This is a genomic window from Leptotrichia sp., assembly GCF_057270615.1.
Genome location: NZ_DBHIXN010000010.1, coordinates 1 through 57,219, shown reverse-complemented (window position 1 = coordinate 57,219; position 57,219 = coordinate 1). Strand labels below are relative to the sequence as shown.

The window sequence follows — 57,219 nt, the reverse complement described above, 5'->3', positions numbered from 1 at the left end:
AAGAGGAATTGAAATTATCAGAAAGAAGTTATAAATGTGAGTGCTGTGGAATTGAAATTGATAGAGATTACAATGCGGCACTGAATATAAGAGATATTGGAAAAGAAATGTTAAAATATTAGGAAACAAAAAAACAGGGTAGGAACTACCCGAAGAGCTTGGTAAATATATTTGGCTAGTCATACGCAGATACTTCCCAAGAAGCTTCCGCTTCTAAAAGCGGGAGTAGTTCACTAAAATTTGACAAAATAAATATTCTAAAAAAACTTAAATTATCAAACAAGCTTAACGAAAGGGAAAAAAATGAAAATAGAAAATTTATATCCTAAAAAAGTTTTTCACTATTTTAGTGAAATTTCAAAAATACCAAGAGGTTCAAGAAAAGAAAAAAAAATTAGCGACTGGATTGTAAACTTTGCAAAGGAAAGAAATCTTAAAGTCGTTCAAGACAAGGCTTTAAATGTATTTATAAAAAAACCTGCCACAGCTGGATACGAAAAATATTCGCCACTTATTTTACAAGGACATATGGATATGGTTTGGGAAAAAAATAAAAATACAAAGTTTGACTTTGAAACACAAGGAATAGAACTTGTTGTAGAAGATGGATTTTTAAAGGCAAAAGGGACTACGCTTGGGGCAGATAATGGAATTGCAGTAGCTTATGCACTTGCGATACTTGATAGTGATGACTTGAAACATCCAGAACTTGAAATAATTATTACAACCGATGAAGAAGATGGAATGAGCGGAGTTAATAACCTTGACTTTGGAATTTTTTCTGGAAAAACACTTATAAACTTGGATACAGAAGAATACGGGCAAGTTTATGTAAGCAGTGCAGGTGGTGCGAGAATTCTTAACGAATTTAACTTTGATACAGAAAAATTAGAAGAAGATGATACTGTAATAAGTGTTGATGTAAAAGGACTTCTTGGAGGACATTCTGGAGCTGAAATTCATCTAGGACTTGGAAATTCTAATAAAATTTTGGCAGAAGTTTTAAACCATTTGAATAAAAAATATACACTTTCAATAATGGATATTGATGGTGGAGAAAAGACTAATGCAATACCTAGAGAAGCTGTGGCGATACTGGCTGTAAAATTGGGAGATGAAAAATTCAGCGATTTTGAAAAACTGGCAAAATTAGCTTTTGAAAATGTAACAAAAGATTTTAAAATAATTGATAAAAATCCTATTATTGAAATAAAAGAAATAAAAAAAGATGAATTAAAAAATCAAGGGAAATTATCAATCTCTAACACAAATGCTGTTATTTTGTTTTTCCATGAATTTCCAAATGGAGTTATTGCAATGAGCAAAGATATTGAAGGACTTGTGGAAACTTCAATAAATTTAGGAGTTATAAAAACTGAAAATAAAGATGGAAAATTAACAATAAAAATTCAATCATTGCCAAGAAGTTCAGTAAACAAATCACTTGAAAGTTTACTAAATGATGTAAAAGAACTTTCTAAAAAATATGAAGTGGCAGTAAAAATAAATTCACCATATCCATCTTGGGAATATCGAAAAGATTCAAAAATCCGTGACATTGTTGTAAATTCATTTAAGAAAATAACAGGAAAAGATCCTGAAATTAAGGCAATTCACGCTGGACTGGAATGTGGAGTTTTTGACAACAATATGGAAAATGTCGATATTGTTTCAATTGGGCCTAATATTTATGGTGCTCATACACCTGAAGAAAGAATGGAAATAGATTCTGTTGGAAAAACTTGGAAATTGCTTCTAAAATCTATGGAAGATTATAATATAAAAAAATAAAAAAAAGGAAATATCAAATGAAAAAAAAGCCAAATAAGCAAAAAGAAAAAATAAAAATAAAAGAAATTATAGTAGTTGAAGGAAGAGATGACATAACAGCCATAAAAAGGGTTGTCGATGCACACATTATCGCCTTAAATGGATTTTCTGCATTATCTAAAAAAACAATAAATAAAATAGTTGAATTGTCAAAAAATAATGACTTAATTTTATTTACAGATCCTGATTTTGCAGGAAAAAAAATTCGTGATACATTAAAAAAATATATTCCAAACATAAAACATGCTTTTATAAGCCAAAAAAATGCTACTAAAAATGACAATATTGGAGTAGAAAATGCCAATGATGAATCAATTTTAGAGGCATTAAAAAATGTTATCACAGCGAATCAAAATATTGAAAATAGATTTAGTATTGAAGATTTGATTGATAATGGATTTGTTTCTGGAAGTAATGCAAAAAAACGTAGAGTAATGCTTGGAGATATGTTAAAAATAGGCTATTATAATGCAAAGCAGCTTTTAAAGGCCCTTAATTCATTTAATATTTCACGGGAACAGTTTGAAAAAACTGTTGAAGAAATAAATAAAAGTATTTAAAAAAGTTTTAAAAAAATATTACGATATTTAAAAAATTATTGAATTTTTTAGAAAATCCGCCTTGATTATTTTAACTTTTTTTACTTATACATTTACTTTTTTAACGTAAGGGCATCAAATGCCATGCCCTTACAACCCAATTTATGCAAAACTTTTTTACTTATAAAAATTTTCAAAAAATTATAGCAAAAACAATTATTTTTTTTTTAAAACAACTAAATTAAGCAAGCATTAATTACCCCAATTTTCTACAAAAAAATAAATTACTCTAGATCCAACAAATTTAAATCCTCATTTTTTAAAATCTTTATTAATTTTGTTAGAAATTCAGCAGTAATAAACGCTTCTAACACATCTTTCCAATTTAGAAATATTATTAAGATTTTACATATTTTAGATATTCATTTATAAATAAATCAATATCACCATCCATAACTTTTTCTACGTTCCCTTCTTCAGCCTTTGTTCTATGATCCTTTACCATTTTATATGGCTGAAAAACATAAGAACGAATTTGACTTCCCCATTCAATTTTGGATTCAGTCCCTTTTAATTCTGACATTTCCTTTTCCCTTTTGTGCAGTTCTAATTCAAATAGTCTTGATTTTAATATTTTCATTGCAGTTTCACGATTTTTTAGCTGTGAACGTTCATTTTGGCAAGTAACTACTGTATTTGTAGGAATATGTGTAATTCTAACAGCTGAATCTGTTGTATTTACATGCTGTCCTCCTGCGCCGCTTGCTCTATAAGTATCTATTTTCAAGTCTTCTGGACGAATATTTATTTCAACGTCATCTTCTATTTCAGGTGTAACATTCACTGCAGCAAATGAAGTATGACGTCTTGCATTTGAGTCAAATGGTGAAATCCTAACAAGTCTATGAACTCCTTTTTCTCCTTTTAAATAACCATAAGCATAGCTTCCTTTTATGTTTAATGTGATGCTTTTTATTCCTGCTTCTTCTCCAGCCAAACTGTCAAGCACTTCAACTTTGAAGTTATGGTGATTTGCCCATCTGTCATACATTCTATAAAGCATTTCTGCCCAGTCACATGCTTCAGTTCCTCCAGCTCCAGAATTTATTGTAAGAATTGCATTGTTTATATCATATTCTTCATCTAATAGTAATTTTGTCTTAAATTTATCGATTTCACTTGTCAAATCTTGCGATTTTTTAGAAAGTTCACTTTCAAATGAATTGTCTCCCATTTCAATAAACTCAATAATTGTAGAAACATCTTCAAAAAGTCCGTTTAATTTATCGTATTCTTCCAAAATTTTTTTCTTTGTGCTAATACTTTTTAATATTTCCTGACTGTTTTCTGTATTCCAGAAATCTGCTTCAAACGTTCTTTTTTCCAAAGAATTAATTTCATTTTTCAAATTTTCAATGTCAAAGATGCCTCCTAATTTCTTCGATATTAATTTTATTTATTTCATTTTGTTTTTTTATTTCAAACAAATCCATATTTATACACCTTTCTTTGTTTACTAAAATTTTAAAAAAAAATATTAAAAGAAGCTGCTTTTTAAAACAGCCTCTCTTTAAGTTTTTAGAAAATAAAAACTTTTTTTATATTTTAGATAATAATTATTTTCTCAAACCTTCAACAACTTTACCAGTTTCTTCATTATACCAAACTTCGTTTACTAATGGTTCTTCTTTAACATAAGATAAAATATTGTTAAATGTTGCTTCGGCGATGTTATCTAATGCTTCTTTTGTCAAGAATGCTTGGTGAGAAGTTAATACAACATTATTAAATGATAATAATCTAGCTAACAAGTCATCTTCTAACACAGTTGCTGATTCATCTTCAAAGAAGTAACTGCTTTCATTTTCATAAACATCAAGTCCTGCTCCACCGATTTTTTTATCTTTTAATCCTTCAACTAATGCTACAGTATCAATTAATCCACCTCTTGCGGCATTAATAATGATAACTCCATCTTTCATTTTAGCAATTGTTTCTTTATTGATTGTGTGTCTTGTTTCAGGGAATAACGGACAATGTAATGAAATTACATCAGAATTTGCAAATACTTCATCTAATGTTACATAAGTGAAATTTTCTTCTTTTGCAGCTTGTTCGTTAGGGAATTTATCATAACCAATAACTTTCATTCCTAATCCATTTAAAATTCTTATGAAAATTCTTGCTATTCTACCAGTTCCTATAATTCCAGCTGTCTTACCATTTAAGTCCATTCCAGTTAATCCTGCTAAACTAAAGTTTCCTTCTCTTGTTCTGTTATAAGATTTATGAGTTTTTCTGTTTACTGACATAAGTAATGCTAATGCATGTTCAGCAACAGCATACGGAGAGTATGCAGGAACTCTTAAAACGGTAATTCTGTTTTCACGGGCAGCCTTTAAGTCAATGTTGTTATATCCAGCACATCTTGCCGCAATTACTCTAACTCCATTTTTTGAAAGTATATTTAATACTTTTGCATTTAAGTCATCGTTTACGAATGTACATACAACATCTTGATATTTTGTAAGCATTACATTTTTTAAACTTAATTTTTCCTCAAAATAAGTAATATTTGCTCCAAAAGTTTCATTCCATTTGTCAAAAAATTCGATATCATAAGGTTTTGCATCGAAAACTACAATTTTCATTTCACATTCCTCCTAAAAATTTATTATTATCTTCTATATTCATTATAGCAAAAAAAATTGGATTAAGTCAAATAGTTTTACAATATTTTATTATTTTTTATTTAATTAATACTAAATTTCATTTAAAAATCAATATAAGAATTTATTTATTTTATATTTATTATAAAAACAATTTATAATTAAGTATCAAAAATGACTCATTCCTGAGCCATTCTAAATATTAATTTTTTTTGTTTTTGTAATAACTGTCTCTTATTTCTTTTAAAATTCGTTGGGCTTTTTCACTTTCTTCTTTACTACGTTTTATTGTTTCAACATTTCCCTTGCTGTCAGATTTGATTATAACTTTATCTGTATTTTTTGAATCATTTGACGGTTTTGCAGCTTTGTTACCGCTAAAATAGCTTGCTCTTGCTTCTTTTAATGCTTTTTTAGCTTTATTAATTTCTTCTGGCGTTAATTCATGCTTTTGTGTAGCAGGAACTTCTGGTTCAGGTGTAAAAACTGGGGCTGCATCAGTAACTTTGACTTTTTCTTTTTTATCACGTTTATTTTGCTCTCTTTGTGATTTTTGTTCTGCAGCTTTTTGTTTTCTTTCATTTTTTTCGTCAGCTATACGTTTTTCTTTTTCTGCTTTTTCCTGTTGAATTTGTTTTTCTCTTTCTGCTTTTTCTTGAGCCAATTTTTGTTCTTTTTCTGCTTTTTCTTTGGCTTTTTCAGCTTCAATCTGTTGTTTTTGAACTTTGTAATAATCATCTCTTGCTTTTTTTAATATAGTTTGTGTCCCAATTGCAAACAGTGGGATTCCTACTGCTAAAATAGATGTTATAATTATTAATTTTTTCTTGTCTTTCATAATTTTCCTCCTAATTCGACTTTAAGTCAAAATAAATTTAAATATATTTTAAAATAGTTTATTCATCTTTACATAATCAACTACTTGTTATATAAATCACAAAAAAACTTAAACTATATTTCACAGTTAGTGTACCACAATTTTTTTGTCTTTTCAATTTATTTTTACTTAGTATTCTTTTTGATATTATTTACCGTTATAATAACTAATTTAAAACTGAACTTAAAAATCTATGCTTATTTTATTCAAACCATAAGTTTATGTAATTTTTAACAGTTAAATTTTAATTTAAAAAATTCAAAATTTATTTAGATAAGTCATTATAAATTTTTTCTCCAATTTTTAAGCAATTTGACTATAAATAATTTTTTTATTTTATAAAATATCTAATTTGCCTTGATTTTTTGGCTAGAATATGGTATTCTTTGCTAGTACAATATTGAGTTTATTAAATTGGTAAAATGGTTAAATTTTATAAAATAGGAGGCAGTATGGCTTTAATTATACAAAAATACGGCGGAACTTCTGTCGCTAATGCAGAACGTGTGAAGGAAGTAGCTAAACGGGTTGTAAAATATAAAAAGGCTGGACATGATGTAATTGTCGTTGTGTCTGCACCAGCTGGAAGAACTGATGCATTAGTAAAAAGAGCTTATGAACTTTCAGATAAGCCTAATAAGCGTGAATTTGACATGCTTTTGACTTCTGGAGAACAAATCTCAATCGCATCACTTGCAATTGCTATTGAAGATTTAGGAGAAAAAGCTGTTTCACTAAATGCCTTTCAAGTTAATTTTAAAACAACGTCTGTACATACAAAGGCAAAAATAATCAACATAGATACACAGATTATACAAGAAAAATTGGATGAAGGAAATGTAGTAGTATTTGCAGGATTTCAGGGAATTACCGAAAATAACGAAATTACTACACTTGGACGTGGTGGTTCTGATACGACTGCTGTTGCATTAGGAGCAGTGCTTAATGCTGACGAAGTAGAAATTTATACTGATGTTGATGGAGTTTATACAGCAGATCCAAGAATTGTTAAAAATGCAAGAAAATTAAAAACAATCTCATATCAAGAAATGTTAGAACTAGCAGCATCCGGAGCAAAAGTTCTACATCCAAGATCAGTTGAAATTGCTGCAAAATATGGCATTAAAATACACTTGCGTTCATCATTTGATAATTCAACAGGGACAATTGTTCAAAAAAATAAAGAGTTTGACGAATTAGTAAATCAAAATATTGACACAGAAGGAGACGCTATGGAAAAAGTAAAAATTGCAGGTATCACATCTTCTAAAAACGAAGGTAAAATCACACTTTCAGGTGTTCCTGACAGACCTGGAATTGCCGCAAAGGTATTTTCTAGACTTGCAAAAGAAAAAATTAATACTGATATAATTTTACAAAGTTCAAGTATTAACAAAGAATTAAACAATATATCATTTACCGTAAAAAGTGATGATTTGAAAGAAGCTGTCGCTATTTCAGAACAAATTAAAGATAAAATTGGAGCTGAAAGCGTTTCTTATGAAGAAAAAATTGCAAAAGTTTCTGTTGTTGGAATTGGGCTTAAAACCCATTATGAAACTACTGCTGAAATTTTTGACACGCTTGCTGAAAATGGTATAAACATTGACATGATTTCTTGTTCAGAAATTAATGTTTCTTGTATTATCAGCGAAGAAGATGTAAACAAGGCAGTAAACGCACTTCATAAGAGATTCATTGAAATTAATAATTAATTTATTCAAAAACTATTAGAATTTAATAAAACAATCGAAAGAGAGGATTTTAGAAAGTATGAAAATAGGAATTATTGGATTAGGAACTGTAGGAGAAGGAGTTCTTAAAGTACTAACAAATGAAAAAGAAAGCATCTTTGAAAAATCAAGAGCTGATATTGAAGTAAAATATGCATGTGACTTAAATATAGATAGAGAGTTTTCATTTGATTTTGATAAATCTATTCTTACAAATGATTACAAAAAAGTATTAAACGATCCTGAAATTAAAATTGTTGTGGAACTTATCGGTGGAGAAACTATTGCAAAAAAAATAATTATCGAAGCATTTCAAGCAAAAAAAAGTGTCGTTACAGCAAACAAGGCATTAATTGCAAAATTTGGAGTTGAATTATTCCAAATTGCTAAAGAAAACAGTGTTTCATTTTTATTTGAAGCGGCTGTAGGCGGAGGAATTCCTATTGTTACGCCTTTAATGGAAAGTTTAGTTGCAAATACAGTTACTGAAATTCGTGGAATTATGAACGGAACTTCAAACTATATCTTGACAAAAATGAAAGAAGATAACTTATCATTTGATGAAGCATTAAAAATCGCCTCTGAAAAAGGATATGCAGAAGCTGATCCTACATTTGACGTAGATGGAATTGATGCAGGACATAAAATTAACATCTTGGCTTCACTTGCCTATGGAGGTTCAATCAAATTCAAAGATATGCAATTATCAGGAATAAGAGAAATCAGTACAGTTGATATTTTTTCAGCAAATAAGCTAAACTCAACTATAAAATTGATTGCAAGTTCAAAATTACTATCTGAAAAATCAGCACAAATTTCAGTTGAGCCAACATTAATTCCAAATAATGAAATCCTAGCAAAAGTCGACGATGTTTACAATGCAATTGAAACAACAGGTTCATATACAGATAAGACTTTATTTTATGGAAAAGGAGCTGGAATGGATCCAACTGCTTCAGCAGTAGTGGCTGATATTGTAAAAATCGTAACAAGAAACCACATTGAATCAGACTACTTCTTTAACTCTACAAAAGTATTTGAAATTGTAGATTCAAACACAGTAAAAGATTCTTACTATGTTAGAGTTTCAGATGATTTTGACATAGAAAATTCACCATTTGAACTAATAAATCAAATTGAAAATTACTACATTATCTTGGCAGATAATATTTCAAAAAATGAAATTAACGAAATTTTGAGAGATGCTAAAGAAAAACTTGTATTAAGAATTATGAAATAAAAATAATTGAAAAGGAAAAATCTTATGAATCCTAAACTTGAAGAATGGGAAACATATCTTTATCCAGTTAGCGAAGAAAGTTACACTTATTAAATAAAATAAAGTCAAAAAAATCAGGAATATTATCAAATGTACTCCTGATTTTATTTTATCTTATTTAAATTTCAAATTATTTAATAGCCATTAAAATATCCTCAACAATCTGTTCTTTTGTAAGTCTATTTTCTTCAAAAAACACATCATAAGAAATTTCATCAGTAAATTCTTTTTTAGCACCTACATTAAGCACTTTCATGTCAGAAGTACTGTAAAAACTAGAAATTTTTGTTCCAAATCCACCTTCTTTTTGTCCACTTTCCAATGTAACAACTAATTTATGATTCCGTTTTAATTCATTCAATAAATTTTCATCAAGACCACTTATAAATCTAGGATTTATTAATGTTGCATCAATTCCAACTTTTTCTTTCAATAATTCCTTCACTTCTTTACCTAATGCAAAAAATTCTCCTAATCCAATAATCGCCACATCATTTCCTTTTTCCACAACTTTATAGCTATTCAAGTTAGAATAATCTTTATCCACATCTGTTTCAGAATGTTGAACCGCTCCACCAGGCACTTTTATAAATACTGGATTTTCATTTTGACCAATCGCCCAATCAAGCATTGCTAAATATTCTTCCTTCGTAGTTGGTGCCAAATACACAATATTCGGTATATTTGAAATCATTGGTATGTCAAAATATCCTAAATGTGTTACATCATTCATACCTTTCAATGTTCCACCAAATACTAAAGTAACTGTTGGTGCTTTATTTATTGCAATGTCATGAGATATTTGGTCGTAAGTTCTTTGAATAAAAGTGCTAATTACACCAAATACTGGTTTTGCACCATTTGTTGCCATTCCTGATGAAAAAGTTGTTGCATGTTCTTCAGCAATTCCAACATCAACATATTGTTTTCTCAATTTATCTAATTTTTTTCTTCTGTCTTTTGTAAATCCAAATCCCATAGGCACACCAGCATTAATAAATGTAACTGTCGGATCTTTTTCCATTTTATCTGTCAAGAAATCAAATGTTATTGTTCCGAATTCCTCTTTTGGTTCAGGCTTAGTTTTTGGTTCTCCTGTTATTGGATCAAAATTTGCACTATAATGCCAAGGTTCTCTATCTTTTTCAGCATATGGCAACCCTTTTCCTTTTATTGTATGAATATGTAAAACTATCGGATGATCAATATCCCTTACTTCTTCAAACACTTCAATCAATTTATTAATATCGTGTCCATCTGCCACATATTTATAATCTAATCCAAGCGATTTAAAGAAATTATTTGGTGCCTCACCATTACTTTCTCTCAATTCCCTTAAATTTTTATACAATCCACCATGATTTTCCGCAATTGATTGATCGTTATCATTCGCAATAATTATCAAGTTTCCACCTTGTTCAGCAGCATTACTCAATCCTTCATAAGCAAGTCCTCCACTTAGTGAACCATCTCCAATCAATGCAATTATATTTTCTTTAGCACCTCTCAAATCTCTAGCTTTTGCAAGTCCTGACGCTAAACTAACTGATGTTGAAGTATGTCCAACCCTAAAAAAATCATGTTCACTTTCATCTTGGTCAGTATACCCATTAACAGTTTTAAATTTATCCTCATAAAGAAATCCATCTTTTCTCCCTGTTAAAATTTTATGTGGATAAGCCTGATGCGACACATCAAACACAATTTTATCAATTGGCGAATTAAACACGTAATGCAAAGCAATCGTCATTTCAACAACACCAAAATTAGGACCTACATGTCCACCTTTAGGATAATTCGTCAATCTATTTAATAACGCCTTTCTTATATCTGCCGCTAATTCAACCAATTCTTCTTTTTTTAAATTTTTTAAATCTTTAGGCGAATTTACTTTTTCTAATGCCATTCTTCCCTCCTATTATTTATTAAATTAATTTTTTACAAAAATTTTATGATAGAATTGTAACAAATCTTTTTTATAATTTCAAATACTTTTTTTACAGCTCACTATACTTTTTAGTTATAAAACATTTTAAAAAACAAAAAAATTATCAAAGTAATGAAAATATCAAGGAAATTCACTTGACAAGTAGGAAGAAATGATATATAATTAACTAATATGAGCCTTTCCCACAAAGGACCGTTATTCTATAAATTAGAGAATAAAAACAGGAGGAAACAAAGTGAGTAAATACACTGTAATGCAAAAAAAAGAAGAAGTTGTAAGAAACTGGTATGAGATAGACGCAGAAGGAAAAGTGCTTGGAAAATTAGCCACTGAAATCGCAGTAAGATTAATGGGTAAACATAAACCAAGCTACACACCGCATGTTGATGGAGGAGATTTTGTTATCGTATTGAACGCTGATAAAATTGCTGTAACAGGAAACAAATTATTAGACAAGAAATATTACAGACATAGTGGATATCCAGGTGGATTGAAAGTAAGAAATTTAGAAGAAATGTTACAAAAACAACCTACTGAAGTAATCAGAAAAGCTGTAGAAAGAATGTTACCTAAAAACAAATTAGGAAGCCAAATGATTAACAGATTGAGATTATTCACAGGAGCTGAACATACACATACAGCACAAAAACCAGAAAGAATAGAATTATAGGAGGTAAATTTTCGTGTCAGGAAAAATTCAATATTTAGGAACTGGAAGAAGAAAAACTTCAGTAGCAAGAGTAAGATTAGTACCAGGTGAAACTGGAGTAGTAATAAATGGAAAAGATATGAGAGAATATTTTGGTGGAAGAGAAATCTTGGCTAAAATAGTTGAACAACCATTAGAATTAACAGAAACATTAAACAAATACGGAGTAAAAGTTAATGTAAATGGTGGAGGAAACACAGGACAAGCAGGAGCAATCAGACATGGTGTTTCAAGAGCTTTATTATTAGCTGATGCTGAATTAAGAGGAGCTTTAAAAGAAGCAGGATTCTTAACAAGAGATTCAAGAATGGTTGAAAGAAAAAAATATGGGAAAAAGAAAGCAAGAAGAAGCCCACAATTCTCAAAAAGATAGGAAAAATTATAAAAAAAGATATTTTATATGCCCTTGGAAACACTGGTTTTCAAGGGTTTTTATTTTGCAAAATTTATTAAATCTATTGAATATTTTTTAAAATTGAGATATAATAAAATCACTTTAAAACAGTTTGACAGGGAATAATAAAATTTTTCAAAAGAAAGGATAAAATATGATAAAATTAATCGCAATTGATATGGATGGAACTTTACTAAATGAAAAAAAGCATATTGATAAAGCACAAAAGGAAGCTATTCACGAAGCAATAGAAGCTGGAATAAAAATTGTCCTTTGTACTGGTAGACCTTTATACGGAATTTTACCATTTTATAAAGAACTTGAACTTCATGAACTTGACTCAGAAGGATATGTTATTTTGAATAACGGATGCTCTATTCACATGACAAAAAGCTGGAAGCTAATCGACCAGGTAAGTTTCTCTTCCGATGACATTGAATACTTATACAAATTCTGTGAAGGATATGATATAAACTTTACAATGGTAAATGATGTGTATTATTTTAATATAGGTAGAAAACCTACCAGCGAACTTACTAAAGATGCTGGATTTGTTTTTGCTGATATTACAGATATAAGTCTTGATGAGGCAAAAAGTGGAAAACATAAAATAATGAAAATAATGTTTCTGGGAAATCCTGAAATAATGGCAGATTTTCAGGAAAAAAATGAAAATATTATAAAAAGTAAATATAGCGGTGTATTAAGCCAATCTTATGTTTACGAAGTCTTCCCAAAAGACAACAACAAAGGTACTGGATTAAAAAAACTTGCTGAAAAATTAGGAATAAAGCGAGAAGAAGTAATGGCAATTGGAGATGGAAATAACGATATAGAAATGTTTGAATATGCAAATTATAGCGTTGCAATGAAAAATGCTACAGAACTTGCTAAAAAAACTGCAAAATATGAAACTGATAGCAATGAAAATGACGGTGTGGCAAAGGCAATTAGAAAATATGCTCTAAATTACTCAGATTAAATATATCTTTTTAAATTTTATTAAAATTAAAGAAACAAATATAACCAAAAAACAATTAATATAGAAAAACTAATTTAAAACCGAACTCAAAAATTACAACTATTTTACTCACCCCTTAGGTTTATATGATTTTTAATAGTTTAATTTTAAATAGTTTTGAGTATAAAATTAAAAGTTTATAAGGTTATATTTTTTTATAAGCCGTTGATATTTCAATTTTTTTATAGTACAATATATAAGAGCTATATTTAATGAATAACTTAATGATTCTTTCAAAAAATATTAAAAAGAAAGGGCTAAATTTTATGAAAATTAAGGAGATAAAAGAAAAAATCAAAATAGGAATAGATAAAATTGGTTTTGCAATGCCAAAATATTTTCTCGATATACGAGATCTAGCACTTGGACGAAATGAAAATGAAAATAAATTTGTAAAAGGGCTTATGCAAAGCGAAATGAGTATTTCACCAATTACAGAGGATATTGTATCTCTTGGTGCTTCTGCTGCTACACAAATTATTAATGATGAAGATAAAAAAAATATTGAAATGATTCTTGTTGGAACAGAATCAGGAATCGACCAAAGCAAGGCATCAGCTATTTTTATTCATCATCTGCTAAATATTCAGCCTTTTGCACGATGCGTCGAAATCAAAGAAGCCTGCTACGGAGCGACTGCTGCACTAAATTTTGCAAAAAATTATATTGAAAAAAATAAAAATGCTTCTGTACTTGTAATTACTTCGGATATTGCAAAATACGGAATTGAAACTCCTGGTGAATCTACACAAGGTTCAGGAAGTGTCGCAATGTTAATAAAAAAAGACCCCAGAATTGCTGTTATAAATGATGAAAATGTATGTCAAACACGTGATATTATGGACTTTTGGCGTCCAAATTATTCAGATTTTCCACATGTTGATGGACATTTTTCAACAAAACAATATCTCGACTGCCTTACAACAACATTTAATGAATACAAAAAAAGATATAATCAAGATTTATCTAATTTTAGTGCTTTTTGTTTTCATCTTCCCTTTCCAAAACTTGGATTAAAAGCAATTAATTCAATTTTAGAAAAAGATATTAAAAAAGATGTGAAAAATAACTTTTTAGAAAAATTTTATACTTCAATAATTTACGGAAAACGGGTTGGAAATATTTATACTGGTTCTCTTTATCTGAGTTTGTTATCATTAATTGAAAATTGTAAGAATTTAAAAGGTGGTGACAAAATTGGAATGTACAGCTATGGAAGTGGTGCTGTTTGTGAATTTTTTAATCTAACTCTTGTAGATGGTTTTAAAAATTATTTGCGAGATGACAGGTTAAATGACTTTGAAAATAGAAAACAATTATCAATCAAGGAATATGAAGATATGTTTTTTGAAAAAATAGTTTTGGATGATGAAGGAAATTGTGATTTTTCCAATAATAAATTTATTCAGGAAAGTGATAATTCATTTGTTCTTGCAAAAATTGAAAATCATAAAAGAGTTTATAAAAAAATAAAATAAATAAACTAAAATTATGAAGCAACTGAAAGGATTAATCTTAAACTATGAAAAATGAAACTAAAGAAAAAACAAAAAAATTAAATTGGCTTGGCTTTCAAAAAAAAGAACGAACTGAGCGAATACAAATGTTAAAAGATAATGGCTTTTTAACTGAAGAATTTGAACAACTTCTGAAAAAAAACGAAAACTTATCTCTTGAAACTGCAAATCAAATGGCTGAAAACGGGATTGGAACATTTGCTTTGCCATTTAGCATTGCTCCAAACTTTATCGTTGATAGAAAAGATTATGCTGTGCCAATGGTTACTGAAGAACCATCTGTTGTAGCAGGGTGTAGTTATGCAGCTAAAATTATTGGAAAATCCGGTGGTTTTATAACAAAAATTTTAAATAGAAAAATGATAGGCCAAGTTGCGTTATATGACATTTTAGACTTTGATAATGCAAGCTCGATGGTTTTGGAAAATAAAAATGAACTTTTGAAAATTGCAAATGAAGCTTATCCATCAATTGTGGCACGTGGTGGTGGTGCAGTTGATATTGAAATTAAAAATATTGATGAATTTTTGATCGTTTATTTAATTGCCGATGTAAAAGAAGCTATGGGGGCAAATATTTTAAATACAATGCTTGAATCTATAAAAATCCCACTTGAAAATATTACAAATGGAAAAAGTTTAATGGCAATTTTATCAAATTATGCAACTGAATCTCTTGTAAAATCTGAATGTGAAATAAATATAAAATTACTTAGTCCTTCAATAGAAACTGCTATTAAAACTGCAAAAAAAATCGAACTTGCAAGCAAATTTGCAAAACTTGATATTTATCGTGCTGCAACTCATAATAAAGGAATTTTCAATGGGATTGATGCTGCAGTAATTGCAACTGGAAATGACTGGCGTGCAATTGAAGCTGGCGGAAATGCTTTTGCTGCAAAAAATGGCAAATATGAAGGGCTTACAACTTGGACTTTTGATGAAAGTACAAATAAATTAAAAGGTGAACTTATCCTTCCAATGCCAATTGCAAGTGTAGGTGGATCAATAGGATTAAATCCAAGTGTAAAGGCTGCATTTAATATTTTGAAAAATCCTGATGCCAAAACTTTGGCAAGTATTATTACTTCTGTTGGACTTGCTCAAAATTTTGCCGCAATAAAAGCACTTGTTACAACTGGAATACAGCACGGTCACATGAAATTGCAAGCTCGTTCGTTGGCATTATTCGCTGGTGCAAATGGTAAAGAAATTGATATTATTGTAGAAAAACTTTTGGAAAGCAAAAAAAGTATTAATTTAGAAAATGTAAGAGAAATTCTGGAAGAAATAAAAAGTGAATAAAAAAAGAAAGAGGTAGTTTAATCACTACCTCCATTTAATTTAATTAATAAATTACATCATTCCTGGCATTCCCATTCCACCTGGCATTCCACCTGCTGGAACTTCTTCCTTTTCATTTCCAACTGCCACTTCAGTTGTTAATAATACTGAAGATACTGATACTGCATTTTGAATTGCAGAACGTGTAACTTTGGCAGGGTCAATAATTCCAGCTTTTACCATATCTACATACTCTTCTTTTGCAGCATCAAATCCTGTTCCATTTTCAGAATTTCTTACTTTTTCAACTACAACACCTGCATCAATTCCAGCATTGATAGCAATTTGTCTAAGCGGTGCAGATAATGCTTTTTTCACAATTTCTACTCCAAGTCCTTCTTCACCAGATAATTTAAAGTCTTCAATATCTTTTACAATTTGAATTAAAATTGTTCCACCACCTGGCACAATTCCTTCTTCTACAGCAGCTTTTGTCGCATTTAAGGCATCTTCAATTCTCAATTTTCTTTCTTTCATCTCAGTTTCAGTTGCAGCTCCAACTTTTATTACTGCTACTCCACCAGATAATTTTGCAAGTCTTTCTTGCAGTTTTTCTTTATCGTAATCAGAAGTTGTTTCTGCAATTGCATTTTTAATTTGTCCTATTCTTGCTTGAATTTCTTCTTTTTCTCCCAATCCATCTACAATAACTGTATTATCTTTAGTAATTCTAACTTTTTTAGCTTGTCCTAACAAATTAATATCAGCATTTTCAAGTTTTATTCCCTTTTCTTCAGAAATAACTTCTCCACCAGTCAAAATTGCAATATCCTGTAACATAGCTTTTCTTCTATCTCCAAATGCAGGAGCTTTTACAGCGGCCACATTTAATGTTCCACGAAGTTTGTTTACAACAAGAGTTGCAAGCGCTTCACCTTCTACATCTTCTGCAATTATCAACATAGGCTTGCTAGTTTCTACTGTTTTTTCTAAAACTGGTAATAATTCTTTCATATTTGCAATTTTTTTATCTGTAATCAAAATAAATGGATTATCCATTTCCACAACCATTCTTTCAGAATCTGAAACCATATAAGGTGACAAATATCCATTATCAAACTGCATTCCTTCCACAACTTCTAAAGTCGTATCCAAAGAACGTGCTTCTTCAACTGTAATAACTCCAGATTCTCCAACTTTTTCCATAGCTTGAGCAATTAATTGACCAATTTCTACATCTCCTGCCGAAATTGCCCCAACTTGTGCAATTTCTTCATTTGATTCAACTTTTTTAGCTCTCTTTGTAAGCTCTTCAATTACTTTTTTAGATGCAGCTTCCATTCCACGTCTTATAAACACAGGATTAGCTCCAGAAGCTACCATTTTTAGCCCTTCCTTTATTAAAGCCTGAGCTAGCACAGTTGCAGTAGTTGTCCCGTCTCCTGCCACATCATTTGATTTTGTAGCCACTTCTTTTACAATTTGTGCCCCAAGATTTTCAATTGGATCTTTAAGTTCAATTTCTTTTGCGATTGTAACACCATCATTTGTAATCATTGGTGCTCCAAATCCTCTATCTAATACTACATTTCTACCTTTTGGTCCAAGTGTAATTTTTACGGCATCAGCCAATGTGTCTACTCCCACTTCAAGTGACTTTCTTGCATCTTCATTAAATTTTATTATTTTTCCCATTTTAATTTTCTCCTTCTAAATTTTGTAAATTTTTTATTGTAAAACTCTACTAGATATCTTCGATAATCTAAACTTTTTTATTTCTACAAGGAGTCAAGCCCCTTTGCTTTAAGATATTTATTTTAATTTTAAAATTTATATAATTATCAAATAAATCTATTATAGTTTGTCAAATTTATTATTCAACAATTGCTAAAATATTATCTTTTTCCAAAATTAAGTAACTTTCTTCTCCATCCTTAACTTCTGTTCCAGAATATTTTTCAAAAATTACCTTATCTCCTACTTTTACTTCATCAATTTTTGAACCGATTGCCAAAACTTCTCCAATTATAGGCTTTTCCTTTGAAGCTGTTCCTGGCAGTACAATTCCACTTTTTGTAACTTCTTCTTGTTCAGTTTGTTTTATTAAAACTCTTTCTCCCAATGGTTTAATTATCATTTTGTCCTCCTAAAGTCTATGTTTTTATTTTTTTAAATAAAAATTTTTTGATTTAATATTAGCACTCTATAACTTTAATTGCTAACAATATAATAATACATTTTTGAAAATTTTGCAAGTCTTTTTTTAAAAATTTTTTACTTTTATTTTACCATCTCCTATTTTATGCCTAAATATTCTGACATATTATGAAATTAAATCACAGATAAAAATTAAAATAATACATTTCTTTAATTTTATATTTAAAATATTCACAAAAAATTATCTTATTATTTTATACAAAAAATAATTTATAAAAATAAGTACAAAAATTATAAAAATATGGTATAATAATATATACGAATTTTTTTTAATAATAAGTATAAATAATACCATTCTCATTAAAATAATATCTTTATCATAGATTTTTCTAGCATCAAATAAAATATAATTTATATTTTTTAATGAGGTTTAGTATAAAATATAAAAGTAAAGGAAGGTAAAATAAAAAATAATGCAAAAATTTGAAGATTTTGGATTAAGTATAGAAATGCTTAATGCTTTGAGCAAAAAAGGATTTGAAGAACCAAGTGAAATACAAAAACTGGTAATTCCTGAATTACTAAAAGAAAGAACACATTTAATAGGACAAGCACAAACAGGAACAGGAAAGACTGCTGCATTTGGTATTCCTATTCTAGAAACAATCGAAGCTGATAAAATAGTCAGGGCTTTAATCTTAGCACCTACAAGAGAACTTGCCAATCAAGTAGCTGATGAAATTTATTCACTAAAAGGTGAAAAAGATTTAAAAGTTCTAGCAGTTTATGGTGGTGCTTCTATTGAAAACCAAATTAAAAAATTAAAGTCTGGAGTTGACATTGTTGTTGGAACACCTGGACGTGTTATGGATTTAATGAGAAAGAAAATCTTAAAAGTTGATCAACTAGACTACTTCGTACTAGATGAAGCTGATGAAATGCTTAATATGGGATTTCTAGAAGATATTGAAGCAATTTTAGAAAAAACTAACGATGAGAAAAAAATGTTATTCTTTTCAGCTACAATTCCTAAAGCAATTATGGCTATTGCTAAAAAATTTATGCCAGAACATAAATTATTAAAAGTTGAAAAAAAAGAACTTACAACTAATTTGACTGAACAAATTTATTATGAGGTTAAACAAGAAGATAAGTTTGAAGCCTTATGTAGAGTTTTAGACTATGAACAAGATTTTTACGGAATTGTTTTCTGCCGTACAAAATCAGAAGTTGACGATGTTACAAATAAATTAAAAGCTAGAAACTACGATGCTGAATGTATTCACGGAGATATTACTCAAGCTCTTAGACAAAAAGCTCTTGACTTATTCAAGAAAAAAATATTAACAGTATTAGTTGCAACAGACGTTGCTGCACGTGGAATTGACGTAAGTAACCTAACACACGTTATAAACTACTCTATTCCGCAAGAAGCAGAATCTTATGTTCATAGAATTGGAAGAACAGGACGTGCTGGGCAAAAAGGTGTAGCAATAACTTTTGTAACTCCAAGAGAAGCAAGTAAACTTGCTCAAATTAAACGTATTACAAAGACAGAAATCAAAAGAGAACATATTCCAAATGTTGAAGAAATTTTGGAAGCTAAAAAAGAAGCACTAGTTGCTTATGTAGATGAAATCATAATGGAAAACGATTTTAATGAATATTCAGAACTTGCTCAAAGACTTATGGATGGAAGAGATCCCCAAAAAGTACTGGCTTCTGTGTTAAGACATGTTTATGAAGATGAATTTTTACCTGAAAACTACAATGAGATAACTGATGTTAAAGTTAAAATCAATGACAAAACAAGATTATTTATTGCCCTTGGAAGTAAAGATGGCTATAATGTTGGAAGATTACTTGACTTATTAAACAAAAAAGCAAAAACTCCAGGAAGAAAAGTAAAAGATGTAAAAATTATGGATAAATATTCTTTCATAACAGTACCATTACAAGAAGCAGAATATATTATGCGAGCTTTAAATTCTAAAAAAGATGCAAAACCTCTTGTTGAAGAAGCTACTGGAAGCAGAAACGGTACAAGAGAAAAATCTGGTAAAAAATCAGATAGAAAAAAGGATAAAAAAGGAAGAAAAAAATCTTCTGATAAAAAAAGTAAAAAATCAGAACGAACTTCTAAAAGCAAAAAAGATAAAAAAACAAGAAAAATAAAAAAATAGCCTTTAATTTGTAGTCAGAACCACTTAATTTAACAAAAAACTCAGAAGATAAAAATAAATTTATTTTCCGAGTTTTTATTTTTTATAAATGAAGCCAAAAACTAACTGATTTAAAACTGAACTCAAAAGCTATGATTATTTTACTTATATCTTAATCTTTAATAGCTTAATTTTGAATGAGTTCAAGTATATTTATTGTTATAGCAGTAGATTTTATAAATTAACAAAGTGTTGATCTCTTGCAATAAAAATAAATAAAATATATTTTCTGTTTTTTAATAGAATTTGATATAAATCTATATCCAATTTTGTACTTTCCAGTATTAATCCCTATTATTCTGATTAATTCTATATCCTTTCATTAATTCATCATTTTCCATAATAAACGGCTTAGCTACAGGCTGTCCCCATGCAGTATCATATTTATGCATCAAATAATCATTCAATTCTGTCCGATTATTAAATTTTAAAGCCTGATAAGGTTGCTGAAATGCCAACTTTTCAATAAACAATAACTTTCCATCTTTTTCTGGAACTAAAATTCCAACATGTCCTATAAATAAAATATTTTCTTCAGGATCATCATTAAAATGGAAAAATACAGAAATCATTGATATTTTACTATTTTTATCAAACTTAATTCCTCGCTCTTTCCAGGCTTTTTTCACATTTTCAACATGAATATTAATATCTTTAGTCATTTTTGTAGGAATTTCTGAAAATAAATTAATAAATTTATCTTCTTCATTTTGAGAAAATAACTTAAACGGTACATTTTTTAACGATTCCATATCCATAAAAAGCATTTCTCCTGTTTTTATAGCAGGTTTTTCCACTTTCACATAATCTTTCATTAATGTAAATGCTGTTATTCGGCAGTTAAATCCTGGAAAATTTTTATTTTTTTTATCCCAAATATTTTGTATTGCTGCTTCATCATAAGTTGGATCTATATTTTTAGAATTAATAAATCCTGATTTTATCAATCCTTTATTTTCAGTTGCTTCATTGTAATAATTTACACTTTTTAAAAAAAGATCTATATTATTTGAATTAACTCCCGCATTTTCTAAACTTTTTTGAATTTGGTCCTGTACAGTTTTATCTGCTATATTTGAATACTCTATACTTTTCAAACCAACTTTTTCTAATTTTGAATTTTTTATGACTTTTATATTTTCAACAGTATCTTGTGTTTTTATATTACTAACTTCACTGCTATTTTTATTGGAACAACTTAATATAAATATAACTGACATAAAAATTAATAACATTTTTTTATTTTTCATCTAATCACCATTTTTATAAATATTTTTTTATAGATCTGTTCAACAAACTTATAAACTATAAAATATTTTATCAATAACAAATAAAATAATATTATTTTTAATTACATTAAAACAATTATTGAACAAATCTAATAATTTTTGATAAATAATTTTACGATTTACTGTTTATATTAAAACTTTTGCTATTATTTGTAAAATAATTTTTTTTATTTTGTGAAACTGAGATTTTCAAATTTTCTGTATCATTTTGAGATGTTTCTTTATTAGAATCCTTATCTTCTGCTAATTCCAAATACAAATACTTACCATCTTTTGCTTCTGCATTTTCATCATCTATTTTATCACTTGTGTATATTTTAGAAACTTCTCTGTCTATTTTTGTTTCAGTTGTATTAACTATAGGTTCGTCAGCTTTATCTTCAATATCCTTCTTAGAAATATTTTTTTGAGTTACTTTAACTGCATTTTTAGATAATTTTTCATTTTTTATTGATTTATCAAATTCAATAATTACAGCTTTTACTTTTTTTCTAGAGCCTTGCTTTTCAGTTACTGCTGTTACATTTTTTATATTATTTACATTCAGATTTTCTTTGTCTGCAATCTTTATGTCAATATGATTATCCTTGCTTTCTGTCAATATTACAAGTCCAACTAATATAATCAAAGCTCCAAGCATTACATTTCCTAAAACATTTATTTTCATAACAATTCCTCCTATTCTTTCAAATATTTTATATTATTTTAATAATTTTTGTTTTTATATTATACATTACATTTTTGTTAAAATTTTGTTTTTTTTCTTAGATTTTCTTTATTTATAAAGAAATTGAATAAATACTATAAAATAAAAGGAATTACTTTAAACCAGTTAAAAACAATTCCTCTTATTAATTTATTTATTCACAATTTTCAAAAATTTAAATTAATTTATTTTTATTTTTTTTGAAATTCATCAACTTTTTTCATAAGGCTATCCCACAATTTATTTCCTTCCTGAATAGCTTGTTGTCCTAATTCACTATTTTTAACATCGTTTATACCTTTTTCAATGCCCTTTAATGAATCAAGCATTTTTTGAACATCAATTTGTTTTGACGAATACAATTCTTTACCTTTTTGAAGTAGTTTTGGACATTCCTTATCAAATGCAGCATCTCCAGTAGGATTACATTTTGAATTTTTAAATAAATTACTAGATTTTTTTACATTTTCCAAAGCTTTTTCACCATTTCTAATTCCTTCTCCTGTATCTTTCTTTTCAAAACTCTTTCTTAACATATCCATCAAAGTTGCTGTATTTCTTTCGCTATCTGCAAACATTTTATCAATTCTTGCCTGCTCCCTTTTTACATTTTCCTGAACTTGTGCATCATTTGAATTTGGAATTATATTATTTTGAATTACTGGTGTTCCTTGATTTTTTTGATTTTGATCTTGCTGGTCTTGATTTTGATTCTGATTTTGGTTTTGGTTTTGACCTTGATCGGTTGTTATATTTGCCATTGTCCCTTCAGATTGTTGCTGAGCACTTACATTATCTGGATTATTGTTATTAAGTAAATAAATGTTATAAAATCCTCCACCTAAAAGTGCTATAAGCGATAAATAAAACAATCCTTCTATAACTTTATCATTTGTTGTTTTAGCATCCTTTATCTTTCCAACTGCTTCATTTTTTCCAAGTCCTTGTTCCTCCATATATTCTTTCATTAATTTTCTGTTTTCAATTCCTTTTTTTACAAATGGAATTCCTGTCGCAATAACGACAACTAATGCAAATATTACAAATAACATCATAACTGCTCCTTCTTTTACTTTTTTATTTAAATTTTTTATACCAAACTCTATTAAAAAAATAAAAATTGTTGTTTATTTATTGGTACAATTCTTGTTTTCCAAAAAAATTTATCTTAAAATAGAGATATTGTTCAATTTAAAATTTTAATCAAAAAAGATACAAATCCATATACAGCAAGGATTCTTGCTTGTATAACTAACTCTATGCCTTTCTCCCTTTTTTATTAATACTGTATCTCCTTTTTCTAATTGTAGTTTCATATCATTAGTATCTTTTATGTTTTTGATTATATTTTCATTTGTTTTAGGATTTTTATTTTTGAATGTTTCATTTCCATAATATTCAATTTCAGCATTCCCCTGTACTAAAATTACAAATTCATTTTTATCCGATTCTTGCCAATCTGTAACTTGTCCAGTTGAAATAATTTTCTCAATTTTCACATTCTCATTTTCAGACAAAATTTTTACAATTTCTTTACTCTCAGATAAATCTTTCAAATCAAAAATATTTAGTTTAACATTTTTAGTTTTGTTTATTTTCACTTTAATCCTCCCCTTATTCCCAAAAAGTTATATTTCTAAAATTTTAATGATAAAAAATATTTATTTTATTTATTTTTTTTCTCATTTTCTGAAATATCAATAAACTTATATTCTCTATTTCCTTTTGTAGATGTTATTTTTTTCTTCTTTTCCAATTCTAAAACACGTTTTGCTATTTTATCCTGCTTTTCGATCAAATCATCTAACTTGTAATGTAAATCTTCAATTATAATTTCATTTTTTAAATTAACTTTATAATCATTTTCAGATTTTTCTCTATCCATTTTCTTTTTTTTGTTTTGATTAAAAATAATAAACGAGCAAAATATCAATACTACAAACGACAGAACTACATTCATTATGACAAATGAATATGGATTAAATTTATCTTCTAAAAGAAAAATAACATCTGTTAAAATCCATATCGACATAAATATTGCTAAAAATATAATAAATTTTTCACTTCCTACAAAATTTAAAATTTTATATGAAAATTTTCTTTTTTCACTTTCCTCTTCTTTTATAACTTTTGAGACTTTTTGTTCTAGCAGCATGTGTATGATTTCTTCCCTTTTCATTTCATCATCCACATTTTTTAACATATCTTTTAATGCTTTTTCTTTTTTTAACTTTAACTCATTTTCCAAATTATTTTTATTTAATTCAACATCTTTTTTTATTTTATTAGATGCTGCATTTTTATTCATCATTTTTATATTTGATTCTTCAATTCTGCTTTTCAATTTTTTTCCCTCCTCTTAAATTTTCAATCAAGATGATAAGCTAAATGATATCAGTATTTTAACAACTTATCTTTCAAATTAAATTTTTAGACTAATTTTAATATTATGATACCATTTTCAGAAAAAAAATACAAGTAAATAATACTACTTAACATGTCTATCTATAATTTTTTTACTTTTTTAAATAAAAGTTTAAGTATTGCCGTTGTAATAACTCATATTTTATGGTATATTATAACAATAGAAAGATATTTTTACGAATAAAATAATTTAAAGAAGAGGTGTAATTATGAATTATAGAAGTACAAGAGGAAACCAATTGCAAAGCTCAACTTTTGCCACACTTCATGGACTGGCAAATGATGGTGGACTTTATATCCCAGAAAAGTTACCAAAAGTAAAACTGACTTATGATGAATTAAAAGACTTATCTTATCAAGAAATTTCAGAAAAAATTATAAAATTATTTTTTACAGAATTTTCAGACGAAGAAATAAAAACTGCTGTAAATAATGCCTATAACAGCACAACTTTTAATGATAAGAATATTGTTCCAGTTCACAAATTAAACGACAAAGTGAGTTTTGGAGAATTATTTCATGGAAGAACATTAGCATTTAAAGATTTAGCTTTATCACTTTTCCCATATTTACTGCTTTTGAGTAAAGAAAAACAAAAAGAAGACAAAAAAATCTTAATTTTAGCTGCAACTTCTGGAGATACTGGAAAAGCTGCACTTGAAGGATTTAAAGATGTTGATGGAATCAATATTGTTGTTTTTTATCCAAAAAATGGAGTTAGTCCAATGCAAGAAGAACAAATGAGAAAACAGCTTGGAAATAATGTAGAAATTGTTGCAATTAACGGAAATTTTGATGATGCACAAAGTGCCATAAAAGTAATTTTTTCAAGTGAAGAATTTAAAAACTATGCAAATGAGCATAATGTAATGTTTTCAAGTGCAAATTCAATTAATATTGGAAGATTATTCCCACAAGTTATATATTATGTGTCAACTTATGTAAATTTGGTAAATGCTGGGACAATTAAAGCAGGTGAAGAATTTAATGTAGTGGTTCCAACTGGAAACTTTGGAAATATTTTAGCTGGATTTATCGCAAAAAAACTTGGAATACCAATCAAAAAATTTATTTCAGCTTCAAACAAAAACAAAGTTTTAGCTGACTTTTTCCAAACTGGAACATACAACAAAAACAGAGATTTTTATGCAACAAATTCGCCATCAATGGACATTCTTCTTTCATCAAACTTTGAAAGATACTTATATTATGCATTAAACGAAGATAGCAAGAGAGTAAGCGAATTAATTAAAAACTTGCTTTTAGATGGAAAATTGTCAGTAAGTGACAAAGAACTGAAAAATATTCAAAATGAATTTTATGGAGAATTTGCAAACGATGAAGAAACTGTAAGTGCAATTAAGGAAATTTATGAAAACTATCACTATTTGATGGATCCGCACACAGCCGTTGCCTATTCAGTTTACGAAAAACTGGATGAAAAACATCTGGACAAAGACATTCACACTGTAGTAATGTCAACTGCTCATCCATTCAAGTTCCCAGCTCCAATTGCAAAAGCGTTGGGAATTGATGATACAAAAGAACCTTATGCAATTTTGGATGAAGTTTCAGAAATTACTGGAGTAAAATTCCCTGAAAAATTAACTGAAGTTAGAAATTCTAAAATTAGATTTTCAGATGTAATTGATAAGGGTGATATTCAGGATTTTGTGAAAAAATATATAAAAGATTTGAAATAAAGATTAATTTATTTAATAAATCCAATTTTCAGATTGAAAATTGTTGAAAAAAATAATATAAAAAGAGTCGTAATTTAAACGGCTCTATTTTTTTTAATATTATATAACAAGGGGCTTAACCCCTTGCTAAAAAATCTATTATTTAAATAAGTATTATTAAATTTATGCTTTTTCAGCCATCATATCCTTAACTTTCATAAGCCTTGTGATACTTGATCTTTCATTTTCATCAAGTTTCATCTGAATATAACGGATTGTTTCTTCAAGCTGTGGAATTGTCATATATTCCAGTGCATTTACACGACGTCTTGTTTTTTCCACTTCATCTGCCATAAGCTGACATGCCTTTTCAATTTCTGCCAATTCCAGCAAATCTTTCATTACACAATTTAATCCATCAACAGCGTCATCCAAGTCAGCAGATGTTTGTGCATATCCATAAGGATAAGCAACTTCTGTACTTTCCATATTCTTGTTAAAAGTCATTTTAGGTACAATTACACTCATTACATTTTTAGTTTCTATATTTACAGAAAGTTCATCTTCCGAATATGCAATGGCATTTTCCAACATTTCATCAGACATTACACCTCTTGCAAGTAAAAAATCCTTAAATGAATCTTGTAATTTCCCTTCTACCTCTTCACGCAATTTTCTATTTTGTTTTACCAAAATAATAAATTGCCGCATAAGCTCGTCTTGTTTGTCCTTTAACAATTTATGTCCACTTTTGGCAGTTTTTAGACGTATTTTTAACCGGCTTAATTCCATTCTTGTAGGATTTACATTTAATCTTGCCATAGCCTATTCATCTCCTGCAGGTAAATATTTTTCCAAATATTCATCTCTAATTCTTTTCAACTCTGTTCTTGGTAATATTTTTAGTAAATCCCATCCTAAATTTAAAGTGTCTTCAATAGTTCTGTTATTGTCAAATCCTTGAGCCACATATTGTTCCTCAAATGCAGTTGTAAATTTAACAAACGCCTTATCAGTTTCAGACAATGCTGATTCACCCAAGATTACAGCCAGTTCCTTTGCTTCCTTACCAGTCGCATAAGCCGCAAACAGTTGGTTCATCGTATCCGCATGATCTTCTCTTGTTTTTCCTTTTCCAATCCCTTTGTCTTTCAATCTTGAAAGTGATGGTAAAACGTCAATTGGAGGCATCAAATTTTGTTTATATAAATCTCTTGATAAGATTATTTGTCCCTCTGTAATATATCCAGTCAAATCTGGAATTGGGTGAGTTTTATCATCTTCAGGCATTGTTAGGATCGGTATTTGCGTAATTGAACCTTCACGCCCTTTAATTCTTCCTGCTCTTTCATAAATTGTCGATAAGTCGGTATACAAGTATCCTGGATATCCTCTTCTTCCCGGAACTTCCTTTCTTGCTGCTGATACTTCACGTAATGCTTCACAATAATTAGTCAAGTCAGTTAAAATTACAAGTACATGCATTCCTTTTTCAAATGCCAAGTATTCTGCACAGGTAAGTGCCATTTTTGGTGTAGATAAACGTTCAATTGCTGGATCATTAGCCAAATTCATAAACAATACTGCTCTATCTATTGCTCCAGTTTTTATAAAATCTTCCGTAAATGTCTGAGCTTCTTCAAACGTAATTCCTATTGCCCCAAATACTACCGCAAATTTTGAATCTGTCCCCAATACTTTTGCTTGTCTTGCAATTTGAAGCGCTAGTTCTGCATGCGGAAGCCCTGAACCAGAAAATATTGGTAATTTTTGTCCCCTAACAAGAGTATTTAGTCCATCAATCGCAGAAACTCCAGTTTGAATAAATTCTGACGGATAATCACGTGCAACTGGATTTATAGCTGTTCCATTTATATCTAGTGTTTTTTCAGGAATAATTTTTGGCCCGTTATCTTTTGGACGTCCAAGTCCATCAAATACACGTCCAATCATATCTTCAGATACTCCAAGTGAAAGCGGTCTCCCAAGAAATCTTACTTTTGAATCTTTTAGGTTAATTCCAGCTGAATTTTCAAATAACTGCACCACAGCTTTATCTCCATTTACTTCAAGCACACGTCCACGACGAAGCTCTCCCTTTTGAGTCTCAATTTCAACAAGCTCTTCATATTTGATACCTTCAACGCCTTCAACCATCATCAAAGGCCCTACAACTTCCTTAATAGTTTTGTATTCCTTAAGCATTTGCTACACCTCCTTTATTTACAAGTTCATCTATTCCTTTTTCCAATTCTTTTGCTATTTCGTCAATTTTATTTAATTCTGCTTCAGGTAAATATTTTGCTCTTGCAATTCTTTCTCTTATAGGCATTGCAATAATTTCATTTAGATAAGCTCCATTTTCAAGCCCTCTTAATCCTTCATCATAAAATTTTAATACTAAATCAAGCATTTTATCCTGTTTTTCAAGCGAAGTATAAGTATCTGACTCCATAAATGCATTTTGCTGCAAGTAATCTTCTCTTATTGATTTTGCAATTTCCAGTTTAAGCTGATCCTTTTCTGATAATGTATCTTTACCAACTAATCTAACAATTTCCTGTAAGCTATCTTCTTCTTGTAACAATGACATTGCACGAGCTCTATTTCTAGAAAATTCAGGTCCTACATTTTGATTCATCCAATTATCAACTTTTGCTTGATACAACGAATAAGATTTTAACCAATTAATTGCTGGGAAGTGACGTCTATATGCCAAGTTTGCATCTAATCCCCAGAACACCTTAACAATACGAAGTGTCGCTTGCGATACTGGCTCTGAAATATCCCCACCTGGAGGCGAAACTGCTCCAATAACTGTCAATGCCCCTTCTCTTCCATCTTGCCCAAGACAAATTACTTTTCCTGCTCTTTCATAAAATTCTGCAGCTCTTGAACCCAAATAAGCTGGGTATCCTTCATCTCCTGGCATTTCTTCAAGCCGTCCAGACATTTCCCTAAGTGCTTCTGCCCATCTTGAAGTAGAATCTGCCATTATTGCTACTGAATATCCCATATCCCTAAAATATTCTGCAATTGTGATTCCAGTATAAATACTAGCTTCTCTGGCTGCAACTGGCATATTTGAAGTATTTGCTATAAGTACAGTTCTCTTCATTAATGATTGTCCAGTTTTGGGGTCAATTATTTCTGGAAATTCCATAAGAACGTCTGTCATCTCATTTCCACGTTCTCCACATCCTACATAAACTATAATTTCTGCATCTGCCCATTTTGCCATTTGGTGCTGTACAACTGTTTTTCCAGATCCGAAAGGTCCTGGTACACATGCAGTTCCACCTTTAGTTACAGGGAAAAATGTATCAATTACCCTTTGTCCTGTAATTAACGGAGCTTCTGGATTTAATTTTTGCTTATATTTTCTTCCACGTCTTACCGGCCATTTTTGCATCATTTGAACTTCTGCCAATTCACCTTTTTCAGTTTCAATAACTGCAATTGTGTCAACTACCGTATAACTTCCACTTTTAATAGTTTTCAAAGTTCCTTTAATTCCTGCTGGCACCATAATTTTATGATTTACAACAGAAGTTTCTTGAACAGTTCCCAAAATATCTCCTGTTTCAACTGTTGCTCCAGCAGACAAAACAGGTTCAAATTCCCATTTTTTCTCTCTGTTTAAAGGTTTAACTTCTACCCCTTTATCCAAAAAATCCCCTGCTATTTCTTGATATTCCTTTAACGGACGTTGAATTCCATCAAACATCGCTTCAATAAGCCCAGGCCCCAATTCAACACTCAAAGGCTCTCCTGTTGTAAAAACCTCTTCTCCTGGTCCAATTCCCGATGTTTCTTCATATACTTGAATAGAAGCCTGATCGCCTCTCATTTCAATAATTTCACCTATCAATTTTTTCTCTGAAACTCTTACCACGTCATACACATTGGCATTTTCCATACCTTCTGCAACAACAAGAGGTCCAGATACTTTTATTATTTTTCCTGTTTTCAATGAATTTCTCCTTTCATCTAAAATATATTAGATCCTATCGCTTTTTCAACGTACTCATCTATCTTTTTAAGCCCAATTCCTAGACTTCCTTGATTATTCGGAATCAAAATAACAGCTGGAAGCACTTCACGGTTGTATCTTTCAATGGTATTTTCAACCATAGTTGCAATTTGCTCTGTCACAAAGATAATACCATAATTATTGCTTGCCATTTCATCAATTGTGCTTCTGGCTTCTTCTTTTGTAACAACTGGATACACATCAATTCCCAATGCCTTAAATGATAAAATAGAATCTTTATCTCCAACTACACCTATTTTATGCATAAGTTTCACGCAACCTTTCCCTTATTTTATCCGAACTTATGTTGTTTATCTTGCTTACCATTATCATTCTTATTGCATTGATTTCACGCTCTTTTGCAACTAGATATGTAAATAATGGCTCTGGTCCAAATACAACATATTTTGATTCTTTATTTAATTCCATTAAATAATTATCAGAAATTTTCTCAAGTTCCGATAATCTTTTTGTTTCACTAAATATTTCTAGTCCTTTTGCCAGATACACTCCCAATTTTTCTTTTTTGAATTTATTCAAAATAGTATCTATATTATCATTTATTGAAGCGACAATTTTATTTTTTGAAATTGTTCCACCATCAAAAATAACAGTTTCCAAAAATCTCGCATCACGATTCTGTTTTTGAACTCTAAGTAGAGTTATCATATTTTGAAAGTCAATCAATCCTTCAACATAATCAGTAATAACTTTTACATCAATCTCTTTTACTAAACGTGATAAATTTCTAAAATAATGCTTATCTACAAGTATATCAATTCTTTGCGGATTATGATTTTCTTCAAAATCTTTTTGAACTTCAATAATTGCCTCTATTATTTCCTTTGGCAAATCATTACTTTGCAGCTCAAATTTTGTTTTAAATTTTCCAGCATCAATTGTTCCAGCTTGCATAAGCAAATGTGAAAAATCTTTCCCTGTTATTTTACTTTTCAATAATACTTTTAAATTATGATAATCATATTTAAGCGATAAAATATCAACAATTGCAGTATTTTTAACCATTTTTCTTACAATTGAAAATACTCGCTCTGTTTCTCTTTTAAGTATTGTTTCATAATCTTGACTACCATGAATATCAGCCATATCTTGAGAATATTCTGTTTCTCCCAATAATTTTAGCACTTCTTCGGGAGTTTCGGCTTCTATCATTCTTTCCAGTCTATTTCTAGTTAAAAGCCTCTTTTCCAGTACTCTAATAGTTACGACACTTCGTCCGTAATCCATTCTATTCATTTTTTTCTCCCTTTACTGACTCATTTTTCAATCTTTGTGAAAGTTCATGACTTTAAAATTAATACAGTATTTTACTTTTTACTTTCACATTCAACTATTAATTTATTTTATATTTTATACTAAATATATTTGCTAACTTATAATTTATAATTACAAAAAATAAAATTTAAAGTTAAATTTTATCTATGATAAGAAATATTAATTCCTTAAAAATTATTTATAATTTTAGCTACCAAATAAATCTATTATGAAAATAAAAGTTTTGAAATTTCAACTTCCAGTTCATCCCTCATAAAGTCCAATTTTACTTCAAAAGTATAATTTTCCTGAATTCCATTTTCTTCAATAACAAATCCTGAAGTTACAAATTCATTTTCCTTTACTTTTGCACCTGGAAATTCCTTTTTAACTTTTTCCACAAATTCTTTTTTTACAATTAGCTCTTTCCCAGTTATAGTATTCTTATCAATATTTTGATTTAAATAATTAATATATTTTTTTTCATCCATATTAACAAGTTTTGTTTTTAGTTTATCTATAACTTTATCAATTACTGCCTGCTTTGCTTCCAGCTTTTTGTTTCTAGCCTTTAAATTGGCACTTGATTTAATTCTTTCAGAAAGAAGTTCACGATCTCTTCTCGCATTTTCAAGAACAGTTTCTTTTTTTGCATTAATTTTTTTTATTTCAAGATCATATTTATGTTGTGCCTTTTCTTGTGCATCTTTTACAATTTTGTCTGCCTGTGCTTTAGCATCAGCTAATATTTTTGATGTTAAATTATCTAAATTAGACATATTTACTCCTTCTTTGTTTTTATGCCATATTTAATTCTTTTTATTTTTCTATCTTGCAAAATAAAATTAGAATTTTGCCAATAACATAATTGAAACAACGAATGCCAATAATGCATAAGTTTCAACCATTACTGCATAAATAATACCTTTTGTATTTTGTTCTTCATTTTTAGCAAGCAAGCTAATACCAGAAGCCGCAACTCTACCTTGTGCAATAGCTGATCCATATCCTGCGAATGCAATTGGTAAACAAGCCATTAAAATTCCTAATCCAGTTTGTATTGGCATTTCAGGTTTTAATTTTCCTAATACCATAAGTCCGATAACGAATCCATATAATCCTTGTGTACCTGGCAATAATTGTAATACTAACGATTTACCAAACTTTTCAGGTTCTTCACTCATAAGTCCTGAAGCTACTTCCCCAACGATTCCTACACCTTTTGCTGATCCAATTCCTGCTAATAATGTCGCCAATGCCGCACCTAATGTCGCCATTACGATTCCTCCATGTTGTACTAAAAACTGTGAAAAATTCATTTTATTTCCTCCTAATTTTTTATATTTATTAATAATTTTATTAAATTTCTTACTTTATAAAACACATTAATCATCAAGATTTATATATTTGTTTTCTGTTCTAAAATCTTTAAACGGCTTTCCTCCACCTTCATAAAATTTACCAAAATATTCAACATACATAAGTCTTGAAGTATGAACGTAAGCTCCAAGGAAAGATAAGAACATATTAAAAAAATGTCCACCTATTAATATTACTGGTATAAATATCATTCCAACCCAGCTTCCGCTAATCATTCCAGCAATCATATTTATAGCTGACGCAATAAATCCACCAGAAAGTCCCAAGGCCATAAGTCTTGAATAAGACACAAAATCTCCAACATAGCTTGAAATTCCATAAAGGCTGTAAAGCCCTCCTCCAAGTTTTGCTCCAACTCCCTTAGCATCACGTCCACCAGTAAGTACGATTCCAACCATTCCAACAATCATAATCCACATTGACACACTTGTTACAGCAGGCGATAAATTTTTCATTTTAAATACTAAATAAGCCATTCCGCCCATAAGTGCCATATACCAGAATAACACATCATAAACAGCATCCAATGCCTTTCCATCTCTAATAAGCATATACGCCTTTATTGCCAATCCAATAAATATATGAACTACTCCAAATACAATCGAACCAATTAATAAAGTATTATATTCTTTTGATGGATTTATAAGTCGCCACATTCCAGATATTTCTGCTCCAAAATATGAACCATACAAAATTCCCCAGAAAATAACTGAAAAACTTAGATAAAAGAAAAATTTAACCGATTTTCTCATTTGTGAACTCAAGTTTACAACTTTTAAGACAAACATTGTTGCAAGCAGTAAAACAAGTCCATATCCTACATCTGCTCCCATCATTCCAAAAAACAAGATATAAAATGGTGTAAACAACGGTGTCGGATCAATTTCATTATATCTAGGATAAGCATACATCCCCGTTAAATTTTCAAATGAACTAGAAATTTTTCCATTTTTTAATTTTATTGGCACTGTTTCATCATCTTTTCTTGCTTTTTCAAATGTTAAATAATAACTATTTCCAGCTTCATTTTTTACAACTTTTTCAAATTCCTGAACTTTTTCCGTAGGAATCCATCCTTTAATCAAAACTGTATTTTTAGTTTGTGCTAACTTTTCTGATTCTACAATACGCAGTTTTTTGTTTTGCATATATTCATAAACTGCCTGTAAATCAGTCAAATCTTCACTATAAGTCTTGATTTGAGCTTTTAATTTACGTTTTTGTTTTTTAAGTTCACCTATTTCCTTTTGCAATTCATTTTTGTAATCTTGTGGAACTGCATCAATATCAAGATTTTCTACAGTAAAGCTGCTATTTCTAAAAACTTCAGATAATTTTTCCTTTTCACTTTCATCTATACTTGAAATTACAAGATAATAAACTTCATCTTTTACTATTTTAAGTTCTTCATAATAAGTTTTATCAAGTTTAGAAATGCCTCCAATAAAGTCACCCTTTAATTTTAGCGGTATCGTTCCAAGAAATGTATTTACCTTTTTCAATTTTTTTAATTCCATAGGATTTACATCTAGTCGTTCCCACAAATCAATTTCATCATATCGTGCATATTTTTTAGAAATTTCAGATTTTATTTGTGAATATTGTACTCCAATTGAATTTAACTCTGAAGTAATTTTTTTCCAATCATAAGTTAGTGCTTTTTTAGACAATGTATCAAAAGTATAATTTTCATTTCCATGAATAATATCTCTTAAACGCGTCTTTCTTTCATCGTATTTTTTAATAAGAGAAATTGCACTGCTCAACTGATAAAGTCTTTCATCAATATGTGTCAATTCTTCATTGTTTACATATTTTGTAACACCTTCAACTGCATCCTTATCTATTTCTCCATTTTCATCACGTAACTTAATGTCAACAAAATTTACTTCTTTAAATTTTTGAAGCGCCTTTAATATTTTAGCTCTTTGTTCTGCGAAAACAACCAATTCAAATTTACTCATTTTAACTATTGCCATTATTTCACAATCCTCTCTGCCAATAAATTGACAACTTCATCTATTTTTTGCTCATCAATATTACGAATACTGTCAATATTTTCCTCTTCACTTCTCAAAAGGACATTTACTTTTTTTTCAGCATTCTCAATTGACTGTCTTTTCAGATTTTGTGCTTCAATATTAGCTTTAGAAATTATTTTATTACCATCATCTTTTATCTTTTGCTCAATATCTTTCAAAATATCTTTTGCTTTTTCATTTGCACTAGCAATAATTCTATCTGATTCTATTTCAGCACTTTTAATCTTTTCTAAAACTTCTTTTGCCAAGATATAACCTCCTTCACAAATTATTTTTTTAACTTTTACTGTAGTAATACTGTTGTTAAACTAAATTTTCTTTTTTAACTAACCACAATAACTACTATTCAAATAAAATTTTCTATTGACTGATTAGTCATAATATCTATTATGTTATCAATTTTTTTGGTCATTGTCAAGTATTTATTCCCAGTATACAAGGCAATCGTAAGAAAGAAACTTCAAAAGTTCAAATAAAAAAAATATAACACAACTAATTATGCTATATTCTTTTTCACTAATTTTTCAAATCTAAATATATAGGATCGCTTGGAACAGAAAAACCTTCTTTTTTTGCTTCTTCTTCTCGAAGCTTCAAATCATCAGTACTGATATATTTATTATCTAATATCGCAACTTCTTTTTTTAGTTTTTTCAATTCAGTTTCTTTACTTTTTATTTTTTGATCTAAATTTGCTACATCATATCCTACAAAAGATCTTAATAATGCTACTGTCGTTATAATTATAACATAAAACATAACAGTTTTTATAAGTTTTTTATCTAATCCTGCAGTCATGGAAAGTTTTCGCCTAACTTCTGTAGGAGCTGTTACTTTTTTTCTTTTTGCCTCTTCACGTGATCTTGCTGTATTTGTAATTTTTGGAACATCTAATATTTCCATCTTCATTTTTTTGTTTTTAGATACACCATTCATACTCCTTTTATTCACTCCTTTCAAAGATTCTCAGTTTTGCCGAATGTGCTCTATTATTTTTTTCTAACTCTGACGTTTTGGCAACAATCGGTTTTTTTGTAATTATCTTTCCTAAACTTTTTTTATTACATACACAAATTGGTATCTCCTTTGGACAAGTACAAGGATTTTCATATTCACGGAATTTTTCCTTTACAATTCTATCTTCCAAAGAATGAAAAGTAATTACCAAAAGCCTTCCGTTTGTATTGAGTAAATTTACTGCTTTATCCAATGTTTCACTCAAAACTTCAAGTTCTTTATTTACAAAAATTCTAATAGCCTGAAATGTCCTTTTTGCAGGATGCCGTTTCATACTTTTACCTATTGACCTTATAACAATATCCGCAAGTTCTGTCGTAGTTTCAATAGGTTTATTTTTCCTATATTCTACAATCTTTCTTGCAATTTTTCTAGATTTTGGCTCTTCACCATATTTGTAAATAATATCAGCAATCTCTTTTTCAGAAAAATTATTAACAACTTCATAAGCACTTATTTTTAAGTTATCATTCATCCGCATATCCAACTTTGCTTCAAATCTATACGAAAAACCTCTTTTAGCATTATCCAGCTGATTTGAAGAAACTCCTATATCCATCAATATTCGATCAACCTTTTCAAATCCAGCGAGATAAATGGCTGTGTCAATATTTTTAAAATTATCCTGAAATATCTGAAGCCTATTTCCAAATTGCTCAAGTCTCTTTTTAGCAAATTCAATAGCTTGTGTATCCTGATCAATTGCAATAACATTTGAGTTTTTAGAAGATTTTTCTAGAATACCTTGTGTATGTCCACCGCCACCAAGTGTGCAATCAACATAAACTGCATCATAATCTGTTATTATATTGTCCATTACTTCATCAAACAATACTGGCTTATGATATTCCATAAATTTCTCCTTTTTCAAAATTTTTGTGCACTGCAATTAAATTATTTTATTTATTTTACAATTACTGAAGTATTTTACCATATATTTCTTATTTTTTCCATATAAGTTTTTAAATTTTTTATTTTTATTTTCTAACTTTTTTAAAGTACAATTTCTTCTGAAATTTTTTTGGCTTCTTCTTTACCCAAGAGTTCACTAATAATAGCAAGAGAAAAGTCCATTGCAGTTCCAGCACTTCTACTAGTTATAATATTTTCATCCACAACAGCTCTATCATCTTTTAATACAGCCTTTCCTTTTAGCAAATCATTTTTACAGGCTGGAAAGCATACTGCACTTTTTCCTTCCAAAAGTCCAAGACTTGCCAATACTGTAGGAGCAGCACAAATAGCAGCAACCTTTTTGTTTTCAACATCTTTTGAAAACTTTACGACATTATCTAAAAGAAGTTGACAATTAAAATAATTTTGTGTTCCTGGTCCACCAGGCATTACAAGCATATCATATTCTGAAAAATCTATTTCCCCAATAACTTTATCAGCTGTTATTTTCACTTTTCTTGCACTTACCACAAGATTATCATTTGTAATTGAAACTGTATTTACAACAATTCCCGCTCTTTGAAGCAAATCAATTGGTGTAATTGCTTCAATTTCTTCAAATCCATTTGCCAAAAATACTGCAACTTTTTTTCCTTTCAATATTCTTCACTCCTTTATTTATATTATTTAATCTATAATTAATATTATATTTTATTTATTTAATAAAAAAACTCTATAAATAATAAATGTTAAATAAAAAATAATATCAACAATTTTTATTTTAAAATTACGTACGTAAAATTATAAAGACAAAAAAGGCTAATAAATAACATCACTAGCCTTTTCCCAATCCATAAACTATAATTTTGCTACAACGTCTTCAGGTGTATCTTGTTGCAAAATTAAATCTCTAAATTTTTGTGCATCAGCATAACTGCTATTTCTAATTATCTTTTTAACAGTTAGTCCAGACGAAGCACTCATACTAAATGAATCAAGTCCCATACCTAATAATAGCTTAGTCGCTCTCTTATCTCCAGCAAATTCTCCACACATACTTACGCTGATATGAGCTCCATGTGCAGCATCAATTACCTTTTGAATAGCTTCTAGTACAGCAGGGTTAAATGAATTATATAAAGTTGAAACCATTTCATTTCCTCTATCTACTGCTAGGAAGTATTGAGTCAAATCATTTGTCCCTATTGAGAAAAAGTCAACTTCTTTTGCAAATTTATAGGCTATAATAGCTGTTGAAGGAGTTTCAACCATTATTCCAACTTTTATGTTTCTATCGTAAATTTTTCCAATTTCATCAAGTTCTTTTTTACATTCTTCCAAAATAGCATTTGCTTTTCTGATTTCATTAACTGAACTTATCATTGGATACATAATTTTAATTTGTCCATATTGAGATGCTCTCAAAATAGCTTTTAACTGAGTTTTAAACATATCTTTATTTTCCAACGAAATTCTGATTGCTCTATATCCTAAGAATGGATTCAATTCTTTTGGTAAATCTAAATATGGCAACTCTTTATCTCCACCAATATCCATTGTTCTTATTGTTACTGGTTTTCCTTGCATCTTTTCAGCAACTATTCTATATGCACGATATTGTTCTTCTTCTGTTGGGAAATGATCAGAATTCATAAATAAAAATTCTGTTCTATATAGTCCAATTCCAGTTGCTCCAGATTCAATTACAGCATCAACATCATTAGGACTTCCAATATTTCCCCAAATATCAACTTTTCTTCCGTCAATAGTAATTGCATCTTCATGGATTAATTTTTTCAGTTCTTCTTTTTCTTTTCTTAATGCTTCTTGTTTTTTAATATATTCATTAACAAGGTCTTCTGATGGTTCTAGGAATAATTCTCCTGTTTCTCCATCCATAATAACAACTTCCCCGTCTTTTACTTCTGTAAGAACTCCTTTTACTCCAACTACTGCTGGTAGTTCAAGTGATCTTGCCATAATTGCAGAGTGAGCTGTTTTCCCTCCAACTTCTGTAATAAATCCTATACAATTTTCTAAGTCTAATTGGGCTGTGTCAGATGGAGTTAAATCTTCAGTTACAACTATAGTTCCTGGCTCCAAATTGCTTAAATCATGAATTTTTATACCTAACAAGTTTTTAAGCCATCTTTTACCTATATCTTGTAAATCAGCAGCTCTTTCTCTTAAATATGGATCATCCAATTGTGAAATCATATCACAATATTCGTTAATTCCATCATGCAATGCTTTTGCAGCTGGAAGTCCATCTCCTTTAATTTTATCTTCAACTTCTGTTATTAGATCATCATCTTCAAGAAGCATAATATGACCATCAAAAATTGCTGCTTTATCTTCTCCCATTTTTTCTTTTACTTTTTCTCTAATTGCAATTAATTGAGTTTTAGATTTTTTTAATCCGCTTTCTAATTTTGCAAGTTCAGCTTCAATTGTTGAGTTTTCATCCTTAGTTTCTGGTACAGCAATTTCTTCTGTTATAAAAAGTAATACTTTACCTATAGATACTCCTTCAGAAGCACCAATCCCTGTCATTCTTTTCATTTTTTTCTCCTCTATATATAATTTTTTTTTCGCAAACAAACCTTAATAAATTTTCATATTTTTCTAAAATCGAACAGAATTTTATATTATAAAATCTACTCAATAACTTAAATTTATAATTATAACCTTCTATATTTTATTATAAATTAAATATATCATCACATAAAATTTTTGATTATAATTAAACATTCATCTAAATTATAAAACAAATTTATTTATAATATTTACTTCTATTAGCCTTTATGTGATCTCTCAATATTTTAACAATTTCTCCTTTTCCAAACTTTGTTGCCATATCCATCGGAGTTCCGCCATGTTTATCTGTAATTGTAGGATTAGCTCCATATTGCAATAGAACTTTTACAATTTTTACATTTGCCTTTAATGTTGCATCTTCAAGTGGAGTCCATCCATCTACTGTACTTCCAATATTTGCAAGTTTAGGATCTTTTTTTAGTAATGTTTCTACTGCTTCTTCATTTTCATAATACGCAGCTGTTCCAACGGTTGTCCTATTAAAGACTGGATGTCTTTCGTATAAATTTGCCCCATTTTCAATTAAAAGTTGTAAAATTTCCTGATTTTTTGCTTCAATAGCAACTATAATTGGTGTATATCCATCCTTGCTTCTAGAATTTATATCAATTAATTTTGACCCTTCTCCACTAATTAGTGATGATTCATCCAAATCTACTCCATACACTCCTGCAGGTCTATTTATATATTCACTCATCAACTCTTTACGGTTCTTGATATTTTTTTTAGTTGCAAGATAGAATTGTACATATTTATTATTATGATTTCGAATAGCATTAAGTATTGCTTTTATCTGCTTTTCCTTAGCATCTTCTTCTTTTTTTTTAGTCACCAAATTTTCTCCAGTATCATATTTAAAAGTTATAGAAAATATTGTTTGACTAAAAAGTAACAAAATCATAACAAAAATCGTTTTATTTTTTTTAAATAAAAAAAACTTACTCACTATTTATACCTCACTATTAGTATTATACCATATCATTTTAAAAGTGCAAATATTTTTTGTCACTTTTGTAATTTTTTTAGTATTTTTTTATTATAGAAAATACAACTTAAAACATAAATAATATTTTTATTTTATCTAAAATTTTTAATTAGTTAAAAAGTTAATATTTTTTTCGTATTCTGTCATATCTTCTTGCCATTTCTATTGCTCTTTTTTCTGTCTTTTCTAATCTTTTCTCTTTAGATTCAGTATTTATCTTTTTTTCCCATTCTTTTTCATCCAAACGCAGTCTTTCCCTTTCTTTATCAGATAATTCACCCAAAAGTAAATTATAAAGCTTGTAAATTTCTGACTTCCAAGCTTTCTCCATTTGCCCAACTATATCTTCTGGCAGGGCATCCCTTCGAGTATCTGCCATCCTTTGCTTCATATATTCTTCATAACTCATTTTTAAAATATCTGGTCTTTTAACTGCTGTTGAATTTAGCTTTTTACCTTTTTTATTTTCCTTTCCAGATTTTGAACAACTTACTATTACTACTAGCAAAACTGCTATTATCAAAATTATTTTTTTCATTTGATTTGCCTCCTTTACCGACACTTATAATAAAACTAATTTAAAACTGGACTCAAAAGTTACAATTATTCTACTCAACTCCTGAGTTTATTTAAGTATAATTCCATCTAAAAATAGAAATTTTGGTTTTTCTATTTATACTAAACCCCATTTGAATAACGAATTTATTACAAACTTTTTTAATAAAGGATATAAACCTATTTTTAAAAGGGATTTAGTATTAGTTTAAAAAAAATTTATACAAGATTCAAATTTTCTCAAATTTAATTCCATTGTATTATACTATAAATTTTCTATAAAAAAAAGAGAAATAACAAAGTTTTCCTATGTTACTTCTCAAGATTGCAAATTATTTTTGTTTAAAGACTTATATTTTTTATTTCTTTAAATTATTACTTTATTCCATAAAACTAGGTAATTTAAAATTATTTTTTTTCTTTTTACCATTAGCAGAAGTTTTGTCATCTGAATCTTCATTTTGATTATCTTTATTATTATCAGAATTGTCATCACTTCCAGAAAAGTCATCTGAATCATCATCTTTTTTATTTTCACTATCATTTTCAGAATCATCTTTTTTTTCTTCTGGCTGTGAATCATTTTCTTTTAAGATTTCATCTTCTTTTCCAGTAATTTCTCTCACAGCTTCAGCCAATTTTTCAGTTTTATTTTTTTCTTCAAAATCTTTATCATTTTCCGTTACTTTATCTTCTAAATTTGCATTATTTTCAATTTCTTCTTTAGGTTTTACTTCTTTAACTTCTTCTATCTTTTCAGATTCTTTATTAATATTTTCAGCTTCAGTTAAAATTTGTTTAGCTGTTTTACCTTTGATAATCTGTCTAACTTCATCTCCAGTAATAGTTTCTTTTTTTAATAATAATGCTACTACTTCTTCCAATTTACTCCAATTATCATGCAAAGTATTTAAAGTGTTAAGATATTCTTCAGTTAAAATTTTTCTTATTTCAAGATCAATTTCTCTAACTGTCTCATCACTCTTGTTAGGAGCAAATGAATATTCATCATCAGAATTTTCAAAGTTAATTGGCCCTAACTTTTTACTCATTCCAACACTTTCAACATAAGCTCTTGCAACTTTCGTAGCACGTTTTATATCAGAATAAGCTCCTGTACTTACATCTTCTAATCCAATTTCTTCTGCTGCACGACCACCAAACAAAACTTTTATCTCAGCTAACATTTGTCTACTTGTAGTTACTAATTTTTCTTCAGGAAGCGGCATCATAAATCCTCCAGCTTCACCTCTAGGAATTATTGTGACCTTATGAACAGGATCAGCTCCTGGTGTCAATTCAGTCATAATAGCATGTCCAGCTTCGTGATAAGCCAACAATTTTTTCTCTTCAGGTTTAATAATTTTACCTTTTTGTCCAAGTCCCATTCCAATTTTATCTACAGCTTCATCCAAATCAGCCATTTTTATTGTATCGCTAGCTCTTCTTGCCGCCAAAATAGCCGCTTCGTTTAACAAGTTAGCCAAATCAGCTCCAACAAATCCTGGAGTTATTTTAGCAATGTCTTCAAGTCTTACATCTTTAGAAAGTTTTTTGTTTCTTGAATGAACTTTTAATATTGCAATACGTCCTTGTAAATCAGGTGCATCAACTGTTACACGTCTATCAAAACGTCCAGCACGCAATAATGCAGGATCAAGTACATCTTCTCTATTCGTTGCTGCAAGTACAATAACTTTTGTATCAGTTTCAAATCCATCCATTTCAACAAGTAATTGATTCAATGTTTGTTCTCTTTCGTCATTGCTTCCACTATTTTTTCCAACACTTCTTCTTCTACCAATAGCATCAATTTCATCAATAAATATAATTGACGGACTAGATTCCTTAGCTTTTTCAAATAAATCTCTTACACGTGAAGCTCCAACTCCAACAAACATTTCCACAAATTCCGAACCTGAAATACTAAAGAATGAAGCCCCAGATTCACCAGCTACGGCTTTTGCAAGCAATGTCTTCCCTGTTCCAGGTCTTCCTAATAAAAGTACACCTTTAGGCACTCTTGCTCCAGCTTTTGTATATTTTTCAGGATTTTTTAAGAAATCAACAACTTCTCGTAACTCCTCTTTTGCTCCATCAACACCCGCAACATCATCAAATTTTACGTCAGGCTTTTTATCAATTTTATTAACTCTTGATCTTCCAAATCCAAAAATATTTCCAGGTCCTCCACCTTGTGAACCTCCAACCATTTTTCTAGCCAGATAAACCATAAGAGCAATCATTATAATCATTGGTAAAAACTGTCCTAGAAGTAACAAAAAGAAACTTCCTCCTGATGGCTGCAACGAATTTAATTTTACTTTTTTACGTTCAATTGCGTTAATAATAATCGGTTCATTCCCAACTCTATCTGTTATTTTCTTTGTAAAATAAAGAGTGTCTCTTCCATTTTCACGAGTTTGTGCAATTAATTTGTCATCTTTTTCATTTATTTCACTAAAATCCCCAGCTTGTGTCCTATTTACAAATTCCGTATAGGAAATCTCCTTTTTAGCTTGGAAATAAGTTTGTATATCCTGATGAAATATTGCTGTAAAAGTGAATAACAACACTACAAAAATAAAAAACAAAAAACCTGAAAACGGAGATTTATTTCCGTCATTCTGTCTATTATTTTTTCTATTGTTATCTTTTCGCAACTCTTCTAATCGCTTTCTAATATCGTTTTTATCTTTTTCTGCCATTTTTCCTCCCTATTATTAATAATTTACTTTTACTCTCTTTTTTTAATTTTTTTATTTCAATTTCTTCGATTTTTTTTAAAAATTTTGAAAATCTTATATCTGAAACCGCCAAAATTTCTGTCAACTCACTATTATTTTTAATTTCACTTTTTGATTTTTGTACATTCATCTTATTATTTAAAATTTTAAAATTATCTTGAGCTTTAAAAAACTTGACTTCTATAATTGGAACAAAATCTCTTTCCCATTTTGGAACCTTTTCATCAATTAATATTTTTTTTATTTTTCTGTGTCCCAAATTTTTTAAAAGAATTCTATCTCCATTTGTTCTACTTCTAACAAAAAATTCTCCATTTTTTACTTCATCATTAATTTCAAAAAAAGTATAATTTGTAGTTTCATCATTTACAAAATTTTTTTTTAAATCTTTAATATTTTTATACAATATTATTTTGTAATTATACCATTTAATACTTTGATTTTCCTTTAAAATTATGGTTTTATCAGATAATATTCCACTTTTATCTTTTTTTAAATTTTCTGATTTATTTTTATTTTCAATTTCCTCTATTTCTAATTCTCCATAAACATTTTTCAAAATTTTATTTTCTCCCAAATAAAATTCTTTTGTTCCTGCACTTTTCAATTCTCCGTTTTTAGTAAAAAAACATTCAAAAATTTGATTAATTTTCTCCCTTGAAATTTGCACATTATTTTTTTTTAAAAATAAACTTAACTCATCTTTCGTAGCAAATTTTCCTTCCTTCAAGATTCTATTTTTTTTTATCTCAAAATCTTCTGTTTTATCAAGTTCTCTGTCGTTAATTTCCACAATTAAAGATTCCACTTTTTTTCTAAAGTCTGGATTAATCTTCTCAAAATAAGGAAAAATTTTATTGCGGATAAAATTTCTTGTATAATTATTCTCATTATTTGTATAATCAATCAAATATTTTTGTCCTTTAGTTTTCAAAAAAGATAAAATTTCATGCTTTTCAAATCTTAAAATTGGTCTTATTATATTTTCCCTGATTTCTGGAATACCTTTTAACCCAGCCATTGATGTACCACGTAAAATACGAAAGATAAAGGTTTCTATATTATCATCCGTGTTATGTCCTGTCGCAATTTTATTATAGCCAATTTTTTTTCTAACATTCTCAATTGCTTCATACCGCAATTCTCTAGCTGCCAATTCTACTGATTTTTTATTTTCTTTTGAATATTTTTTTACATCGACACTTTGAATATAATAATTAATATTATTTTCAACTGCAAATTTTTTTACAAATTCCAAATCGTCTTCAACGTCATAACGCAAATTATGATTAACATAAACAATTGAAATTTCTATTGGAATTTGATTTTTTAAAAATTTTAGAAAATAATAAAGAAAAACTGAATCAGGCCCTCCAGAAAACGCAATAAGAATTTTATCTCCTTTAGAAATCAAATTTTTTTCAATAATTTCTGTTGATCTTTTTAATATTTTTTTTTCTATTTTTTTTATTCTTTCCATTAATTTATTCCTAATTTTTAATGTTATTATTAACTTATGACATACTTTCACTTTGTAGTATTTATTTTAATTGTCCACTTTCACGACGTTTTTTCAAATGTTCTTCGTGTGTTTTTGAATAATATGTTTTTCCCTTATATGTAAAGAAAAACAAATTATCAGTTTTTTTAGCATTTAACACAGCTTTAAAAGTTTCAAGTGGAGGATTTCCAATTGGTGTTGGAGGTAATCCTTTAACTTTATACGAATTATATGCCGTATTTTGAGATTTTAAATCATTTCTTGTAGCCTGTCTTCCCAATTCATATTTTAATGTAGCATCCGATTCTAATTTCATCCCAATTTCCAGCCTTTTCAAAAATATTCCAGCAACTATTGGCTTATCTGCCGCATCAGGCACTTCTGCCTCCACAATAGAAGCCAGCTTCAAATTATCATAAAACTTCTGTTTATCAGGATATTTTTCAGGTGGAAATTTTTTCAAAAATTCATCAAGAATAGTTTTAATAACTTGTTTAGTTGTAACATTTTCAGAAAAAATATAAGTTTCAGGATAAAAATATCCCTCAAAATTATTATTTTCGTGTGGATACGGAAAATCAACTTCACTTAAAGCCTTGTTTATTTCCTGAGCATTTCCTAATTCAAGTGCTTCCATACGTGCAAATACTTGCTTTGATGTAAATCCTTCAGGAATTGTAAGTCTTATTCCATTAGTTTCACTATTCTTTATTTTTTTTATAATTTCATATTTTGAATATTTTCCATTAAATTTATAAGTTCCCACTTTTAACTTTATATTTCCACCATTTAATTTTAGATATATTCTATCCATAATTCCATAATTCAATTTTAAGTCTTTATAAATTTGTATAAAATTTGTTCCTTTTTTTACATTTACATTAACATTTTTATACTCCCTTTTTGCAAAAAAGAAGTTAAAAAAGAGTGACAGACACATAAACAATATTAAAAATATTATAACATAAGTAATTTTCAATGTATTTTTCATTTTTTTCTCCCAAATATTCAGTATTTTTATTTGTAAAAGTCTACAAATTTCAATTAATGTGAACTTTTTCAATTAATTTTTTCATTTTTTTGTATCTTTACCATTATTTTCTATTTTATTTTTATTTTTTAAATCCTCATCATTAAGCTCAATAACTTCTACACTTTTAGTTCCATCCTTAGTTTCAAACCTTGTCATTCCCTCTTTTCTCATTCTTCTCTCAAATTCTCTTTTTGCACCAATTGTATCAATTTGAAATACGCTTTCAGGATTTTCACTCAATCTTCTTTCTAAATCATCTGTTTTATTTTTTAATTCAGCTTTTTTCTTTTCATTTTCAATTTCTCGAATACTTTTCATATTGATATCATAATCAAGATTGTCAAGAGTATTTTTATTTTTTACAATTTTTTCAAATTCATCCAGTTCTTCGCCTTCGAGTGAAATTTTATTATTATTCGGATAACGTGAAAAAACTCTTGTAACACCATTATTATACCTTATAATCATATAACGATAATTTTTATCAAAAAATATAATTTCATTTCTATTATTTTTAAAATATTTTTTTTCAATATCCAAATACACATTTCCTTTTTTTTCTTCAATCCAACCTCTATTTATTTCTTCGTTCCATTTATCTGTTTGTGGATCAAAATAACTTTTTACAATATGATATCCATTTTCTTCTTGTAAAAAATCATATCTTACATTTTTCAAGTTTTTCTCCGAATTATCATCTGTTTTTATTAAATACCATGTTCCATAACTTTTTGATGTCTGAAATTTTATGATTGGATTAACTCTTTCATCTATTTTTTTTATAAAGCGTTCAATTTTATTAGTTTTTTCTAATTTTTTCTGATCTTTTTCCTCTTCTTCATCTTGAAGCTGGTCCAAATAAATTAAATTCCCATCTTCCTCATTATTTTTTTTTAAATCTTTATCTTCATTTTCAAAATCAGTATTACTATTTTTATTGATAATAATATCAATTTTTACTGCCTCATCCTCAATTTTATTTCCGCTAAGCTTCTTTTCATTATTTTTATTTCCATTAGCAGCCATTGGCAACGAAAATATCCAAAAACAAACTGCAATATAAAGTTTTATTTTCCTGTATTGATTAAATTTTTTTTTACTCAAAATATTCACCTTTTTTTCATTTTTAGTTATAGTGTAAATTCAAACTCTAAAGCTATAATTATTGTATTCAAACTTTAGTTTTGACTAATCTATTTTTTTAAATTATATCACACATTTTTCAATTTGCAAATCAAATATTTAATACTAAATCATATTTGAAAAATAAAAATTATATTTTATTCATTTCCTAATAAGAAGGTTACTTTAAGACATTGACTTTATTAAGTTCCAAATACATATAGTTGTTAAAAAGGTTTAACTATTTAGAGATAATGTTAAATAAAAACACAGTATAAAACAAAAAACTGTTCTAAAATTAAAACAGCTTTTTGCATTATTATTTACTTAATTCTACCAATATCCTTTCTAAAATACATTCCATCAAATTTAATTTTATTCAACAATTTATAAGCATTTTCCTTAGCTTCATCCAATGTCTTTCCAAATGCAACGGCATTCAATACTCTTCCACCATTAGTCTTGAATTTTCCATCTTCAAATTTAGCTCCTGCGATAAATACCAATTCATTATCTGAAGCATTTTCAATTCCAGTTATAACATCACCTTTTCTGTAAGTTTCTGGATATCCTCCTGCAGCTCCTACAACACAACAAGCATGAAGCGGTTTCCAAGTAACATTTAATTCCGATAATTTTTTGTCAAATGAATATTCCACCAATTCTAACAGGTCATTTTCCAATAATGGTAAAACAGCTTGAGTTTCAGGATCTCCCAATCTCATATTGTATTCAAGCAAGTAAACACCTTTTGCCGTAATCATTAGTCCAAAGAAAATTACACCTTCAAAATCCATTCCTTCAGCTTGTATTCCCTTTAAAGTTGGATTCATGATATCATTTTTAAAACTTTCAAAAACTTCATCTGTCACATAAGGATTAGGGCTTATAACTCCCATTCCACCTGTATTTAATCCAGTTTCATTCTCCCCAATTTTTTTGTGATCTTTTGCTGATAACAATGGTACAATAACTTTGCTATCTGTAAATGAAAGTATTGAAGCTTCTACTCCATCCAAAAATTCTTCAATTACAACTTGATTTCCAGCATCTCCAAATTTTTCATCAATCATTATATCATCAACCGCTTTTATCGCCTCATCAAGATTTTGAGCAATAATTACACCTTTCCCAGCCGCAAGACCACTAGCTTTTACAACTACAGGAAAATCTTTCCAATTATTCAAAAATTCTTTCGCTTTTTCAGCATTATCAAAAATTTCATAAACAGCAGTTTTTATCCCATATTTTTTCATAAAATCTTTAGAATAAGCCTTGCTTCCTTCAAGAATTGCTGCTTGTTTATTAGGCCCAAAAATTTTCAACCCATTTTTATGAAATTCATCAACAATCCCAGCTACCAATAATTCTTCACTTCCAACAAATGTCAAATCAATATTATTTTCCTTAGCAAATTTAACATACTCGTCTATATTATTCGATAAATTCACATTTTCAGCTTTTGGCAACAACTCAGCTCCTGCATTTCCTGGTGCTATAAATATTTTCTCTACCTTTTCATTTTGAGATATTTTCCAAGCAATTGCATGTTCTCTTCCACCTGCTCCTACGATTAATACTTTCATTTTCTTGTTTCCTCCTTGAATATTTATATTTCTGATTTACTTTATATCTTTCTTATAAATGTATTTTATCATATTTTCTTGCAATATTAAATCTAAAAAATAAATTTTTCCTATTTTTAAATCAATATTTACAATTTTATAAAATTTTCTTGCTCCCTAACTTCAAATATGTTATCCTAAAATCAAAAATACTAAAAAAAGGAAAAATATATGAAAAAAAATAAAATTCTTTATACGATAAACTATGACAAAATTGTAAATTTTAAGGAAAGAGTGACTCGTTTTACTGTTAGATTTGAATTTAAGGATTCTGAAAATGAAGAATATTCAGGAGAAGACTTTGCTCATTTGCACGATACTGGAAGATTGACAGAATTATTGATTGATGGTGCAGAATTGTTGATAAAAAAGGCAAATAATGAAAATCGTAAAACTAAATGGGATATTATAGCAGTGAAAGTTCATGGAGAGATTATTCTTATAAATACGGCTTTTCATCGATATATTACAGAAGCCATATTTTACGATAATGAAATTTCTCCATTTGGAGAACCTTCGTATATAAAACCTGAAATTAAGCATAATAATAGCAAACTCGATTTTTATTTAGAAAATGAAAAAGAAAAAATTTTCATTGAAGTAAAAGGTTGTACTTTGGTAAACGGAAAAATTGCTCAATTTCCTGGCTCTCCTTCAATTCGTGCCTTAAAACATTTGAGAGAACTTATGGAACTTAAAAAAGAAGGCTTTCGGACAGCAGTTTTTATTTTGATATTCAGAAAATCTGAAATTTTCGCACCCGAACATATTATCGACAGAGAGTTTTCTGAAACTTTTTATGAAGCAATGGAAAATGGTGTTGAAATTTATCCGATGCTTTTGGAATATAGGGAAGATGGGAATGTTTATTTTGTTAAGAAAATTGGGATAATGGAGAAGAGATTTTAGTAATTTTCTAGAATCTCTTTTCCCTCTAATTTCTTAATCTGAAATATTTGATTTTTTTTAATTATAAAGAAATTTAATATTGCCTCAACTTAATTTACAAAAATTATAAACTTTATTTATCTAATTTTTGATGTCGTGGACAATCTATCAAAAAACAGTCATATAAAAATTTAGGATAAATTTTTACTTCTGGTTTATAATCTGTTTTCAATATTTTTTCATACTCCGCCTTCAAATTCTTTATTTGCCTTTTTATCTCCCTAATTTCTTCTTTTTTATACGATTTCGTACATTCTGTTAAAAATTCTCCATTTTTAATGCTCTCTACTTCTTCATCTTTAATCTTCAAAACTATTTTAAAATTTTCTTGTAATCTTTCTATTTCATTTAACTGCTTTAGAGAATAAAAATAGAATCTCAGCCACCAAGCTGGAAATTGATAATCTTGTATTTTTAACTTTGAATAAATTTTTCGGCTTTTCTCATAACTTCCCACCAAATAATATAGCTCTGCAAATTCTTCCACAAAAAAATCATCATTATTAGTAGTTTCCAACATCAATTCATTAATTTCATCCTCAATATTTTCAAATTCCTTTAATTGAATTTTATTTGCAATATAACTATATTTTATCTTAGCAAAATCCTCTTTTTCAAATTCAAAATCTTTTTTTATTAATTCTTCCAAAATTATTTTCGCCTCTTCATATTTTCCATTAACCATCAGCAAATTCGCATATTCAAACTTATAAATCGGATTATTTTCTAATTCACAGGCTCTTTTATACATTTCTTCAGACTTATCGTATTTCCCAGCACCATAATAATCGGCTCCAAGCCCATAATAAGCCTTAGAATTATTTGGATTAAACGCCACAGCCTTTCTCAAAGTTCTAATCGCTCTCTTACTACCATCTCTCTGATCATCATAATAAAAACCTAAATTAGTATAAATCCGTGATTTTTCCTCATTAGTCAATTCATTTTCATATTTTTTAATAAATTCATTCAATAATTTATAAATATCATCCCATTGATAATTTAATTCATTGTAAACTGCCGCTAATTGACATACTTTTTCTACATCTCGTGGATTCTCTTTTAATTTATTTTCCAAAAATATTTTATACTCTTCATAAACAGAATCATAATCACTATTATTTCTAATTTTTTCTTGAATATATTTTATCCATTCTTTTATCGTTTTTCTTTCTAAATTTTTTTGTTTTTCCAATTTTCCTCCTAATCTAATTTCTGATGCATTGGACAATCAACTAAATAGCAAGTTTTATACATTTTTTCTAAATTTATTTTTGTATTTTGAGGCTTATAATTACTATTCATTATCTTTTTATATATCTCCAAAATCTTTTTTATTTCATTCTTTTCTTCTTCAATAAATTCATCAATCTCTTCTTCATTCCAGTATTTTTTGTCATAAATTTCTCCAATTTTAATCTTTTCAATATACTTATTATGTTTTTGAATCAATTCTGACAATTTGTTTTCTGCTTTCTTAAAATTTCCTAATTTTTTTAAACTGTAAAAATAAAATGAAAAACGCATATTATAATAAAAACGTTCTTCCCAGTCAAGTTCATCTATCTCTTTTTCAAAAACCAAGACACACCTATCGTATTCTTCAAATAAATAATATAAGTCTATAAGTTCTTCAAATAAAATTTGCTCATCATAATAATATTTCTCTAACGACACTTTCTCTAACAATTTATCCAGAATTGGCTCAGCCAATTTTTTATCATTGGTATAATGTAAGCACAGTGCCAATGCATATAAAATTCCTGCACTTTCAGGTTCCTTTTCATAACATCTCAATAACATTTCTTTCGCTTTTTCAAAATAACCACAATAAAACAACGTTATCCCATAATTATAATCATCTTCTATTTCCTTCTCATCTGAAAATTTTTCCATTTCCTGAAAACATTCAAGTGCCTTTTTGTATTTTTTTCTTTTTAAATAATATTCTCCCAATACTTCCCATACAACCACTGATTGTTTCCCCATTTTAATTAATTTTGTCAAATAATACTTACACATTTTATCATTATAAGCATCTTTTTCATATAAATCAGCCAAATCCTGATAAATAACAGCCTTCTCATTATCATTTAAATCTTTTGAATATTTTTTCAAAAACTTCTCTAATACATTCACACTCGTTTTTCCATCTTGATATACTGTAAAATAAGCTATCGCTAATTGACATACCTTTTCTACATCTCGTGGATTTTCCAAAAGACATTCCTCCAAATAATCCTTATATTCAACAAACGCATGCTTATAATTATCGTAACTATCATTTTTTTTGATTTCATCCTGAATATATCTTGCCCATTCTTCTTTTGTTTGTTTCATAACTTTATTCCTTTCATATTTCTTCAATCCTCATCAATTATCAAATGTTGTGGACAATCCACTAACCAACATTCATTTTCAAAAAACATAAATATTTCCATCTTAGGCTTAAAATCCGTATTCAATATTTTTTTCGACACTAAATTAATATTCTCCAATCTCTTTTTTTCATCTCCTATCATTTCCAAAAATTCTTCTTTCATTGTATCTTTCTGATATTCTTCGTTGGTCTTTATTTCTGCAATATTTTGTAAAATTTCTTTTTCAGCTTTTTTCACTATTTTATTTATTTTTTCAAATTTTTCTAACTGCTTTAAAGAATAAAGATACGGTGCTATGGAATTCGCTTCTAAATAAAAATTACTTTTATCTGCATATTTACAATATTTTTCATAATTACCACATAAATAATATAAATCTTTTATTACATCTTCATCAAACGTGTGAAAACCTTCATACGTCAACCAATTCAAATATTTTTCATAATCTGTTTTCTCCAGCATTTCAAACTCTTTTATTTTTTCCAAAAGTTTTTCTATATTTTCAGTATCTTTATTTCCTAAATAAATTTTACAAAGAACCCTGTAAAAATGATATTTAATGTTGTTTGAGTCTCCCATTAACAAATTATCCAAAATTTTTTCAGCTTTTTTATATTCTTTATTTTGAATTAAAATCAGTGCATATCCATAACTATATTTCGCTTCATCACTCATTTTGCAGGCAATTTCTATATTTTCAAGAGATTTTTGATACATTTTAGCATAAAAACAAATAGCTGAAAGTCTGTAATAAATGTCTGCATTATTTGAATTAATTTTTATTGCTTTTTCAAGATAATCAATAGCCTTTTCTTCCATACATCCCCTATCTTCACACAAATAAGCCAAATCAGCATACATTCTAAACTTTTCATCTTCTGTTAAAATATCAAAATTCCTTTTCAAAAATGTTTCTAAAATTTCTATACCGTCGCATTTCCTGCTCAAATAGTAAACTCCCGCCAACTGACAAACGACTGAAACATCCTCAGGATTTTTTACAGTTTCCTTTAACAAGTATTTCCTATAATTTTCAAGTGCAACATCATATTCTGTTCTGTCTTCATTTTCCAATTTTTCCCATATTTTATAAATATATTTTTTCATACCTTCATTCAATTTAACTTCAATATCCAATTTTATCTCCCAATTTTTATTTTACACTTATTATAACATCTTTTCCCAAAACAAAAAAGGCTACAATAAAATCCCGTAACCTTTTTCTATCTTCAAATTATCTACTTCCATTCTTCCTATCATTTATAACTTTATCCACATCTTTAACATACTCATAATCAGCTTCTCCCAATTTCACATCTTTTCCAGTTGGCACATACCACAAAAATTTTGAAAAATAGTCTTTCAATTTTTTGTCTGAAAAATCATAACCTGCCATCGCATAAGGATAATTTCTCATTATTTTCAATTCTTCATCTGAAATATCTTTTATTTCATCTTTATCTAAATATTTTATCGCATAGGCATCGTCTGTCAAATCATCTTTAAATTTAAAACCTTTTTCCGTTTTATCAGGAAATACATAATTAACTCTCAAACCTTCTATTTCTGTCAATTCAAATTCTTCTTTAGGCTTGAAATTATTTGTTTTAAAATATAAATAACCTTTTTTTAATTTTGCATAAAGAACTTTGTATGGCTCATTTGTTTCATAGTTTTCTTTGTAAGCATAATCAACATTTCCTTCTCCAGCCAATTGCCATTTTATTTCTTTCCCATCTTTTGTCTTTATCACAGGCATTGCAATAAGAGCATCTCCTGGCTCAACAATCACTTCAAAATCATCCACCTTCTGATTTTTCCATTTTGAAATAGTCGACCAAACATAGTTGAAATCAACGGTTCCAACACCACTACTTCCATCATAATGATAACTATGCTCAACTACATTTTCTCCCTTTTTAAAATTAGCCTTAAAATAGTAAACATAACTCTTTTTGTAATATTCATATTCTTTTAGTATCTTTTCTTCATCGTATTCCTTAAAATATTTTTTAACTTCTTCCAGTTGTTTTACATCTTTCGGTGCAAAATCAGTCAATCTATACGCTTTTGTACTCACACTTTGTCCATTGACAGAAGTCTTAAAATCCTTGAAATGATCTCTTTCATCCCATGCTTCATTCCCACCTTCAGGCGTAATAAATCCAATATATCTCTCCCCAGCTTCAGGACTATCGAATACAAATCTAACAGTTACCACCATTTCATTGCCTATCGTCCCATACTCCGACCTAAATTTTTCCAATTTAAAACGAAGCCTCTCACTCTTTATAGAAACATTCGACACATTCATCGGCACAATATGCCCACCTTCCGACCCAAATTCCCAGTCATTCGCCAATAAATTCGCACTAAAAATCATAACTAGAGCAAATAATAGCAGTATCCTGATTTTTTTCATGACTACCAACTCTCTTTCTTTTATTTTTTATATTTCATTAAAATTATACCTTATTTTTAATTTTTATCCAATATATTTATTCTTATTTTTAAGAAACTTGAAAAAAATTAGAATATTTTTATAACTTTAAATTTTAAAAAGAAATGGTAATTAAACATTGTTTAAAAAGTCTAAAATTTTTTTGTTTCAGTAATTTTTTAATTAATCAATATTTTATTTTCCAAATAATGCTAAAAAAATATCTTTTGAATTTTCATTTCCAATAACATAGACACCTTCTTTTAGTATTTTAACATATGTTATTTTAACTATTGGTTCATTTGACATTTCAAGTTTTTCAGTAATCTTATACGCATTTTCTCCTATTTTTTCTACATCAGTTGATAATAATCTTAATTTGTATTCGGTTTTTTCTTTTTCATAATATTCTTTATATTTTTCATCTTTCCCATCATTAATTATTTTTTCAAAATCTTTTTTATCTTTTTCAACTATAAACAATCTTTGTAAAAATAAATTTTTCTTTTCTTTGTCATATAATTCTGAGATTACATTACTGTACTCATATTCTCTAGGTTCTTTTACTTTTCTAAACTCAAGTTTTTCAGGCATCAATATTGAAATATTTTCAAAAATTTCTTTATTTTTTCTTTTACTCAAAATTGTATTCTGAATATAATTTTTTTCCTCTATTTCTTTTTTCAATTTTAGTTTTTCATCTCTTTCAATTTGTTTTGGAGTTCTAAACTTTGGTTCAGAACATACTCCAAACTCACTACATGAAATTGCTACAACCCACGGTACTGCATATCCCACACCAGCTGCCACTCCTAATGCAACACAAGAATTTAATCCAAATATCCCTAATAACATTAAAAATAAAATTTTAAACTTTCTCATACCATTCTCCCTCTCTCTATTTTAAAATTTAATCTCATTTAAATTATACCACATTCTCTTTAAAAAAAATCACAGCTGAATTAATAACCGTGATTTATAAAATATTTATTTTAATCTATTTCTAATTCCCTTTCTAATGCTTCCTGTAAAACTTTATAATAAATCGTTCCTTTATCTCTTGACCCATCTTTTAATATTTTAAAACTTTCCACATCAGGTAAAAATTTATTGTACTGATTGAATACCCCATTTACATATTTCACGACAAGTTCATCATCCCAATAAACTTTTCCATCTTTAATCGTATATTCTGCAAATCCAATATTTCCAAGTGAACTACTCCCGCTTTTAGAAGCGGAAGCTTCTTGGGAAGTATCTGCTTCTGTTAGCCAAATATATTTACCAAGCTCTTCGGATAGTTCCTACCCTGTCTTTTTTTATTTTTCTAATATTCCAACATCAATTTCCCAATGTTTTTTATATTCAGTGCCGCATTATAATCCCTATCAATCTCAATTCCACAGCACTCACATCTATAGCTTCTTTCTGACAATTTCAGTTCCTCTTTAACATTTCCACATTTACTGCAAGTTTTCGATGACGGAAACCACTTATCTATTTTTAAAAATTGTTTCCCTAAAAACATCAACTTGTACTCAAGCATCCTCAAAAACATTCCCCATCCATTATCTCCTACACTTTTACCAAAATTTAATGCCTGGCTCATCCCTTTCATATTCAAATCCTCAACAACCACAGCATCATATTCTTCAGACAATTTTTTCGATAATTTATGCAAAAAATCCCTTCGACAATTCTTGATATACTCATGCAATTTTGATATTTTTGCTTTTTGCTTATACCAATTTTTAGAAAATCTCACTTTTCTTGACAATGATTTCTGTAATTTTTTCAATTTTTTCTCCAACATCCTAAAATATCTTGGATAATCAGCTCTTTGGTTTTCAGAACTGACAAATAATTCAGACATTGAAAAATCAAGCCCAATTACTTTATCATTAGTCGGCACTTTTTGAATTTCTTTTTCAAATTCTGTCAAAACAGAAACATAGTAATTTCCATTACTATTTGTTAGTGTTACCGACTTTATTCTATAATTTTTTGGTATTTCTCTATGATATTTCAATTTTACTCTTTTCAATTTTGGCAAAACCAAATATTTATTTTTCTCAATTCGTATTGAATTATTCACACAATTTGTCGTGTAACTTTTAACACTATTCTTTTTAGATTTGAACCTCGGAAACTTCGCTCTCTTCTGAAAGAAATTCGTAAATGATCGTTTTACATTCAATTGAGCATTTGAAAGTGCCAAACTGTCTACTTCTTTCAAAAATTGATTTTCACTTTTCAAACTGGCAGGTGTAATTATTTTATTTTTTCCAGTTTCTTCATAAAATTTATTTGCAGTATACAAAATCGTATTGTAAACAAAACGAACACATCCAAAAGTCTTGTTTA

General features: G+C 28.5%; 51 protein-coding genes. 13 read left to right on the top strand and 38 right to left on the bottom strand.

Annotated features, from left to right (window positions below; translation table 11 throughout):
• The 3 genes from ACO409_RS03500 to rnmV form a co-directional block, all read left to right on the top strand.
• Positions 1–122: zinc ribbon domain-containing protein (locus ACO409_RS03500; RefSeq protein ID WP_485554870.1), on the top strand; the 122-nt coding region annotated here is incomplete at its 5' end.
• Positions 123–303: 181 nt separating this feature from the next.
• Entirely contained in the window at positions 304–1,791 is a 1,488-nt protein-coding gene (locus ACO409_RS03495; RefSeq protein WP_485554868.1) for an aminoacyl-histidine dipeptidase, read from the top strand.
• A 17-nt stretch (positions 1,792–1,808) separates the two neighbouring features.
• Positions 1,809–2,390, top strand: a complete 582-nt coding sequence (rnmV, locus tag ACO409_RS03490; protein ID WP_485554866.1) for a ribonuclease M5 — start codon at positions 1,809–1,811, stop codon at positions 2,388–2,390.
• A 376-nt stretch (positions 2,391–2,766) separates the two neighbouring features.
• Here rnmV and prfB read toward each other — a convergent pair.
• From prfB to ACO409_RS03475, 3 genes are all read right to left on the bottom strand, one after another.
• Positions 2,767–3,862, bottom strand: a protein-coding gene (gene prfB / locus ACO409_RS03485) for a peptide chain release factor 2 (protein WP_485554864.1) whose coding sequence is annotated in 2 segments (ribosomal slippage) — positions 2,767–3,789 and positions 3,791–3,862 — 1,095 coding nt in all. Because the reading frame shifts where the segments join, the coding sequence is not laid out codon by codon here.
• A gap of 123 nt (positions 3,863–3,985) precedes the next feature.
• Complete coding sequence (locus ACO409_RS03480; RefSeq protein ID WP_485554862.1) at positions 3,986–5,020, bottom strand: 2-hydroxyacid dehydrogenase; 1,035 nt, start codon at positions 5,018–5,020, stop codon at positions 3,986–3,988.
• A 220-nt stretch (positions 5,021–5,240) separates the two neighbouring features.
• The gene (locus tag ACO409_RS03475) at positions 5,241–5,876 is read right to left on the bottom strand and encodes a hypothetical protein (RefSeq protein WP_485554860.1); all 636 of its coding nucleotides are present in this window, start codon (positions 5,874–5,876) and stop codon (positions 5,241–5,243) included.
• A gap of 491 nt (positions 5,877–6,367) precedes the next feature.
• Here ACO409_RS03475 and ACO409_RS03470 point away from each other — a divergent pair, with 491 nt between their 5' ends.
• The gene (locus ACO409_RS03470; RefSeq protein ID WP_485554858.1) at positions 6,368–7,630 is read left to right on the top strand and encodes an aspartate kinase; all 1,263 of its coding nucleotides are present in this window, start codon (positions 6,368–6,370) and stop codon (positions 7,628–7,630) included.
• A gap of 58 nt (positions 7,631–7,688) precedes the next feature.
• Positions 7,689–8,888 carry a homoserine dehydrogenase gene (locus tag ACO409_RS03465; RefSeq protein WP_485554856.1) on the top strand — a complete coding sequence of 400 codons (1,200 nt, stop codon included), beginning with the start codon at positions 7,689–7,691 and terminating at the stop codon, positions 8,886–8,888.
• Positions 8,889–9,057: 169 nt separating this feature from the next.
• Here ACO409_RS03465 and ACO409_RS03460 read toward each other — a convergent pair whose 3' ends face one another.
• Positions 9,058–10,833: a 1-deoxy-D-xylulose-5-phosphate synthase gene (locus tag ACO409_RS03460; RefSeq protein ID WP_485554854.1), complete on the bottom strand. Its 1,776-nt coding sequence runs from the start codon at positions 10,831–10,833 to the stop codon at positions 9,058–9,060.
• A gap of 277 nt (positions 10,834–11,110) precedes the next feature.
• Here ACO409_RS03460 and rplM point away from each other — a divergent pair, with 277 nt between their 5' ends.
• From rplM to ACO409_RS03435, 5 genes are all read left to right on the top strand, one after another.
• Positions 11,111–11,545, top strand: coding sequence for a 50S ribosomal protein L13 (gene rplM / locus ACO409_RS03455; protein WP_485554852.1), 435 nt, complete (start codon positions 11,111–11,113; stop codon positions 11,543–11,545).
• A gap of 13 nt (positions 11,546–11,558) precedes the next feature.
• Positions 11,559–11,957 (top strand): 30S ribosomal protein S9, encoded by a 399-nt coding sequence (gene rpsI, locus ACO409_RS03450; protein WP_485554850.1) that lies wholly within the window; start codon positions 11,559–11,561, stop codon positions 11,955–11,957.
• Positions 11,958–12,132: 175 nt separating this feature from the next.
• Complete coding sequence (locus ACO409_RS03445) at positions 12,133–12,960, top strand: Cof-type HAD-IIB family hydrolase (protein WP_485554848.1); 828 nt, start codon at positions 12,133–12,135, stop codon at positions 12,958–12,960.
• A gap of 251 nt (positions 12,961–13,211) precedes the next feature.
• On the top strand, positions 13,212–14,477 hold the full coding sequence (locus ACO409_RS03440) for a hydroxymethylglutaryl-CoA synthase (RefSeq protein WP_485554846.1): 1,266 nt from the start codon (positions 13,212–13,214) through the stop codon (positions 14,475–14,477).
• A gap of 44 nt (positions 14,478–14,521) precedes the next feature.
• Positions 14,522–15,820 (top strand): hydroxymethylglutaryl-CoA reductase, degradative, encoded by a 1,299-nt coding sequence (locus ACO409_RS03435; RefSeq protein WP_485554844.1) that lies wholly within the window; start codon positions 14,522–14,524, stop codon positions 15,818–15,820.
• A 51-nt stretch (positions 15,821–15,871) separates the two neighbouring features.
• On the opposite strand, the gene groL is transcribed toward ACO409_RS03435, so the two are convergent.
• The gene (gene groL, locus ACO409_RS03430) at positions 15,872–17,494 is read right to left on the bottom strand and encodes a chaperonin GroEL (protein ID WP_485554842.1); all 1,623 of its coding nucleotides are present in this window, start codon (positions 17,492–17,494) and stop codon (positions 15,872–15,874) included.
• Between the two features lie 178 nt (positions 17,495–17,672).
• Positions 17,673–17,936 (bottom strand): co-chaperone GroES, encoded by a 264-nt coding sequence (locus ACO409_RS03425; RefSeq protein ID WP_485554840.1) that lies wholly within the window; start codon positions 17,934–17,936, stop codon positions 17,673–17,675.
• A gap of 493 nt (positions 17,937–18,429) precedes the next feature.
• On the opposite strand from ACO409_RS03425, the gene ACO409_RS03420 reads away from it, so the two are divergent.
• Positions 18,430–20,139 carry a DEAD/DEAH box helicase gene (locus ACO409_RS03420; protein ID WP_485554838.1) on the top strand — a complete coding sequence of 570 codons (1,710 nt, stop codon included), beginning with the start codon at positions 18,430–18,432 and terminating at the stop codon, positions 20,137–20,139.
• A 323-nt stretch (positions 20,140–20,462) separates the two neighbouring features.
• On the opposite strand, the gene ACO409_RS03415 is transcribed toward ACO409_RS03420, so the two are convergent.
• From ACO409_RS03415 to ACO409_RS03395, 5 genes are all read right to left on the bottom strand, one after another.
• Positions 20,463–21,428 (bottom strand): DUF4300 family protein, encoded by a 966-nt coding sequence (locus tag ACO409_RS03415; RefSeq protein WP_485554836.1) that lies wholly within the window; start codon positions 21,426–21,428, stop codon positions 20,463–20,465.
• A 151-nt stretch (positions 21,429–21,579) separates the two neighbouring features.
• The gene (locus ACO409_RS03410) at positions 21,580–22,134 is read right to left on the bottom strand and encodes a hypothetical protein (RefSeq protein ID WP_485554834.1); all 555 of its coding nucleotides are present in this window, start codon (positions 22,132–22,134) and stop codon (positions 21,580–21,582) included.
• 230 nt (positions 22,135–22,364) lie between these two features.
• A complete protein-coding gene (locus ACO409_RS03405) occupies positions 22,365–23,228 on the bottom strand; it encodes a hypothetical protein (protein ID WP_485554832.1) in 864 nt (287 codons plus the stop codon).
• Positions 23,229–23,372: 144 nt separating this feature from the next.
• Positions 23,373–23,774, bottom strand: a complete 402-nt coding sequence (locus ACO409_RS03400) for a cupin domain-containing protein (RefSeq protein ID WP_485554830.1) — start codon at positions 23,772–23,774, stop codon at positions 23,373–23,375.
• A gap of 65 nt (positions 23,775–23,839) precedes the next feature.
• Entirely contained in the window at positions 23,840–24,517 is a 678-nt protein-coding gene (locus ACO409_RS03395) for a DUF1003 domain-containing protein (RefSeq protein ID WP_485554828.1), read from the bottom strand.
• Between the two features lie 289 nt (positions 24,518–24,806).
• On the opposite strand from ACO409_RS03395, the gene thrC reads away from it, so the two are divergent.
• A complete protein-coding gene (thrC, locus tag ACO409_RS03390) occupies positions 24,807–26,300 on the top strand; it encodes a threonine synthase (RefSeq protein ID WP_485554826.1) in 1,494 nt (497 codons plus the stop codon).
• Between the two features lie 162 nt (positions 26,301–26,462).
• Here thrC and ACO409_RS03385 read toward each other — a convergent pair whose 3' ends face one another.
• The 20 genes from ACO409_RS03385 to purD form a co-directional block, all read right to left on the bottom strand.
• On the bottom strand, positions 26,463–27,101 hold the full coding sequence (locus tag ACO409_RS03385; RefSeq protein WP_485554825.1) for a V-type ATP synthase subunit D: 639 nt from the start codon (positions 27,099–27,101) through the stop codon (positions 26,463–26,465).
• A gap of 3 nt (positions 27,102–27,104) precedes the next feature.
• Positions 27,105–28,484 carry a V-type ATP synthase subunit B gene (locus ACO409_RS03380; RefSeq protein WP_026749081.1) on the bottom strand — a complete coding sequence of 460 codons (1,380 nt, stop codon included), beginning with the start codon at positions 28,482–28,484 and terminating at the stop codon, positions 27,105–27,107.
• Positions 28,477–30,252 carry a V-type ATP synthase subunit A gene (locus tag ACO409_RS03375; RefSeq protein WP_485554823.1) on the bottom strand — a complete coding sequence of 592 codons (1,776 nt, stop codon included), beginning with the start codon at positions 30,250–30,252 and terminating at the stop codon, positions 28,477–28,479. The genes ACO409_RS03380 and ACO409_RS03375 overlap by 8 nt, the downstream gene beginning before the upstream one ends.
• A 17-nt stretch (positions 30,253–30,269) precedes the next feature.
• Complete coding sequence (locus tag ACO409_RS03370; protein ID WP_485554821.1) at positions 30,270–30,578, bottom strand: V-type ATP synthase subunit F; 309 nt, start codon at positions 30,576–30,578, stop codon at positions 30,270–30,272.
• Positions 30,571–31,569: a V-type ATP synthase subunit C gene (locus ACO409_RS03365; RefSeq protein ID WP_485554819.1), complete on the bottom strand. Its 999-nt coding sequence runs from the start codon at positions 31,567–31,569 to the stop codon at positions 30,571–30,573. Before ACO409_RS03365 ends, ACO409_RS03370 begins: the two co-directional genes overlap by 8 nt.
• A gap of 245 nt (positions 31,570–31,814) precedes the next feature.
• A complete protein-coding gene (locus ACO409_RS03360; protein ID WP_485554818.1) occupies positions 31,815–32,366 on the bottom strand; it encodes a V-type ATP synthase subunit E in 552 nt (183 codons plus the stop codon).
• A gap of 66 nt (positions 32,367–32,432) precedes the next feature.
• Positions 32,433–32,906 (bottom strand): V-type ATP synthase subunit K, encoded by a 474-nt coding sequence (locus ACO409_RS03355; protein WP_018450249.1) that lies wholly within the window; start codon positions 32,904–32,906, stop codon positions 32,433–32,435.
• Positions 32,907–32,972: 66 nt separating this feature from the next.
• Positions 32,973–34,946: a V-type ATP synthase subunit I gene (locus ACO409_RS03350; protein ID WP_485554816.1), complete on the bottom strand. Its 1,974-nt coding sequence runs from the start codon at positions 34,944–34,946 to the stop codon at positions 32,973–32,975.
• Positions 34,946–35,257: a hypothetical protein gene (locus ACO409_RS03345; protein WP_485554814.1), complete on the bottom strand. Its 312-nt coding sequence runs from the start codon at positions 35,255–35,257 to the stop codon at positions 34,946–34,948. The genes ACO409_RS03350 and ACO409_RS03345 overlap by 1 nt, the downstream gene beginning before the upstream one ends.
• Before the next feature lie 268 nt (positions 35,258–35,525).
• Positions 35,526–35,945, bottom strand: a complete 420-nt coding sequence (locus tag ACO409_RS03340) for a cell division protein FtsL (RefSeq protein ID WP_485554812.1) — start codon at positions 35,943–35,945, stop codon at positions 35,526–35,528.
• Positions 35,946–35,952: 7 nt separating this feature from the next.
• Entirely contained in the window at positions 35,953–36,879 is a 927-nt protein-coding gene (rsmH, locus tag ACO409_RS03335) for a 16S rRNA (cytosine(1402)-N(4))-methyltransferase RsmH (RefSeq protein ID WP_485554810.1), read from the bottom strand.
• 140 nt (positions 36,880–37,019) lie between these two features.
• Positions 37,020–37,580 (bottom strand): DJ-1 family glyoxalase III, encoded by a 561-nt coding sequence (locus ACO409_RS03330; RefSeq protein WP_485554808.1) that lies wholly within the window; start codon positions 37,578–37,580, stop codon positions 37,020–37,022.
• 198 nt (positions 37,581–37,778) lie between these two features.
• On the bottom strand, positions 37,779–39,482 hold the full coding sequence (ptsP, locus tag ACO409_RS03325; protein ID WP_485554806.1) for a phosphoenolpyruvate--protein phosphotransferase: 1,704 nt from the start codon (positions 39,480–39,482) through the stop codon (positions 37,779–37,781).
• 211 nt (positions 39,483–39,693) lie between these two features.
• Entirely contained in the window at positions 39,694–40,350 is a 657-nt protein-coding gene (locus tag ACO409_RS03320) for an ankyrin repeat domain-containing protein (protein WP_485554804.1), read from the bottom strand.
• Positions 40,351–40,624: 274 nt separating this feature from the next.
• Positions 40,625–41,041, bottom strand: coding sequence for a hypothetical protein (locus tag ACO409_RS03315; RefSeq protein WP_485554802.1), 417 nt, complete (start codon positions 41,039–41,041; stop codon positions 40,625–40,627).
• A gap of 397 nt (positions 41,042–41,438) precedes the next feature.
• Complete coding sequence (ftsH, locus tag ACO409_RS03310) at positions 41,439–43,766, bottom strand: ATP-dependent zinc metalloprotease FtsH (protein ID WP_485554800.1); 2,328 nt, start codon at positions 43,764–43,766, stop codon at positions 41,439–41,441.
• On the bottom strand, positions 43,750–45,285 hold the full coding sequence (gene tilS / locus ACO409_RS03305; RefSeq protein WP_485554798.1) for a tRNA lysidine(34) synthetase TilS: 1,536 nt from the start codon (positions 45,283–45,285) through the stop codon (positions 43,750–43,752). The genes ftsH and tilS overlap by 17 nt, the downstream gene beginning before the upstream one ends.
• A 61-nt stretch (positions 45,286–45,346) precedes the next feature.
• Positions 45,347–46,297 carry an endolytic transglycosylase MltG gene (gene mltG / locus ACO409_RS03300; protein WP_485554796.1) on the bottom strand — a complete coding sequence of 317 codons (951 nt, stop codon included), beginning with the start codon at positions 46,295–46,297 and terminating at the stop codon, positions 45,347–45,349.
• An 81-nt stretch (positions 46,298–46,378) separates the two neighbouring features.
• Positions 46,379–47,452, bottom strand: coding sequence for a hypothetical protein (locus ACO409_RS03295; protein ID WP_485554794.1), 1,074 nt, complete (start codon positions 47,450–47,452; stop codon positions 46,379–46,381).
• Between the two features lie 332 nt (positions 47,453–47,784).
• The gene (gene purD, locus ACO409_RS03290) at positions 47,785–49,047 is read right to left on the bottom strand and encodes a phosphoribosylamine--glycine ligase (protein WP_485554792.1); all 1,263 of its coding nucleotides are present in this window, start codon (positions 49,045–49,047) and stop codon (positions 47,785–47,787) included.
• 210 nt (positions 49,048–49,257) lie between these two features.
• On the opposite strand from purD, the gene sfsA reads away from it, so the two are divergent.
• On the top strand, positions 49,258–49,995 hold the full coding sequence (sfsA, locus tag ACO409_RS03285; protein ID WP_485554790.1) for a DNA/RNA nuclease SfsA: 738 nt from the start codon (positions 49,258–49,260) through the stop codon (positions 49,993–49,995).
• A 112-nt stretch (positions 49,996–50,107) separates the two neighbouring features.
• Here sfsA and ACO409_RS03280 read toward each other — a convergent pair whose 3' ends face one another.
• The 7 genes from ACO409_RS03280 to ACO409_RS03250 all read right to left on the bottom strand — a co-directional run.
• The gene (locus ACO409_RS03280; protein WP_485554788.1) at positions 50,108–51,229 is read right to left on the bottom strand and encodes a tetratricopeptide repeat protein; all 1,122 of its coding nucleotides are present in this window, start codon (positions 51,227–51,229) and stop codon (positions 50,108–50,110) included.
• A gap of 8 nt (positions 51,230–51,237) precedes the next feature.
• Positions 51,238–52,374, bottom strand: coding sequence for a tetratricopeptide repeat protein (locus tag ACO409_RS03275; RefSeq protein ID WP_485554786.1), 1,137 nt, complete (start codon positions 52,372–52,374; stop codon positions 51,238–51,240).
• A 23-nt stretch (positions 52,375–52,397) separates the two neighbouring features.
• Entirely contained in the window at positions 52,398–53,552 is a 1,155-nt protein-coding gene (locus ACO409_RS03270; protein WP_485554785.1) for a tetratricopeptide repeat protein, read from the bottom strand.
• Between the two features lie 97 nt (positions 53,553–53,649).
• Entirely contained in the window at positions 53,650–54,837 is a 1,188-nt protein-coding gene (locus tag ACO409_RS03265) for a YARHG domain-containing protein (protein WP_485554783.1), read from the bottom strand.
• Positions 54,838–55,050: 213 nt separating this feature from the next.
• Positions 55,051–55,737, bottom strand: a complete 687-nt coding sequence (locus tag ACO409_RS03260; RefSeq protein ID WP_485554781.1) for a hypothetical protein — start codon at positions 55,735–55,737, stop codon at positions 55,051–55,053.
• A gap of 110 nt (positions 55,738–55,847) precedes the next feature.
• Complete coding sequence (locus tag ACO409_RS03255; RefSeq protein ID WP_485554779.1) at positions 55,848–56,000, bottom strand: hypothetical protein; 153 nt, start codon at positions 55,998–56,000, stop codon at positions 55,848–55,850.
• A 182-nt stretch (positions 56,001–56,182) separates the two neighbouring features.
• Positions 56,183–57,219: RNA-guided endonuclease TnpB family protein (locus tag ACO409_RS03250; RefSeq protein ID WP_485554777.1), on the bottom strand; the 1,037-nt coding region annotated here is incomplete at its 5' end.

Bases quoted from the DNA above. Each gene is read 5' to 3' on its own strand.
- ACO409_RS03495 (WP_485554868.1), top strand. From the start codon at position 304: ATGAAAATAGAAAATTTATATCCTAAAAAAGTTTTTCACTATTTTAGT.
- rnmV (WP_485554866.1), top strand. From the start codon at position 1,809: ATGAAAAAAAAGCCAAATAAGCAAAAAGAAAAAATAAAAATAAAAGAA.
- ACO409_RS03480 (WP_485554862.1), bottom strand. From the start codon at position 5,020: ATGAAAATTGTAGTTTTCGATGCAAAACCTTATGATATCGAATTTTTT.
- ACO409_RS03475 (WP_485554860.1), bottom strand. From the start codon at position 5,876: ATGAAAGACAAGAAAAAATTAATAATTATAACATCTATTTTAGCAGTA.
- ACO409_RS03470 (WP_485554858.1), top strand. From the start codon at position 6,368: ATGGCTTTAATTATACAAAAATACGGCGGAACTTCTGTCGCTAATGCA.
- ACO409_RS03465 (WP_485554856.1), top strand. From the start codon at position 7,689: ATGAAAATAGGAATTATTGGATTAGGAACTGTAGGAGAAGGAGTTCTT.
- ACO409_RS03460 (WP_485554854.1), bottom strand. From the start codon at position 10,833: ATGGCATTAGAAAAAGTAAATTCGCCTAAAGATTTAAAAAATTTAAAA.
- ACO409_RS03445 (WP_485554848.1), top strand. From the start codon at position 12,133: ATGATAAAATTAATCGCAATTGATATGGATGGAACTTTACTAAATGAA.
- ACO409_RS03440 (WP_485554846.1), top strand. From the start codon at position 13,212: ATGAATAACTTAATGATTCTTTCAAAAAATATTAAAAAGAAAGGGCTA.
- ACO409_RS03435 (WP_485554844.1), top strand. From the start codon at position 14,522: ATGAAAAATGAAACTAAAGAAAAAACAAAAAAATTAAATTGGCTTGGC.
- groL (WP_485554842.1), bottom strand. From the start codon at position 17,494: ATGGGAAAAATAATAAAATTTAATGAAGATGCAAGAAAGTCACTTGAA.
- ACO409_RS03425 (WP_485554840.1), bottom strand. From the start codon at position 17,936: ATGATAATTAAACCATTGGGAGAAAGAGTTTTAATAAAACAAACTGAA.
- ACO409_RS03420 (WP_485554838.1), top strand. From the start codon at position 18,430: ATGCAAAAATTTGAAGATTTTGGATTAAGTATAGAAATGCTTAATGCT.
- ACO409_RS03415 (WP_485554836.1), bottom strand. From the start codon at position 21,428: ATGAAAAATAAAAAAATGTTATTAATTTTTATGTCAGTTATATTTATA.
- ACO409_RS03410 (WP_485554834.1), bottom strand. From the start codon at position 22,134: ATGAAAATAAATGTTTTAGGAAATGTAATGCTTGGAGCTTTGATTATA.
- ACO409_RS03405 (WP_485554832.1), bottom strand. From the start codon at position 23,228: ATGATGTTATTTGTAATATTTGCATTAGTTGTCGTTATTGCGACAGGA.
- thrC (WP_485554826.1), top strand. From the start codon at position 24,807: ATGAATTATAGAAGTACAAGAGGAAACCAATTGCAAAGCTCAACTTTT.
- ACO409_RS03385 (WP_485554825.1), bottom strand. From the start codon at position 27,101: ATGGCAAGATTAAATGTAAATCCTACAAGAATGGAATTAAGCCGGTTA.
- ACO409_RS03380 (WP_026749081.1), bottom strand. From the start codon at position 28,484: ATGCTTAAGGAATACAAAACTATTAAGGAAGTTGTAGGGCCTTTGATG.
- ACO409_RS03370 (WP_485554821.1), bottom strand. From the start codon at position 30,578: ATGCATAAAATAGGTGTAGTTGGAGATAAAGATTCTATTTTATCATTT.
- ACO409_RS03365 (WP_485554819.1), bottom strand. From the start codon at position 31,569: ATGAATAGAATGGATTACGGACGAAGTGTCGTAACTATTAGAGTACTG.
- ACO409_RS03360 (WP_485554818.1), bottom strand. From the start codon at position 32,366: ATGTCTAATTTAGATAATTTAACATCAAAAATATTAGCTGATGCTAAA.
- ACO409_RS03355 (WP_018450249.1), bottom strand. From the start codon at position 32,906: ATGAATTTTTCACAGTTTTTAGTACAACATGGAGGAATCGTAATGGCG.
- ACO409_RS03350 (WP_485554816.1), bottom strand. From the start codon at position 34,946: ATGGCAATAGTTAAAATGAGTAAATTTGAATTGGTTGTTTTCGCAGAA.
- ACO409_RS03340 (WP_485554812.1), bottom strand. From the start codon at position 35,945: ATGAATGGTGTATCTAAAAACAAAAAAATGAAGATGGAAATATTAGAT.
- rsmH (WP_485554810.1), bottom strand. From the start codon at position 36,879: ATGGAATATCATAAGCCAGTATTGTTTGATGAAGTAATGGACAATATA.
- ptsP (WP_485554806.1), bottom strand. From the start codon at position 39,482: ATGAAAAGAATGACAGGGATTGGTGCTTCTGAAGGAGTATCTATAGGT.
- ACO409_RS03315 (WP_485554802.1), bottom strand. From the start codon at position 41,041: ATGAAAAAAATAATTTTGATAATAGCAGTTTTGCTAGTAGTAATAGTA.
- ftsH (WP_485554800.1), bottom strand. From the start codon at position 43,766: ATGGCAGAAAAAGATAAAAACGATATTAGAAAGCGATTAGAAGAGTTG.
- tilS (WP_485554798.1), bottom strand. From the start codon at position 45,285: ATGGAAAGAATAAAAAAAATAGAAAAAAAAATATTAAAAAGATCAACA.
- mltG (WP_485554796.1), bottom strand. From the start codon at position 46,297: ATGAAAAATACATTGAAAATTACTTATGTTATAATATTTTTAATATTG.
- purD (WP_485554792.1), bottom strand. From the start codon at position 49,047: ATGAAAGTATTAATCGTAGGAGCAGGTGGAAGAGAACATGCAATTGCT.
- sfsA (WP_485554790.1), top strand. From the start codon at position 49,258: ATGAAAAAAAATAAAATTCTTTATACGATAAACTATGACAAAATTGTA.
- ACO409_RS03275 (WP_485554786.1), bottom strand. From the start codon at position 52,374: ATGAAACAAACAAAAGAAGAATGGGCAAGATATATTCAGGATGAAATC.
- ACO409_RS03265 (WP_485554783.1), bottom strand. From the start codon at position 54,837: ATGAAAAAAATCAGGATACTGCTATTATTTGCTCTAGTTATGATTTTT.
- ACO409_RS03260 (WP_485554781.1), bottom strand. From the start codon at position 55,737: ATGAGAAAGTTTAAAATTTTATTTTTAATGTTATTAGGGATATTTGGA.